General features: G+C 65.9%; 51 protein-coding genes (1 of these 51 running past the window's edge). 21 read left to right on the top strand and 30 right to left on the bottom strand.

The genetic code is table 11. The features are described 5' to 3' along the window. Positions 1 to 880 carry the 3' portion of a LysR family transcriptional regulator gene (locus ACN0WF_RS18805; protein WP_417774300.1) on the top strand. 17 nt of this gene lie to the left of the window's left edge, so the window shows 880 of its 897 coding nt (coding positions 18-897); the start codon falls outside the window, past its left edge; it ends in the stop codon at positions 878 to 880. A 155-nt stretch (positions 881 to 1035) separates the two neighbouring features. Here ACN0WF_RS18805 and ACN0WF_RS18800 read toward each other — a convergent pair whose 3' ends face one another. Beyond that, the gene (locus tag ACN0WF_RS18800) at positions 1036 to 2256 is read right to left on the bottom strand and encodes an amidase family protein (RefSeq protein ID WP_417774299.1); all 1221 of its coding nucleotides are present in this window, start codon (positions 2254 to 2256) and stop codon (positions 1036 to 1038) included. A gap of 500 nt (positions 2257 to 2756) precedes the next feature. Between ACN0WF_RS18800 and ACN0WF_RS18795 the strand changes: the two genes are divergently transcribed. Together ACN0WF_RS18795 and ACN0WF_RS18790 are read left to right on the top strand one after the other, a co-directional pair. Further along, a complete protein-coding gene (locus ACN0WF_RS18795) occupies positions 2757 to 3104 on the top strand; it encodes an HPF/RaiA family ribosome-associated protein (protein ID WP_417774298.1) in 348 nt (115 codons plus the stop codon). 53 nt (positions 3105 to 3157) lie between these two features. Next, a complete protein-coding gene (locus tag ACN0WF_RS18790) occupies positions 3158 to 3403 on the top strand; it encodes a hypothetical protein (protein ID WP_417774297.1) in 246 nt (81 codons plus the stop codon). A gap of 100 nt (positions 3404 to 3503) precedes the next feature. On the opposite strand, the gene ACN0WF_RS18785 is transcribed toward ACN0WF_RS18790, so the two are convergent. Beyond that, on the bottom strand, positions 3504 to 4070 hold the full coding sequence (locus ACN0WF_RS18785; protein WP_417774296.1) for a TetR/AcrR family transcriptional regulator: 567 nt from the start codon (positions 4068 to 4070) through the stop codon (positions 3504 to 3506). Positions 4071 to 4305: 235 nt separating this feature from the next. Between ACN0WF_RS18785 and ACN0WF_RS18780 the strand changes: the two genes are divergently transcribed. Continuing rightward, positions 4306 to 5400: an alkene reductase gene (locus tag ACN0WF_RS18780; RefSeq protein ID WP_417774295.1), complete on the top strand. Its 1095-nt coding sequence runs from the start codon at positions 4306 to 4308 to the stop codon at positions 5398 to 5400. A gap of 81 nt (positions 5401 to 5481) precedes the next feature. Here the strand turns inward: ACN0WF_RS18780 and ACN0WF_RS18775 are convergent, their stop codons facing one another. Together ACN0WF_RS18775 and ACN0WF_RS18770 are read right to left on the bottom strand one after the other, a co-directional pair. Continuing rightward, positions 5482 to 6081, bottom strand: a complete 600-nt coding sequence (locus tag ACN0WF_RS18775; RefSeq protein ID WP_417774294.1) for a LysE family translocator — start codon at positions 6079 to 6081, stop codon at positions 5482 to 5484. 139 nt (positions 6082 to 6220) lie between these two features. Continuing rightward, positions 6221 to 7435, bottom strand: coding sequence for a citrate/2-methylcitrate synthase (locus ACN0WF_RS18770; protein ID WP_417774293.1), 1215 nt, complete (start codon positions 7433 to 7435; stop codon positions 6221 to 6223). An 86-nt stretch (positions 7436 to 7521) separates the two neighbouring features. Here ACN0WF_RS18770 and ACN0WF_RS18765 point away from each other — a divergent pair, with 86 nt between their 5' ends. After that, a complete protein-coding gene (locus ACN0WF_RS18765; protein WP_417774292.1) occupies positions 7522 to 8658 on the top strand; it encodes a citrate synthase/methylcitrate synthase in 1137 nt (378 codons plus the stop codon). 79 nt (positions 8659 to 8737) lie between these two features. Here the strand turns inward: ACN0WF_RS18765 and ACN0WF_RS18760 are convergent, their stop codons facing one another. The 4 genes from ACN0WF_RS18760 to ACN0WF_RS18745 all read right to left on the bottom strand — a co-directional run bounded on the left by ACN0WF_RS18760 (position 8738) and on the right by ACN0WF_RS18745 (position 12371). Beyond that, the gene (locus tag ACN0WF_RS18760; protein ID WP_417774291.1) at positions 8738 to 9487 is read right to left on the bottom strand and encodes a glucose 1-dehydrogenase; all 750 of its coding nucleotides are present in this window, start codon (positions 9485 to 9487) and stop codon (positions 8738 to 8740) included. 37 nt (positions 9488 to 9524) lie between these two features. Then, positions 9525 to 10802, bottom strand: a complete 1278-nt coding sequence (locus tag ACN0WF_RS18755; protein ID WP_417774290.1) for a TRAP transporter large permease — start codon at positions 10800 to 10802, stop codon at positions 9525 to 9527. Further along, positions 10799 to 11317, bottom strand: coding sequence for a TRAP transporter small permease (locus ACN0WF_RS18750; RefSeq protein WP_417774289.1), 519 nt, complete (start codon positions 11315 to 11317; stop codon positions 10799 to 10801). The genes ACN0WF_RS18755 and ACN0WF_RS18750 overlap by 4 nt, the downstream gene beginning before the upstream one ends. A 70-nt stretch (positions 11318 to 11387) precedes the next feature. Then, positions 11388 to 12371 (bottom strand): TRAP transporter substrate-binding protein, encoded by a 984-nt coding sequence (locus ACN0WF_RS18745; RefSeq protein WP_417774288.1) that lies wholly within the window; start codon positions 12369 to 12371, stop codon positions 11388 to 11390. A gap of 198 nt (positions 12372 to 12569) precedes the next feature. On the opposite strand from ACN0WF_RS18745, the gene ACN0WF_RS18740 reads away from it, so the two are divergent. Next, a complete protein-coding gene (locus ACN0WF_RS18740) occupies positions 12570 to 13343 on the top strand; it encodes a FadR/GntR family transcriptional regulator (RefSeq protein ID WP_417774287.1) in 774 nt (257 codons plus the stop codon). Between the two features lie 105 nt (positions 13344 to 13448). On the opposite strand, the gene ACN0WF_RS18735 is transcribed toward ACN0WF_RS18740, so the two are convergent. The 4 genes from ACN0WF_RS18735 to ACN0WF_RS18720 all read right to left on the bottom strand — a co-directional run bounded on the left by ACN0WF_RS18735 (position 13449) and on the right by ACN0WF_RS18720 (position 17852). Then, a complete protein-coding gene (locus ACN0WF_RS18735; RefSeq protein ID WP_417774286.1) occupies positions 13449 to 14906 on the bottom strand; it encodes an aldehyde dehydrogenase family protein in 1458 nt (485 codons plus the stop codon). A 106-nt stretch (positions 14907 to 15012) separates the two neighbouring features. Next, positions 15013 to 16074, bottom strand: coding sequence for a tartrate dehydrogenase (locus ACN0WF_RS18730; protein WP_417774285.1), 1062 nt, complete (start codon positions 16072 to 16074; stop codon positions 15013 to 15015). Between the two features lie 70 nt (positions 16075 to 16144). After that, positions 16145 to 16867: a transcriptional regulator NanR gene (locus ACN0WF_RS18725; protein WP_417774312.1), complete on the bottom strand. Its 723-nt coding sequence runs from the start codon at positions 16865 to 16867 to the stop codon at positions 16145 to 16147. 160 nt (positions 16868 to 17027) lie between these two features. After that, positions 17028 to 17852, bottom strand: coding sequence for a phosphogluconate dehydrogenase C-terminal domain-containing protein (locus ACN0WF_RS18720; RefSeq protein WP_417774284.1), 825 nt, complete (start codon positions 17850 to 17852; stop codon positions 17028 to 17030). Between the two features lie 109 nt (positions 17853 to 17961). Between ACN0WF_RS18720 and ACN0WF_RS18715 the strand changes: the two genes are divergently transcribed. Beyond that, positions 17962 to 19218 carry a ribulose-bisphosphate carboxylase large subunit family protein gene (locus ACN0WF_RS18715; protein WP_417774283.1) on the top strand — a complete coding sequence of 419 codons (1257 nt, stop codon included), beginning with the start codon at positions 17962 to 17964 and terminating at the stop codon, positions 19216 to 19218. Continuing rightward, on the top strand, positions 19218 to 20522 hold the full coding sequence (locus ACN0WF_RS18710; protein ID WP_417774282.1) for a four-carbon acid sugar kinase family protein: 1305 nt from the start codon (positions 19218 to 19220) through the stop codon (positions 20520 to 20522). The genes ACN0WF_RS18715 and ACN0WF_RS18710 overlap by 1 nt, the downstream gene beginning before the upstream one ends. Positions 20523 to 20555: 33 nt before the next feature. On the opposite strand, the gene ACN0WF_RS18705 is transcribed toward ACN0WF_RS18710, so the two are convergent. Genes ACN0WF_RS18705 through ACN0WF_RS18690 form a run of 4 tightly spaced genes read right to left on the bottom strand, consistent with a single transcriptional unit; the run spans position 20556 to position 26639 of the window. Next, the gene (locus tag ACN0WF_RS18705; RefSeq protein ID WP_417774281.1) at positions 20556 to 21686 is read right to left on the bottom strand and encodes an ABC transporter permease; all 1131 of its coding nucleotides are present in this window, start codon (positions 21684 to 21686) and stop codon (positions 20556 to 20558) included. A 1-nt stretch (position 21687) separates the two neighbouring features. Continuing rightward, positions 21688 to 24468 carry a ribosome-associated ATPase/putative transporter RbbA gene (gene rbbA, locus ACN0WF_RS18700; RefSeq protein ID WP_417774280.1) on the bottom strand — a complete coding sequence of 927 codons (2781 nt, stop codon included), beginning with the start codon at positions 24466 to 24468 and terminating at the stop codon, positions 21688 to 21690. Further along, positions 24465 to 25448 (bottom strand): HlyD family secretion protein, encoded by a 984-nt coding sequence (locus ACN0WF_RS18695; RefSeq protein WP_417774279.1) that lies wholly within the window; start codon positions 25446 to 25448, stop codon positions 24465 to 24467. Before ACN0WF_RS18695 ends, rbbA begins: the two co-directional genes overlap by 4 nt. 57 nt (positions 25449 to 25505) lie before the next feature. Further along, positions 25506 to 26639: a fatty acid desaturase gene (locus tag ACN0WF_RS18690; protein ID WP_417774278.1), complete on the bottom strand. Its 1134-nt coding sequence runs from the start codon at positions 26637 to 26639 to the stop codon at positions 25506 to 25508. A 240-nt stretch (positions 26640 to 26879) separates the two neighbouring features. Between ACN0WF_RS18690 and ACN0WF_RS18685 the strand changes: the two genes are divergently transcribed. From ACN0WF_RS18685 to ACN0WF_RS18670, 4 genes are all read left to right on the top strand, one after another. Continuing rightward, complete coding sequence (locus ACN0WF_RS18685; protein ID WP_417774277.1) at positions 26880 to 27440, top strand: hypothetical protein; 561 nt, start codon at positions 26880 to 26882, stop codon at positions 27438 to 27440. 4 nt (positions 27441 to 27444) lie between these two features. Beyond that, on the top strand, positions 27445 to 29589 hold the full coding sequence (locus ACN0WF_RS18680) for a putative bifunctional diguanylate cyclase/phosphodiesterase (protein WP_417774276.1): 2145 nt from the start codon (positions 27445 to 27447) through the stop codon (positions 29587 to 29589). Between the two features lie 83 nt (positions 29590 to 29672). Further along, complete coding sequence (locus tag ACN0WF_RS18675) at positions 29673 to 30872, top strand: lytic murein transglycosylase (RefSeq protein ID WP_417774275.1); 1200 nt, start codon at positions 29673 to 29675, stop codon at positions 30870 to 30872. A 68-nt stretch (positions 30873 to 30940) separates the two neighbouring features. Further along, positions 30941 to 31372: a DUF4864 domain-containing protein gene (locus tag ACN0WF_RS18670; protein WP_417774274.1), complete on the top strand. Its 432-nt coding sequence runs from the start codon at positions 30941 to 30943 to the stop codon at positions 31370 to 31372. A 15-nt stretch (positions 31373 to 31387) separates the two neighbouring features. Here the strand turns inward: ACN0WF_RS18670 and tgt are convergent, their stop codons facing one another. The 5 genes from tgt to coaD form a co-directional block, all read right to left on the bottom strand. Then, a complete protein-coding gene (gene tgt / locus ACN0WF_RS18665) occupies positions 31388 to 32533 on the bottom strand; it encodes a tRNA guanosine(34) transglycosylase Tgt (protein ID WP_417774273.1) in 1146 nt (381 codons plus the stop codon). Beyond that, the gene (gene queA, locus ACN0WF_RS18660) at positions 32530 to 33618 is read right to left on the bottom strand and encodes a tRNA preQ1(34) S-adenosylmethionine ribosyltransferase-isomerase QueA (protein ID WP_417774272.1); all 1089 of its coding nucleotides are present in this window, start codon (positions 33616 to 33618) and stop codon (positions 32530 to 32532) included. Before queA ends, tgt begins: the two co-directional genes overlap by 4 nt. 104 nt (positions 33619 to 33722) lie before the next feature. Further along, the gene (locus ACN0WF_RS18655) at positions 33723 to 34193 is read right to left on the bottom strand and encodes a peptidylprolyl isomerase (protein ID WP_417774271.1); all 471 of its coding nucleotides are present in this window, start codon (positions 34191 to 34193) and stop codon (positions 33723 to 33725) included. Positions 34194 to 34236: 43 nt separating this feature from the next. Next, on the bottom strand, positions 34237 to 34779 hold the full coding sequence (locus ACN0WF_RS18650; RefSeq protein ID WP_417774270.1) for a peptidylprolyl isomerase: 543 nt from the start codon (positions 34777 to 34779) through the stop codon (positions 34237 to 34239). Positions 34780 to 34826: 47 nt separating this feature from the next. Next, positions 34827 to 35333 carry a pantetheine-phosphate adenylyltransferase gene (gene coaD / locus ACN0WF_RS18645; protein ID WP_417774269.1) on the bottom strand — a complete coding sequence of 169 codons (507 nt, stop codon included), beginning with the start codon at positions 35331 to 35333 and terminating at the stop codon, positions 34827 to 34829. 140 nt (positions 35334 to 35473) lie between these two features. Here coaD and ACN0WF_RS18640 point away from each other — a divergent pair, with 140 nt between their 5' ends. From ACN0WF_RS18640 to ACN0WF_RS18630, 3 genes are all read left to right on the top strand, one after another. Further along, positions 35474 to 35770, top strand: coding sequence for a hypothetical protein (locus ACN0WF_RS18640; RefSeq protein ID WP_417774268.1), 297 nt, complete (start codon positions 35474 to 35476; stop codon positions 35768 to 35770). A 369-nt stretch (positions 35771 to 36139) separates the two neighbouring features. After that, entirely contained in the window at positions 36140 to 36469 is a 330-nt protein-coding gene (locus ACN0WF_RS18635) for a hypothetical protein (protein WP_417774267.1), read from the top strand. Positions 36470 to 36542: 73 nt separating this feature from the next. Then, positions 36543 to 36890, top strand: a complete 348-nt coding sequence (locus tag ACN0WF_RS18630; RefSeq protein WP_417774266.1) for a hypothetical protein — start codon at positions 36543 to 36545, stop codon at positions 36888 to 36890. Positions 36891 to 37093: 203 nt separating this feature from the next. Here ACN0WF_RS18630 and gyrA read toward each other — a convergent pair whose 3' ends face one another. Further along, positions 37094 to 39838 (bottom strand): DNA gyrase subunit A, encoded by a 2745-nt coding sequence (gene gyrA / locus ACN0WF_RS18625; protein WP_417774311.1) that lies wholly within the window; start codon positions 39836 to 39838, stop codon positions 37094 to 37096. Between the two features lie 294 nt (positions 39839 to 40132). Between gyrA and ACN0WF_RS18620 the strand changes: the two genes are divergently transcribed. Further along, positions 40133 to 40771: a MarC family protein gene (locus ACN0WF_RS18620; RefSeq protein WP_417774265.1), complete on the top strand. Its 639-nt coding sequence runs from the start codon at positions 40133 to 40135 to the stop codon at positions 40769 to 40771. Between the two features lie 18 nt (positions 40772 to 40789). Here the strand turns inward: ACN0WF_RS18620 and ACN0WF_RS18615 are convergent, their stop codons facing one another. From ACN0WF_RS18615 to ACN0WF_RS18605, 3 genes are all read right to left on the bottom strand, one after another. Then, a complete protein-coding gene (locus ACN0WF_RS18615) occupies positions 40790 to 41641 on the bottom strand; it encodes a GNAT family N-acetyltransferase (RefSeq protein ID WP_417774264.1) in 852 nt (283 codons plus the stop codon). A 207-nt stretch (positions 41642 to 41848) separates the two neighbouring features. Then, a complete protein-coding gene (locus ACN0WF_RS18610) occupies positions 41849 to 42412 on the bottom strand; it encodes a disulfide bond formation protein B (protein ID WP_417774263.1) in 564 nt (187 codons plus the stop codon). 8 nt (positions 42413 to 42420) lie between these two features. Beyond that, positions 42421 to 42579 (bottom strand): DUF5993 family protein, encoded by a 159-nt coding sequence (locus ACN0WF_RS18605; RefSeq protein ID WP_417774262.1) that lies wholly within the window; start codon positions 42577 to 42579, stop codon positions 42421 to 42423. A gap of 172 nt (positions 42580 to 42751) precedes the next feature. On the opposite strand from ACN0WF_RS18605, the gene ACN0WF_RS18600 reads away from it, so the two are divergent. Beyond that, the gene (locus ACN0WF_RS18600; RefSeq protein ID WP_417774261.1) at positions 42752 to 43705 is read left to right on the top strand and encodes a cation diffusion facilitator family transporter; all 954 of its coding nucleotides are present in this window, start codon (positions 42752 to 42754) and stop codon (positions 43703 to 43705) included. Between the two features lie 87 nt (positions 43706 to 43792). Here the strand turns inward: ACN0WF_RS18600 and ssb are convergent, their stop codons facing one another. Next, positions 43793 to 44368, bottom strand: coding sequence for a single-stranded DNA-binding protein (gene ssb / locus ACN0WF_RS18595; protein WP_417774260.1), 576 nt, complete (start codon positions 44366 to 44368; stop codon positions 43793 to 43795). 702 nt (positions 44369 to 45070) lie between these two features. Between ssb and uvrA the strand changes: the two genes are divergently transcribed. The 3 genes from uvrA (at position 45071) to ACN0WF_RS18580 (ending at position 49151) form a co-directional block, all read left to right on the top strand. Further along, positions 45071 to 48028 carry an excinuclease ABC subunit UvrA gene (gene uvrA / locus ACN0WF_RS18590; RefSeq protein ID WP_417774259.1) on the top strand — a complete coding sequence of 986 codons (2958 nt, stop codon included), beginning with the start codon at positions 45071 to 45073 and terminating at the stop codon, positions 48026 to 48028. A gap of 433 nt (positions 48029 to 48461) precedes the next feature. Next, positions 48462 to 48611 (top strand): DUF1127 domain-containing protein, encoded by a 150-nt coding sequence (locus ACN0WF_RS18585; protein ID WP_417774258.1) that lies wholly within the window; start codon positions 48462 to 48464, stop codon positions 48609 to 48611. A gap of 390 nt (positions 48612 to 49001) precedes the next feature. Further along, positions 49002 to 49151, top strand: coding sequence for a DUF1127 domain-containing protein (locus ACN0WF_RS18580; RefSeq protein WP_417774257.1), 150 nt, complete (start codon positions 49002 to 49004; stop codon positions 49149 to 49151). Between the two features lie 539 nt (positions 49152 to 49690). On the opposite strand, the gene ACN0WF_RS18575 is transcribed toward ACN0WF_RS18580, so the two are convergent. Beyond that, the gene (locus tag ACN0WF_RS18575; RefSeq protein ID WP_417774256.1) at positions 49691 to 50020 is read right to left on the bottom strand and encodes a hypothetical protein; all 330 of its coding nucleotides are present in this window, start codon (positions 50018 to 50020) and stop codon (positions 49691 to 49693) included. Between the two features lie 215 nt (positions 50021 to 50235). Between ACN0WF_RS18575 and ACN0WF_RS18570 the strand changes: the two genes are divergently transcribed. After that, positions 50236 to 52287 (top strand): M3 family metallopeptidase, encoded by a 2052-nt coding sequence (locus ACN0WF_RS18570; protein WP_417774255.1) that lies wholly within the window; start codon positions 50236 to 50238, stop codon positions 52285 to 52287. Positions 52288 to 52376: 89 nt separating this feature from the next. Here ACN0WF_RS18570 and ACN0WF_RS18565 read toward each other — a convergent pair whose 3' ends face one another. From ACN0WF_RS18565 to ACN0WF_RS18555, 3 genes are all read right to left on the bottom strand, one after another. Continuing rightward, positions 52377 to 53102, bottom strand: a complete 726-nt coding sequence (locus tag ACN0WF_RS18565; RefSeq protein WP_417774254.1) for a carbonic anhydrase — start codon at positions 53100 to 53102, stop codon at positions 52377 to 52379. Positions 53103 to 53416: 314 nt separating this feature from the next. Then, a complete protein-coding gene (locus ACN0WF_RS18560; RefSeq protein WP_417774253.1) occupies positions 53417 to 54001 on the bottom strand; it encodes a sarcosine oxidase subunit gamma in 585 nt (194 codons plus the stop codon). Continuing rightward, positions 53994 to 55628, bottom strand: a 1635-nt coding sequence (locus tag ACN0WF_RS18555; RefSeq protein WP_417774252.1) for a glycine cleavage T C-terminal barrel domain-containing protein, incomplete at its 5' end; no start/stop codon positions are given. The genes ACN0WF_RS18555 and ACN0WF_RS18560, both read right to left, overlap by 8 nt.

Raw genomic sequence — 55628 nt, 5'->3', positions numbered from 1 at the left:
CTTCCGCCAGGTCGAAGTCCTGCTGGCGGTCGCGGACACAGGCAGCACCGCCGCGGCAAGCCGCGCGCTGAATACCTCTCAGCCCGCGGTTTCGCTGGCCATTTCCCGCTGCGAGGAGGTGTTCGGGCAGAAGCTCTTCATCCGCATCCCCGGACGCGGGATGGAACTCACCCCGTTCGGGCAGCACAAGCTCGCCCAACTGCGCGAATTGGAAAAGCAGGCGCGCTGGGTCCTGAGCTGCGGCGAGGGAACGCCGGAATTTCTGCATCTCGGGGTGTTTTCCACCCTTGGCCCGCGCTACGCGCCGCAGTTGGTGCGCGGCTTTCTGGAAGCCCGCCCCGACGCGGAAGTCCGCATCCTTGAAGGCGACCTGCAAACGCTGTTCGACTGGCTCAGCGAGGGCCGGATTGACCTGGCGCTGCTCTATGATTTCGGCATTCCGTCAGATTTCGTCATCAGGCCCTTGGCCGCGGCCGAGCCCTATGCCCTTCTGCCGCAGGGGCACAGGCTTGCAGGACGAAGCAGTCTGCGCGGCGAAGAACTGGCACAGGAGCCGATCATCCTGGTGAACCTGCCGCACAGCCGTGGCTATTTTCTGTCGCTGTTGCAGAATGCCAGTGTCCCGGTGCGGGTGGCCCACGAAACCGGCTCGATTGAAATGCTGCGCTCAATGGTGGCCAACGGGTTCGGTGTCGGCCTGTTGGCGACCGACCTGCCGGACGGCCCCTGCTACGATGGCAGTCCGGTCGTCCGGGTGCCCCTTGCAGGCCACCCGCCGCAGCATCAGATTGCCCTTGCCCATCGCGGCGCGGCACTCAAACGGCCAATTATCCAGGCCTTTACAGCCTTTACCGAAGCCTATTTCAACCCGCCAACCTGAGCGCCAGATGATCCCCGGCGCATATGCCGGTTATCCAGCCTTTGCCGCCCACCAAGGTGCGTGGGGGCAAGCGGATTGATGGCCGTCGGGTGTTGAACGAAACGCCACTGACAGCGAGAGGCGTAGCCGTTGCCACACCGATGTCGATGCGAGCATCAGGACGTCGCGGCCGCCAATATGCTTTTTAGTGCTGAGAGCAGAAACTCGTCTTGATAATGGCCCGCGGCAAAGGAAAGTCCGACCGGGCAGCTTTCAACGCTCAGAAATGGGGCCGAAATCTCGGGCAGACGGGCAACCCCGGAAAATGCGGTGATCGTCATCGTGCGGTTGTAGAAGTCCATCACCGCGTCGAGCGTATTCAACGCCCCCTTCAACGGCGCAATGACCGGCGTGGTTGGAAAACAGATTGCAGTGCCTGCGGGAAGCGCAGCGTTAATCCGTTCGAAGAGCCGCTCGCAACGCGTCACGCTCTTGAGGGCGGAAAGCCGATCGAACCGCCGCACATTCTCATAGGCCATGGAAAAGGTGACCCCGAGTTCCGGTTGCACCGTCTCGATCCAGTTGCCAAGCGTGCTCTGGAATTCCGCGGTCTGCAGATCGCGCAGCGCCCCCACATTGCAGGTGCTCAACGGAATGTCTTCTCCAATGAGCTGGGCGAAACGGATCGGCTCGACGGCAATGCCGGTGCGGCGCGCGATGTCGTCCAGCGACTGGCGCACCTGCTCTTGTACAGCAAGATCGGCGATCTCCATCGCATCGCTCAAAAGCAGTATCCGCGAAAGCGGCGTCACCGGCTTCGATCCGCTGCGCAACAAAACCCGCGCCGCCCTATCCAGATCGGCGAAGCTGGCTGCCAGAACCCCCACCGTGCTGACCCCTGGCATGAAGGGCAACACCCCGGCCTCGGAAATGCGGTGCAGGGATGGGCGCATGCCCCAGAGACCGCAAAGACTGGCCGGAACCCTTACCGAGCCCCCCGAATCCGTCCCGATTGAGACATCAGCCAATCCGTTGGCGACGGAGGCCGCCGATCCGCTGGACGATCCGCCGGGGATGCGCCGGGGAGCTTTTGCATTGCGCGGGGTGCCGAAAAACTGGCTTTCACCATCCAGACTATAGGTGAATTCGTCGGCAACGACCTTGCCCACGCAGCGTGCGCCCGCAGCGAGAAGCTGGTCCACGCAAAGCGCGTTGTGTACCGGCGCCGGATGCGTGTCCCGCCAAGCCGGACTGCCGTAGGAGGTGCGATGGCCTGCAATGTCGATATTGTCCTTCACGGTGAAGGTCATATTGTCGAGTGGGCCTTGATCCAAAGGCGGCAGGTCCAGCCTTTCGACAAGTGAGCCTGAAGGATCGGAAGCATTGGTCTGGGGCATGGGCAATCCTGATTGTTGAATAGCCCCTGGAGATTCGAAGGCGCCTTCTCCCGATATTTTGATGCAGGGAAGCCGTTACGGGCAAAGCCAATTTCCACGATGTTTTCAAGCGCGAGGCGGGCGCGCAGTTTCCTGGGCAGGGCTATCCCGCTGAGCGGCTCGGGTCACCAGCCTGCACGCGCTCTACGCGTGGCAGAGGATGTTCCCCAAGCCATCAGGGGGGATGGCAATCAGGTGGCAGGAAGCCGCCGTCTGAAGAATGAGCTGGATAGGCGCAGCCCCTCCTCCTCCCCGCAACATCCCGCCCGTTCGCGTCGGCTGCGGGTGGATGGTCCCGGCACGAGGTTGATCGACATCAGCCCGCGCCCGACCGGGCGGGGCTATGGTTCAGTCAGCCAAGGGTCGGCGATCTCCTTTCACGCCGGCTCGAGTCGGCTACAGCACCCTCCCCGGCAGCCGCTTTTGCGCGCCGGGCGGTGGTTCGAGAAAGGGACGCAGTCATGCAAATTCAGATCAACACCGACGAGAACGTGGCCGGCGGGGACGACCTGTCCGCCCGTATTTCGGCCGAGATCCACAACCGTCTGGACCGCTTCAGTCAGCACATCACCCGTATCGAGGTGCACCTCAGCGACCAGGACGGCAAGAAGACCGGCTCTTCCGACAAGCGCTGCCTCATCGAGGCACGCCTGGAGGGACGCCAGCCGGAAGCGGCCAGCAAACGCGCCGCGACGCTTGAAGGCGCCTATTCGGGAGCTGCCAAAAAATTGCGGCGCGCGCTCGAGACCACCCTGGGCAGGGTCAATCACGTGAAGGGTGCCGAAACCATCCGGACCGGCGATCACTAGGAGAGCGCCTTTCACCCCTTGCCCAACTCAACGCACCCAGGAGACACAGGATCATGGTCGAGAAACAACCCGGCACGTCAGCCCCGAAAGGCAGCCGCAAAACCACGCCCGGTCAGGACAAGATATCCGGCAAGGCTTCAGATGGCTTGACGCAACATGATGCCGTCGATCGGCCCGGCTTCGACCTGGGCGGTGCAACGGGCAAGATGACCGCGGGAACAGGGCTCGGCCTCGGCACGGACGCGGCTGAAAGTCGCCGCGCCCGACGTCTGCCGGGGCGCCGAGGCAAACCCATGTAGGGTCCCGCCCCGCCGCCGACACGGCGCGTTGCGCGGAGTCGGCGGGCATCGGCCAATCGACCGACAGATCGGCCGCTCGACAGGCCGGCCGCATCCCCGGTCACGAACTGGTGGAAGCCCGGTCGATGCCTGCGTCGATCCAGGAACGCGTCTGTTCCAGAACCTCCTGCGACAGTTCCGGATCCTCGATCGCCCGCGAGAGGATCACGGCCCCCACCATGGCAGCCCAGCTCGCGATCGCCATTTGACGCCCGTCCGCAGCCGCAGCCGCCGGAAGCGCCTTGCTGAACCGGTCGATCTGCGCCCGGATGCCCTCCTCCAGTGCCGCGCGCGCCGCCGGGGTCTGGTGACGGACATCGGCGGCCAGACACGCGGTCGCGCAGCCCTCGGCGGCATTGTCGCGATGCCCGGGCGAGAGATAGGCCGCGACGAAGGCGTGAAGATCGCCCTCCCCCTCCCCGCCGCTGGCAAGACCATGGGCCAGCGCCTGCGCGATCAGATCGTCCTTCGACCTGAAATGGCCATAGAAGCCGCCATGGGTGAGGCCGGCGGCCTTCATCACCTCCACGACACTGACCGCGTCAAACCCTTTTTCACGGAACAACTGGCTGGCCGAATCCAGGATCCGTCGGCGATTTTCCGCCATTTGTTCTCGGGTGACCCGCATTTCCGGAATTCTCCGCAAGCGCCATTGAAATTCACATGAGGCCATCACACCTAACGACAATCATGATGCCTATCATGAATATAGGCACACCCGCAGGAGAGAGCAATCCGATGCTGCAACTCCACCGTTTCCGCTGACCGGCATGACGTCCGCCATGCCCCGGACACAAGCGTTTACTGACCTTCGAAGCGGCAGGCCGACAGGCGCCGCAACGCAAAAAGATGAAGGAATACCCATGACCGAGACGTCGCTCTTCGAACCCTTCGCGCTTGGCGACCTGACACTTGCCAACCGCATCGTCATGGCTCCGCTAACGCGCAATCGCGCGGATGCCGGCTTCGTCCCCGGCGCGCTTGCCGCGGAATATTACAGCCAGCGCGCCTCGGCCGGCCTGCTGATCTCGGAGGCTTCCCAGATTTCGCAACAGGGCCAAGGCTATCAGGACACGCCCGGCATCTACACCCGGGCTCAGATCGAGGGCTGGCGGAAGGTCACCGACGCCGTGCATGGCAAGGGAGGCCGGATCTTCCTTCAGCTCTGGCATGTGGGGCGCATTTCGCATGTCGACCTGCAGGAGAACGGCGGCGCGCCGGTGGCGCCCTCGGCCATCCGCGCCGAAGGCAAGACATTCGTGAACAACGCCTTCACCGACGTCTCGATGCCGCGAGCGCTCGATCTGGACGAGATCCCGGGGATCGTCGGCGACTTTCGACAGGCGGCGGCGAACGCCATTGCGGCCGGCTTCGACGGCGTCGAGATCCACGGTGCCAACGGCTACCTGCTGGACCAGTTCGCCAAGGACGGCGCGAACACGCGCACCGACGCTTATGGTGGCTCGATCGAGAACCGCGCCAGGCTGATGCTCGAGGTGGCGGCCGCCGTCGCCGATGAGATCGGCGCTGGGCGCACCGGCATCCGGATCTCGCCGGTGTCTCCGGCCAATGGCATCACGACCAGCGATCCCCAGGCCCAGTTCGACCATATCGTCGACCGGCTCGATGCTCTGGGGCTCGTCTATCTCCATGTGGTCGAGGGTGCCACCGGCGGCCCGCGCGACATCGCGCCCTTCGACTATGGCTCCCTGCGCCGCCGCTTCCGCAACGCCTATATCGCCAATAACGGCTACGATCTTGCACTCGCGACGTCGAGCCTGGCCGAAGGCAAGGCCGACCTGTTCGCCTTCGGCCGGCCGTTCATCTCCAATCCCGACCTGGTGGAGCGGCTGAAGAGCGGCGCGCCGCTGGCGGAGATCGACCGGGCGACGCTCTACGGCGGCGGCGCAGCCGGCTACACGGACTATCCGACGCTTGCCGACGCAAGCGGGTCCTGACCCATCGGGGTCGCGCGCCAGCGCGCGGCCCCAGCCCCGGACGAAACACGGCCCCGGCCGACCCTGGTTGCGGCGAAAGGGTCAGCCCCCCAGAAGCGCGAAGCCCACCGAGGCGACCAGCATGACCGCGAAGACGATGTTCACCGCCCGGCCGACGACCGGGTTGGTCAGGGCTTTCGAGAAGGTCGCGCCGAAGGCAAGCCAGAGCGTGTTGACGATGACGATGACGACGGCCAACGCGGCGAGCTTGCCGAAGGCGTCCGCCCTCAGGTCCTGCGCGACGAGCGTGTGGCCCGCGTAGACCGCACCAATCGCGGCGAAGGCCTTGGGATTGGCCACCGCGAGGCTGAAGCCCGGCACGAAGGCTGGGGCCTGCTCGGCGCGCGCCGCGATGCGGCCGATGGGAGCGGTGGCGATCTTCCAGGCGAGATAGAGGATATAGGCGGCGGCAAGCACGCTGAGCCCCACCAGCAGAACGGGCTGCGACAGCACCAGCGCGGTTACGCCGGTGGCGATCAGCAGCAGTACCGCCGTCGTTCCGGCAATAATGCCAGCCAGATAGCGCAAGCTGGCGCGAAAGCCGAAGGCGATGCCGAGACCGGCGAGGCTGAGCGTTGCCGGCCCCGGACTTCCCATCAACGGGAAGGCGGCGAGCCACAGAAGCAGAAGATCATTCTCCATGGGCGGTGGTCTCCACGGGACAGCGCATTGGGGAAAGAGACGAGGCGCTTACGCCCACAACATGCCAAGCGCGAGCACGAGACGCCAGACCCGATCTCGCGGAACAACGACCGCCTCCGAGCCACGGGCATGTCCGGCGCTAGGTGGCGGCGGCCGGTCCGTCCTGCGGCGGCGGCGGGCCGACATAGCTGGCGCGTGGCCGAATGAGCTTGTCGTCGGTGCGTTGTTCCAGCGCATGGGCAATCCAGCCGACGGTTCGCCCGACCGCGAACAGGGCAAGAGCCGCGCCCGGCGGCAGGTCGAAGGCGCGGCGGATCGACACCAGGGCGAAGTCAATGTTCGGCGACTTTCCGGTCGCTTCCGCCATGGCCGCGACAAGCCCGGACCGGCTTGCATCCTCCGGCAGCAGGGGGAGGAGCGCAGCGGCTCTTGGATCTCCGTCCGGATAAAGCGGATGACCGAAGCCCGGCACGCCCTCGCCGCGCCGAAGCCTGCTCTCGACCACGGCCGCCGGATCCCCCTTGCCGTCGCTTTCCTCCAGCAGGATTTCCACCAGACTGGTGGTGCCGCCATGCAAGGGGCCGCTCAAGGCCGACAGGCCGGCGTTGAGGCAGGCACCCAGGGAGGCGCCGGTCGAGGCAACGACGCGCGCCGCGAATGCGGAGGCATTCAACTCGTGATCGGCGAGCAGCACCAGCGCACGGCGGACGATATCGGCGGCCTCGGCATCGAGCCCCCAGGCGGCGGCGAGATGTGCGTGCGCGCACCCGGTACCGGGCGCGGTCGCGCTGGCCGCAGCGACGGTGGCGCGCAACAAGGCGGCCGCGCCCGGCCACAGCCGCAGGCTGTCGCGCTGCCAGGCCGTCGACCGGCCCGAGGAAACGAACGGCAGCAACGCCTGGCACCGCTCGGTCAGCGGCAGCTGTGAGGCCAGCGCCCTCAGTTCGTCGCTCCAAAGCGCAATGTCGGGATCTTGTGCGGCGAAGGGATCATGGTCGCCGCACCCCCAGAGCAACCGGGCGGTGTCCTCGAGCGATGCTCCTTCCGCCCAGACGGCGGCATCGCGCCCGCGAAAGAAGAGATGGCCATTCTCGATCAGCGAAATGCCCGAGGACAGAACCGGCAGCCCCCAGTCCAGCGTCGTCGCCGCCACCTCGCGCGGCCGCCGGCCAACGGTCTTGCGCTTCCGAAGTTGCTCGATGTCGTGGACATCGTAGAGCCGCTTGCGCGGGTTTCGCGGGTCCGGCGCGGTGCGCACAAGGCCGCGACTGACATAGGCATAAAGGGTCGCGCGGCTGACACCGAGCGCCCCGGCCGCCGCCTCCGCGTTGAGGAACTTCTCTTGTCCGGGCATTGTCCAACATGGATTGATTGGTTGAATCAAGATTGACTATATATACTCGTCCGCCATCCTCGCCGGTGTCAACCAGGAGGATTGCCATGACCAATCAAGCCAAGTTTCTCACCCCGGCGCTGGCCGTTGCGCCGCCGGCACCCGGCCTTGACGATGTCATCGCCGCCGAAACCATGCTGAGCTTCGTAGACGGAGAAGCCGGGCGGCTGGTCGTGCGCGGGCATGAGCTGGCGGAGATCGCCGGCCAGGGCTATGAGGCCGTCCTGGCGCTGCTGTGGCGGGATCTTGCGCCCGGGACCATGGACCGAAACGCCCTGCGTGCGGCGCTCGGCGAGGCGCGCGTGAGGGTCCACCAGCAACTCCTGCCACTGCTTCCCGCAACGGACGGCCTGTCGCAGGTCGAGGCCTTGCGGCTGCTGCTTTCCGCGCTGGGCGATGAGGAAAGTTCCCCGCACCATGTGGTCGCCGTCGCCGCCGTGGCGGTCTTTACCGCAGCCATCGCGCGCCGCCGGGCCGGTGCGCCGCCGGTCGCCCCCGACGCCGCGCTCAGCCTTTCCGCCGATCTTCTGCGAATGCTCCACGGCACTCCGGCGGCGCGGGAAAAGATCGACGCCCTCGACGCCTATCTCGTGACCGTCGCGGATCACGGGCTCAATGCCTCGACGTTCACGGCACGGGTGATCACCTCGACCCGGGCGGGCCTCTTCTCCTCGGTGGTCGGTGGCCTTTGCGCGCTGAAGGGGCCGCTGCACGGCGGCGCGCCCGGCCCCGTTCTCGACATGCTGGACGCAATCGGCGAGGAAAGCCGCATTCGTCCGTGGATCGTCGATGCGCTGGCGCGCGGCGAGCGGCTGATGGGCTTCGGCCACCGCATCTACCGGGTGCGCGACCCGCGCGCGGATGTCCTCAAGGCGGTCGTTTCCAACCTTCGCGAGAACGCCGCCCGCATTCGCTTTGCCGAGAAAGTGGAGAGCGAAGCTCTGGCGCTTCTGGCACGGAAGAAGCCTCTGCGCCCGCTACAGACCAACGTGGAATTCTACACCGCGCTGGTCCTGGAAGCCGTCGGCTTCCCGCGTGAGAGCTTCACCAATGTCTTTGCGGTGGGGCGCATGGCGGGCTGGACGGCGCATGTGCTCGAACAGGAAAAGACCGGCCGTCTCATCCGCCCCCAGTCCAGCTATGTCGGCCCGATGCCGGAGGCTGCCGCCGCGCGCCAGGCATGAAAAAAGGGCGGGGAGCCGTTTTCGGCCCACCCGCCCCTCAGGCAACGTCGCGCGGAGGTAGCGTTCCGCGCGGCGACAATCAGATGCAGCGGCCGCCGTCGACCTCGAGCAGGACGCCGGTGACGAACTCGGCCTCATCGGAAGCGAGGAAGCCGCAAGCCTTGGCGATGTCGAGCGGACGCGACATGCGGCCGAGCGGAATGCCGGCGACGATCTTGGCGCGGGTCTCGGGGGTATCCTCGCCCGGCAGGAACTGGTCGGTCAGGCCGGTCTCGCCCATCACCGGGTTGATGCCGCAGACGCGGATCTTGCGGTCGGCCAGTTCCACGGCCATCGACTTGGTGATGGCGATCACCGCACCCTTGCTGCCGTTGTACCAGGTCAGGCCCGGACGCGGGCGCACGCCGGCGGTCGAGGCGATGTTGATGATGACGCCGCCGCCGTTCTTCTCCAGCGCGGGAACGCCGTGCATGGCGGCGTGGTAGATCGACTTCACGTTGACGTCGAACACCTTGTCATAGGTCTTCTCGTCGACAAGCAGCATCGACTGGTTCTTGTGCGTCGTGCCGGCGTTGTTGATGATGATGTCGAGCTTGCCGAAGCGCTCGATGGCGGCCTCGATCATGGCCTTGGTGTCATCGCCGCTGGTCACGTCCGCCTTGAACGCGCTGGCGTTGGCGCCGATGTCGGCGGCAACCTTCTCGGCCGCGTCGGCACGGATGTCGACCACAAGCACCTTGGCACCCTGCTCGGCGAAATAGTGAGCAATGCCCTCGCCGTAGCCGCCGCCGGCGCCGGTGATGATCGCGACCTTGTCCTGAAGCTTCATTCTGAGTTCACTCCTGATGCGGCTCGGGCCTCTGCCCTCACCTGTAGAACAGCTCGACCGCGCCCAGCGAGATCATCGGCACATAGGTGACCAGAAGAACGCAGGCCAGGACGACGAGCACCATGGGCACCAGCGCCGGAATGATCTTCTGGATCGATATTCCGGCGACGGCGCAGGCTGCGAAGAGATTGACGCCGACCGGCGGCGTGAACATGCCGAGCGCAAGATTGACGACGATGATCAGGCCGAAGTGAACCGGGTCGACCCCGTAGCTCACCGCGATGGGCGCGAGCAGCGGCGCGAGCACGAGGATGGCCGCCGAAGTCTCGATGAACATGCCGACGAAGAACAGGAACACGTTCACCGCGATCAGGAAGCTGTATTTGTCGGTGAAGACGGCATTGACCCATTCGGCGATGATCGAGGGAAGACCGCTGCGGGTGACGAGGAACGAGAACAGCCCGGCGCCGGCAATGATGATCATGATCACCGTGCTCGACACGGCCGAGCTGCGCAGCGCCACATAGATCTTCTCGAACGTCAGCGTGCGATAGACGAGCACACCCACGGCGAGCGCATAGACCACGGCGATGGCAGAGGCTTCCGTCGGCGTGAAGACGCCTCCATAGATGCCGCCGAGCACGATCAAAGGCATCAGCAGAGCCCATCCCGCATGCACCAGCGCACGAAAGAAGCTCTTGCGCTCGTCACCATCCATCTTTCCGTAGCCCTTCACCCGGCACAGCACCAGCAGGTAGATGAAGAGCGCGGCGGCGACGAGGATGCCCGGGCCGATGCCGGCCAAGAAAAGCTGACCGATGGAGGTCTCCGTCGCCACGCCATAGAGGATGAGCGGGATCGACGGCGGAATCAACACGCCAAGCTCGGCCGACGAGGCCTGGATCGCGGCGGCGGTGCCGATCGGATAGCCGTGCTTGACCATCGCCGGAATGAGGATGACGCCGATGGCGAAGGTGGTGGCGACGGATGATCCCGACACGGATGCGAAGATCATGCAGGTCACGACGCAGGTGCAGGCCAGCCCGCCCTGGATGCCGCCGACCATCGACTTGGCGAGCTCGACGAGCCGTTCCGAGATGCCGGCGGCGGCCATCAGGTTGCCGGACAGGATGAACAACGGCACGGCAAGCAGCGGGAAGGAATCGATGCTGGTGAAGATGCGCTGCACGGCCAGCAGCAACGGCACATGCGAGAACAACGCGATGCCGAAGGCGCTGGCCAGCACCAGCGAAACACCGATGGGAACGGCAACGGCAAAGAGAATTAGCAGCGAAAAGGCCAGAGCCGCGTTCATACCTGGCCCTCCACATCCTTGATTTCGTCGGTCCCTTCGTTCCTCTCCTCGGTGAGATTGAGGAACAGGCGGACAATGACGCCGGGCACGGCGAAGGCGGCTCCCGTGGGAAGCGCCGCATAGACCCAGGCGATGCTGATCTCCAGCCCCGCCAGGTTCTGGCGCTGCACCCGCAAGGCCATCGCCGTTCCGTACCAGATGAGCAGGCCGAGGAAGGTGAGCGAGGCGATGCCGATGACGATGAAGAGCAGCTTGCGCAGCGGCCGCGGCGAGACGTCGAGCAGGAAGTCGACCGCAATCATCACGCCCTGGCGGAACGCGGCTGCAAGCCCCATGAACACCATCCACATCATCGTCGATCGCGCCGCCACTTCCGACCAGGCAGAGGGGTGATCGAAGACGAAGCGCGTGACCACCTGATAGAAGGTGAGAGCGACGATGATTGCGAGGGCCGCAATCGAGCATTCAAGAGCGACGCGGGTGATCCGGCGCTCGAGGCCTAGGAACCATTGCATGTACGAACTCCTGCCGGGGTGACCGCGCGCAAGGCGGGCCACCCCGGGGACAACGTCGGTGGAGTGGGTCTTATTCCTGAGCGGCCTGAATGCGCTTCAGCATGGTGTCGCCGTACTTGGCGACATAGGTGTCATAAGCCGGGCTGACGGCCTTCTGGAACGCCGCCTGATCGACCTTCTCGACGACCTTCATGCCGTGCTCGCGCAGCAGCGAGACGCCGTTTGCCTCATCGGCCTCGACCTTGGCGCGGGTCGCAGCGACGCCAGCCTTGGCCGCCTCGCGGAACCAGCCCTTCTCCTCGTCGGAGAGACCGTCCCACAGGCTCGGCGAAGCAAGGATGATCGCCGGCGAGTAGACGTGGCCGGTCAGCGTCAGGTTGTCCTGCACTTCCCAGAACTTGGACGCGGTGATCACCGGGATCGGGTTTTCCTGACCGTCGATGACATGCTGCTGCAGGGCCGCGAAGACCTCCGGGAAGGCCATCGGCGTCGGCGAGGCGCCAGCGGCGCGGAACGCCTCCATGTGCACCTGGTTCTCCATGGTGCGGATCTTCAGCCCGTCGAGGTCGGCGGGCGTGTTGACCGGATGCTTGGAGTTGGTGATGTGGCGGAAGCCGTTCTCCGACCAGGCAAGCGCGACGAGATTGTTCTCGCTGACCTTGTCGAGCAGCTCCTGGCCGATCGGGCCGTCAAGGATGGCGCGCGCGTTGGCGTAGTCCTTGAAGAGGAACGGCAGGTCGAGGACAAGCGCTTCGGGCACGAAATTGCCGAGCGGGCCGGTCGAGGACACGGTCAGCTCGACCGAGCCGATCTGCAGCCCCTCGATCACGTCGCGCTCGCCGCCGAGCGCGCCAGCGGCCTGCTCGCGGATCTCGTACTTGCCGTCGCTCAGCTCCGCGAGCTTCTTGCCGAAGGCCTGCACGCCCATGCTGTAGTGGGAATTCTGCGCAGTGGAATGCGCGAAGTTCAAGACGGTCTGCGCCATTGCCGTACCGGTAAAGGCAACGGAAATGGCAATGGCGGACACTGCCGCCAGACTGCGGATGCGAAACATATCAGATCTCCTCCCACGGTGACTCGATCACCTGTCTTTGAGTGTGGCGTCCGACACCTATCCAGTCAATATATTTTACAACTTGATGAGAAGCTGTAAGGTGATCATATTCGACACCTTCGCCTGCCCGCGAGACAGTCAGCCGACTTGCCGCCCCGGCGGGCGCAACACGTTCGGCACCGGCGGAAAGACCTGGACATGGACAAGGCGGCAACATCGCAACGGCCGACGGATTTCGCCTTCGGCGCACTGCAACACAGCAAGGCCGAGCGGCTCGCCGACAAGGTCTACGAGAACCTGTTTCACGCCATCGTGACGGGCATGATCGCGGCCGGCACCAAGCTGCCGTCGGAAAATGTCCTGGCCGGCGAGTTCGACGTGTCCCGCCCGGTGCTGCGCGAGGCGCTCGACAAGCTGCGCGCCGACGGGTTGGTCTTCTCCGTGCGGGGCTCTGGAAATTTCGTCAAGAACGCCGTCAGTTCGACCCCGGTGGAGGCGAGCGCGGGCGACGAGGACCGCGATGCGCTGGAGCGGATCGGCGACCTTCTCAACGGCATCGAATTGCGGCTTCTGGTTGAGCCGCAGGCAGCCTATTTCGCCGCGCAACGCCGCGGCCCCGCCGACATCGAGCGCATGAACACGGCGCTTGAGCGCTATGACGAGGCGCTCGACAAGAACTCGATCCTGCATGCCCACGACTACGCGTTTCACGAGGCCGTCGCCATGGCGAGCTGCAATCCGCGCATCGTGGCGACGCTGAAATCGCTGGAATACGACGTCTCCCGCTCGGTGAACCTGATGCGCTTCCTGACACGCTTTCCGCCGCTGGTGCGTGCGGCCGCGGTCCGCGTCGAGCACCGGGAGATCTTCGAGCACATCGAGGCCGGCGCCGCGACCAAGGCGAAGCGGGCGATGCGCAATCACATCGAGCATGCCCGAAGCCGGATGCTGAGCAGCCGCACCGAATTCTGACCCCCCTGCCCGAGCTTCCTGCGAAACAGAGCGAACGAAAAAGGGGCGGCGCATGGCGCCGCCCCTGTCGTTTCGAAAGGCCTTTCCGAGGAAACGGCCCTGGCGTCAGCCGTGTTTCATCACCACGGTCTTGATGGTGGTGAAGCTGACCATGCCCTCGAACGCCTTCTCACGCCCATAGCCGGACCGCTTCATGCCACCGAAGGGCAGCTCGATGCCGCCGCCGGCGCCATAGTTGTTGATGAAGACCTGGCCGGACTCGATGGCATGCGCGCAGCGCATCTGGCGGCCGCCATCGCGGGTCCAGACCGAAGCCGTCAGGCCGTAAGGCGTTGCATTGGCGAGACGAATGGCCTCGGCTTCATCCTCGAAGGGGAACGCGGCCAACACCGGCCCGAAGACCTCATCCTGGGCAATCGTGCTCTGCGGGGACGCGCCGTCGACGAGCATCGGCGGATAGTAGAAGCCATCCTTGGGCGCGCCGTCGGCAAGCGTCGCCCGCGCGACGACCTTGGCGCCGTCGGCAAGAGCCGCTTCGACCAGCATCGTCACGCGCTGAAGCTGCTTGGCGCTGATAATGGGGCCGCAATCGAGATCGTCGGCACCCGGGCCGGTCTTGAGCGCGGAGAACCGCCTGGTCAGTTCGGCCATCACCTTGTCGTAGATCGAACGCTGGATCAGCACGCGGCTGCCGGCAGCGCAGGTCTGTCCGGCGTTCTGCACGATGGCGTTGACGACGACGGGCAGCGCCTCGTCGAGGTCGGCGTCCTCGAAGAGGATCTGGGGCGACTTGCCGCCAAGCTCGAGCGTCACCGGGATCTGGTTTTCCGCCGCCGCCTTGGCGACCGCCGTGCCGGTCTGCGGCGAGCCGGTGAAGGAGATGTGGTTGATGCCGACGTGGGCGGCGAGTGCCGCTCCGGCTTCCATGCCAAGCCCGCAAACGATGTTCAGCGCACCGGCCGGGAGGCCTGCCTCAAGCGCCAGCTCGCTGATCTTGAGCGGCGTCAGGCAGGCGTCCTCGGCCGGCTTGACGACGCAGGCGTTGCCGGCAGCAAGCGCGCCGCCGACCGAGCGGCCGAAGATCTGCGAGGGGTAGTTCCACGGGATGATGTGGCCGGTCACGCCATGCGGCACGCGCAGCGCCATGACCGTCATGCCCTTGGAATATGGAATGGTTTCGCCGTGGTGCTTGTCCGCGGCCGAGCCGTAGTACTCGAAGTAGCGTGCCGTCGCGGTGATGTCGGCACGGGCCTGCTTCATCGGCTTTCCGGTGTCCAGGCTCTCGAGCTTGGCGAGGTCCTCGAAGTTGTCGAGGATCAGCGCCGAAAGACGCATCAGCACGCGGCCGCGTTCGGTCGCCGTCATCGCCCCCCAGGGGCCCTCATAGGCGGCGCGCGCCGCCTCGACGGCGCGATCGACCTCAGCCTGTCCGCCGCGCGGCAACCGGGCGAAGACGGCTCCGGTCGAAGGATCGAGAACGTCGATACCGCCCTTGTCGGCGCGATCGACGATCTCGCCGTTGATCAGGTGGCCGAAGGCGGTGATGGAAGTCTTGTCCAGCATTTGTCTGCACTTTCCGTTCGCGATTGCCGGCGGTCGATGCGGCCGCGGGCGCAAGAAAACCTGACGGGCCCGGCCGAGACCGGACCCTCTCGTTGCGGTGTCGGGCTCAGCCGAGCGCGTCGGCGATCGCCTTGCCGGCCTCGACCGTGTCGGCCGTGCCGCCAAGATCGCGCGTGCGCGGCCCGCCGTCGCCGAGAACCGTCTCGATGGCGGCCTCGATGGCGCGCGCGGCCTCGAGTTCGCCGAGATGCTCCAGCATCATCGCGCCGGCCCAGATCTGGCCAATCGGATTGGCGATGCCCTTGCCGGCGATGTCGGGCGCAGAACCATGAACGGGCTCGAACATCGAGGGGTTGGCCTTCGACGGATCGATGTTGCCCGACGGCGCGATCCCGATGCTGCCAGCGACCGCCGGACCGAGGTCCGACAGGATGTCGCCAAACAGGTTAGACCCGACGACGACGTCGAACCAGTCGGGATGATTGACGAAATTCGCCGTCAGGATGTCGATGTGGTACTTGTCGTGCGCAACATCGGGATATTCGGCGGCAATCGCGGCGAAGCGGTCGTCCCAATAGGGCATGCCGATCTTGATGCCGTTCGACTTGGTGGCCAGCGACACCTTGTTGCGCCGCGTGCGCGCCAGTTCAAAGGCGTAGCGCAGGATCCGGTCGGTGGCGCGCTTCGAGAACACCGATTCCTGAATCACCATCTCCTCCGGCGTGCCCTGGTAGAGCATGCCGCCGACGGAGGAATATTCTCCCTCCGAATTTTCGCGCACGATGACGAAGTCGATGTCCTTGGCGGTGCGGCCGACCAGCGGCGAGGTGATGCCGCGCAACAGCCGCGCCGGACGCAAGGCAACATAGAGGTTGAGCTCGCGGCGCAGACGCAGGATCAGATCCCAGGTGGAAATGTGATCCGGCACACTCGGCCAGCCAACGGCGCCCAGGAAGATCGCATCCTTGTCGCGCACCTGCTCGACGCCGTCTTCCGGCATCATGCGTCCGTGACGCTCGTAGTAATCGCAGTTCCAGTCGTATCCGGTCCAGTCGACCGTGAAGCCGAAGCGCTTGGCGGCGGCCTCGACGACGCGCTGCCCCTCCGGCACGACTTCCTTGCCGATGCCATCACCTGCGATGACGGCGATGCTGTAATTCCTCCCCATGACGTTCTCCCGACTGCATGGTTGATCCAGCAGCCATTTAGCGCAATCCGCCACCGCGAGTAAACTAGTCTTACTTCTTTTGAGCCTCTTCGTGATGCAAATAAAGCCCGGCGGAGCGGTCCAGGTGCCGTCCCATCGCCTCCGCCGCGCCATCCGCGTCACCGGCGGCGAGACAGTCGAGGATCCGGTCGTGCTCGTTCAGCGTCGTGGTCTCCGCCCCGGTCCAGATGAGAACGTCGGCGTGATAGTTGAAGAGCCAGTTGAGCATGGCGTCGCTCACGGCCACGAAGATCGGGTTGCCCGAGAGCATGGCGATGCGCCGATGAAAGGCGATGTCGGCGGCGATGAAGGCCTCCGCGTCGCCAAGGCTGGCGCGCTGGCGCGCGGCAAGCTCTCGCAGGTCGGCGATGTCCCCGGGCCGCGCCTTTGCCGCCGCGGTGCGCACCATGCCGATCTCGAAGAAGCGGCGGGCGGCCTTCAGGTGGGCAAGGCTGTCGGGCGAGGTGGAGAGCAGCAGCCGGGCGACACCGTCGATCTGGCGCATCACCGTCTCGGCCGACAGGGCGGCGACGCGGGCGCGCTCGCCATGGGAAATGCTGATGAGCCCCATGGTGTCGAGCGACTGGAGCGCCTCGCGCACAGCCGGACGGCCGACGCCGAAACGCTCCATCAGGTCGCGCTCGGAGGGCATCAGCTCACCCGGTGCGAGCTCGCCGCTGGTGATCATCTCGAGCAGGCGCTCGAGAACCTGATCCGACAGCTTTCTGCGGACGATCTTGCCGCCCTCTCCCATCGCCGCTTCGCGCCTTTGCATATTGCCCTCCCGCTCGCCTCGCCGTCCCGCTCAAGGCGCGGCCGCCCGGACCATGCCGGGCAGCCTTCCCAAGGGGCCGCAGCCGCCGGATCTAGGTATCAGGTGAGCCTGTCCGATAGCAACTGCGGCGGCGATCGGCTCAGGTGATGGCGCGAATGCTCGCGGCGATCTCCTCCGGCTCGAACACGCCGAGCCAGTCGTCGCGCATCAGCCGCGGCTTGCCGTTGGCGATCGCCTTGTTGCAGGCGTCCGAGAAGGCTCCGTCGATCTCGCCCATGACCACGGCACCGAGGATGTTGAGATGCCCGAGCAGGAAGTCGCGGGCAGCCGTGCGGTCGACGCCGCGACGCACGACCTCCTCCATCGCGTCCTTCATCACCACGAGCAGCGTCGCGCAGACAGTCTCCGAAAGGCCGGGCTCCAGGATCGCCATCTGCTCCACGGTCACGCGGTGCGAGCGCAGGATCGGCTGGTAGATCGTCCTGGCGATCGCCTCGCCCACGGCATAATGCTCATCCGGCCCCTGCATCAGGGCGCTGACGATGGCCTGTTTCGCGGCGACGCCGCCGAAGTGGTCGCGCTTGGCGGCCATATCGGTCTCGTCATTGAAGATCGGCGGGTGGCAGGGGTGAGACACGAAATAGGTGATGTCGTCGCGTTCGGGGAAGTGGCCGGCGAAGGGCGCGGCCGCGTCAAGCGCCATGACGATGGTGCCGGGCGCGACCCGGGGCACGACATTTGCGGCAATCGCCTTGATCGCCGTGTCGGGCACGGCGAGAATGACCGCGCCGGCGCCGTCGAGCGCCTGGTCGAGGTCGACGCAATCAACGCCGAGAACGTCCCTGAGGCGCGCCTGCCCGGCCTCGCTGATTTCCACATGCGCCACGTCATAGGCCGAACCCTTGAGGTTCGTGGCGAGACGCACGCCCATCTTTCCGCCGGCGCCGAGCAAAGCAATCTTCATGGGTGTTCCTCCGTTTCGGCGATCATTCGCGGAACAGGATCAGGTTGTCAACTGGTATGATGAGGTGATATTCACCCGAACGAGACGACTGCCGGGAGGAGGCGCGACGATGGAACGATTGCAGGCGCGGTACGAGCTTGAAAGTCCGCTGGAACTGGAGCGTGCGGCGGAGGTGATCGCCGGCGAGCAGTCCTGCGGCACCTTCATGCGCCTGCCCGGCGAGACGGATGCGCTGCGCGAACGCTCCGGGGCGCGCATCGAGGCGCTGACCGTGACCGGCACTTCGTCGACGCCCTCCCTGCCCTGCCGCAAGTCATCCGACACCTACACCCGCGGCGAGGTCACGCTCTCCTGGCCGCTCGACAACATGGGCACGTCGCTGACCAACGTGCTGGCGACGGTCGCGGGCAATCTCTTCGAACTCGCCGAGGTCTCCGCGCTTCGCCTTCTCGACGTCACCTTCCCGCCAGCCTTCGCAGAGGCCTATGCGGGGCCGGCCTTCGGCGTCGAGGGAACCCGGCGTCTTGCCGGCGTCGAGGGGCGGCCGATGATCGGCACCATCATCAAGCCGAGCGTCGGCCTGTCGCCGGAGGAAACGGCGGCGATGGTGAGCGATCTCATCGATGGCGGCATCGACTTCATCAAGGATGACGAATTGCAGGGCAACGGCCCGCATTGCCCGCTTCAGGCGCGTGTCGACGCAGTCATGCGCGTCGTCAACGACCGGGCGCAGCGGGTCGGACGCAAGGCGATGGTGGCTTTCAACATCACCGGCGAAATCGACGAGATGAAGCGCAACGCCGACTACGTGCAGGCGGCGGGCGGAACCTGCGTGATGGTGAGCCTGCATTCCCTCGGCCTGGCCGGGCTCGGTGCCATCCGCCGCCATGTTTCGCTGCCGCTCCACTGCCACCGCAACGGCTGGGGCCTGTTCTCCCGCTCGCCCGACATCGGCGTTTCCTATGTGGCCTGGCAGAAGTTCTGGCGGCTGGCCGGCGCCGACCATCTGCACGTCAACGGGCTCGCCAACAAGTTTTCCGAGAGCGATGCCTCGGTGATCGCCTCGGCAAAGGCCGTGGGCACGCCGCTTTTCGGCGGCGACGCCCCGTCCTTCGCGGCTATGCCGGTCTTTTCCTCCGGCCAGACGGCGGCGCAAATGGCCCCTACCTTCGCGGCGGTGGGCACCGAGGACTTTCTCTATTGCGCCGGCGGCGGCATCATGGGCCACCCCGGCGGCACGGCGGCCGGGGTCATGAGCCTGCGTCAGGCAGCCGAGGCCGCGATGGCCGGCATTCCCATCGACGACTATGCCCGCGACCACGGCGAACTCGCCGCCGCACTCTCGCTCTTCAAGGACAGGCGCTGATGCGGTCCGACCTGCTTGTCAGCTTCTATGGCGACGACTTCACCGGCTCCACCGACGTGATGGAGGCGCTGTCCGCGCGCGGCATCGAGACCGTGCTCTTCACCAGGCTGCCCGCGCCCGAGCGTTTGGCGGCCTTCGGCCACTGCCGCGCGGTCGGGCTTGCCGGCACCAGCCGCAGCCAGTCGCCGGACTGGATGGACCGCGAGCTTCCCCCCATCTACGGCTGGCTCAAGTCGCTTGGCGCGCACTTCTGCCACTACAAGGTCTGCTCCACCTTCGACAGCGCTCCCGGGCGCGGCAACATCGGGCGGGCGACGGAACTGGGGCTTGCCGCCTTCGGCCAGCACCGCGCCCATGTGGTGGTCGGCGCGCCGCAGCTTCGCCGCTACACATTTGCCGGCCAGCTCTTCGCCGGCTATCGCGATTCGGTCTTCCGCATCGACCGGCATCCGGTGATGTCCCGCCATCCGGCGACCCCGATGAGGGAGGCCGACCTCCTCGTCCACCTCGCCGCCCAGACCGGGCTTGCCTCGCAGCTCATCGGCTTCGGCGACCGCGCATGGGACGCCGGCCTTGCGGAGGAAACCCGTCTGGCGCTCGTTGACGTGCATGATACCGCGACACAGCTTGCCGCGGCAGACGTGCTGGAACGTACCGCAGAGGCCGGCGACCGTTTTCTCGTCGGATCATCGGGCGTTGAATATGCACTGCTTTCTGCCTGGCAGGCGCGCGGCGAGCATGTCGGGCCCGCCGGCATCGCGGCACCCGACGCCGTTCCGACGACGGCCGTCGTCTCGGGAAGCTGCTCGCCGACCACCGCCCGCCAGATCGAGACCGCGGCGGCATGCGGCTTTGCGCCAATCCCCATCGACTACCGGGCGCTTGCCACCGGCGAAGGCCGCGAGGCGGCGGTCGAGGCCGCGATTTCCGCCGGATCGTCGGCGGTTGGCGAGGGCCGAAGCCCGCTGGTCCATACGGCACTCGGCGCGGAAAGCGGAGCGCCGGTGGATGGCGCGGACGCCGCCGTCGGCGCGGCGCTGGGCCAGGTTCTGTCGTGCCTGCAGGAGCGTCACGCGCTTCGACGGATCATCATCGCCGGCGGTGACACCTCGAGCCATGCCATCGGCGTTCTCGGGATCGACGCCCTGACCCTGCGCCACCCGATCCCCGACAGCCCCGGTTCTCCGCTGTGCACCGCGCATGATGCGAGCGGGCCGCGTTTCGAGATTGCCCTGAAGGGTGGCCAGATCGGAACCGACGACTATTTCGCGCGGCTGCGCGACGGACGGCTGGCGGCGGCCTGATGCAAGCGCCGGGGGGCTTGCCGACGCAGCCGCCTACCTCAGGCTTGCCATGGTGACGCGGAAGCGTCGCAGCGCGATGGCGAAGAAGACCGCGCTGAGCACCGCCATGGCAAGCATCTGCGGCCAGACGGTGAGAATTCCCGCGCCCCGATAGAGGATCGCCTGCGCGAAGGCGATGAAATGGGTCGAGGGCGCCACCTGCATGATGTCCTGGAGCAGCACCGGCATGCTCTCCATTGGCGTCGTGCTGCCGGACAGAAGGTTCATCATCACCAGCGCAGGCATCGCGAGCAGGCCGAACTGAGGCATCGATGTGGTGAACGTGGCCAAGAGAATGCCGAGCCCGGTCATCGAGACAAGGTAGATCACCGCACCGAAGGCGAAGAGCGGCATCGACCCGCTCACCTCGACGCCCATCAGTGTGCGCACCACAATGGCGAGCGACAGAAGCGCGGCAACGATGATGGCCAGGCCGTTGGCCCAGATCTTCGCCACCATGATCTGCGACGGCGTCACCGGCATCACCAGGAGATGCTCGATGGTGCCGTGCTCGCGCTCGCGGATGAGCGCGGCGCCGGTCAGCAACACGGCGAGGATGGTGATGTTGTTGATCACCTGCATCACCGACGAGAAGCGCACCGTGTCGAGATTGGGATTGAACAGCGACGTCACCACGAAATCGATGGGAAGCGTCGAGCCGGCGCTGTCCTCGCCGGAGAGAAACCTGGCCGCCTCGTCGCGGATGATCTGCTGCAGGAAGGCCGCGCCGTTGCCCGCCTGGGCCATGGCGGTGGCGTCGACATTGAGCTGAACCTCCGGCACGCGCCCGCGCAGCAGATCCGCCTCGAAGCGCGGCGGGAAGGAAAGCACGAAAACGTAGTCGCCCGTGGCCATCGCCGGATCGACGTCGTCGGGCGAGATCTCGATCGGCGCCTTGAAGTTCGGTGGCAGGATCGCGCCGACGATGCGGTCGGTAACAGCCGAACGATCGAAGTCGACATAGGCGACCGAGGCATTGGCAACCTCGAGCTTCGCGCCCGTGGCCACCGAGTAGATCGCGACCGTGAACACATAGACGATCAGGATGACCAGCGAGGGGTCGGCCCACAGGCTTCTGAGTTCCTTGACGCCGAGGCGGAATGTGTTGGCGATCCAGCGGCGCATGTCAGCGCTCCTGTTTCGACAGCGCCGCGATGGCGATCACCGCGAAGAGCACGGAGAAGCCGCCAAGCGCGAAAAGGTTCGGCCAGAGCGTGGCGAGCCCCAGCCCCTTGGTGAAGGCGCCGACGCTGATCTGCTGATACCAGACGGCCGGAAAGGCGAGCCCGATCACCCGGCCGGATCCGGTCAGCGAGGAGACCGGAACGAGCAGGCCGGAGAAATTGACCGCCGGAATGATGGCGAGGATCGCGGCGGCGAAGGTCGCGGCGACCTGCGAGCGGGTGACCGTGGAGATGACGAAGCCGAAGCCCGTGGTCGCGATCACATAGAGCGCCGAGCCGAGGCAGAGCACAGCGAGCGAGCCTGAGACGGGAACGTTGAAGACGGTAACGGCGGCAAGCAGGAGCATCAGGAAGCTGCAGAAGGCGAGCACGGCATAGGGAATCTGCTTGCCGAGGATGAACTCCGTCCGTGTCACCGGGGTCGCGTGGAAGTTGGCGATGGACCCTGTCTCCTTCTCGCGCACGACTGATACAGCCGCCGTCATCGCCGGGATCAGCACCAGCATCAGCATGATCACCGAAGGCACCATGGCGATGACGCTCTCGAAGGACTGGTTGTAGCGGAAGCGGGTCTCGACGGAGACGGGCGATAGCGTCGCCGGGTCGCCGGTCGAACGTTCCATCTGGTCGGCGAGATAGGTGCTCGCCACCCCTTGCAGGTAGCCGCGCGTCGTCTCGGCGCGGAACGGCATTCCGCCATCGACGGAAATATGCACCTCGGGCGTCTGGCCGCTGAGGAGTTCCCGCCCGAAGCCCGAGGGGATCTCGACGCCGAAGACGATTTCCGCCGCGCGCAGACGATCCTCCAGGCTCCTGGTGTCGCCGGCCTCCGCCGGTTTCTCTTCAAAGACGCGGGCCCCCGCGAACCCCTCGAGCAACTCGCGGCTTTCGCGCGACCTGTCGTAATCGGCGACCGCATAGCCGAGGTTCTCGACGTCGAAGGAAATGCCGTAGCTGAAGGTGAACATCATCAGCAGCGGCCCGAGCAGCGCGAAGGCGAGCCGCAAGCGGTCGCGCACGATCTCCGTCGCCTCGCGCCGCGCCAGCGCCCACATGCGCGCCGGCGAAAAGCGGAACCCGCGCGCGCGGGAAACCTTTGCCCCCTGCCCCGCGGCCGTTGCCGAGACCGGGGCGGCGGCGGCCTCCGCGACGTCGGGGCGCGCCGGCGCGGTGTCGGCGGGGGCCTGCGGAGCCCCCTCCGCCTCCTTCAGATAGGTGATGAAGGCGTCTTCGAGATTGCCCTCGCCGCGCTTGTCGGCAATCTCCTGGGGACGCCCGACCGCCAGCACCTTGCCCGCGTGCATCAGCGAAATGCGGTCGCAGCGCTCCGCCTCGCTCATGAAATGGGTCGAGATGAAGATGGTCACGCCATCCTTGCGCGACAGGTCGATGAGATGACGCCAGAACCCGTCGCGCGCCACCGGATCGACGCCCGATGTCGGCTCGTCGAGGATCAGGATCTCGGGCCCGTGCAGCACGGCGACGGCAAGCTGGAGCCGCTGGCGAACGCCAAGCGGAAGATCCTCGGGCCGGGCGTTCCTGTCGTCGGTGAGGTCGAACTGCTCGAGCACGTCGGCGATCCGCGCGGCGCGGCTTTCCTGCGGCAACTGGTAGAGCCGGGCGTGAAGATCGAGGTTCTGTGACACGCTCAACTCGCTGTAGAGCGAGAACGACTGGGACATGTAGCCAACGCGGCTTCGTGTCGCCATGTCGCGGGCGTCGAGCGTTTCGCCGAACAGAAGCGCCTCACCCTCGCTTGCCGGGAGAAGGCCGGTCAGCATCTTCATCGTCGTCGTCTTGCCGCAGCCGTTGGAGCCGAGGAATCCGAAGATCTCGCCCCGGGCGATGCGGAAATCGACATGGTCGACGGCGGTGAAGTCGCCGAACCGGCGGGTCAGCCCACGCGCCTCGATCGCCGGCGGACCGTCGTGCTCGATCGGCGGCGGCACGACAACCTCCCGGTGCTCCTTGCGAACGGCTTCCGGCAGCATTGCGATGAAGGCGCTTTCCAGTGTCTTGGCACCGGCGTTGTCTCGGATTTCCGCCGGCGTGCCAGTGGCGATGACCTTGCCGTCCGACATGGCCGCCAGCCAGTCGAACCGCTCAGCCTCCTCCATGTATGCGGTGGCGACAAGCACGCTCATGCCCGGCCGATCGGCGCGAATGCGGTCGATCAGGTCCCAGAACTGGCGGCGCGACAGCGGATCGACGCCGGTCGTAGGCTCATCGAGAATGACAAGATCGGGATCATGGATCAGCGCCGAGCACAGCGAGAGCTTCTGTTTCATGCCGCCCGAGAGCTTGCCGGCGGGGCGGTCCGGGAACGGGTCGAGCCCGGTCGCCCGCAGGAGATCATCGATCCGGCGCCGGCGCTCGGCTGCGTCCTGACCGAAGAGGCGGCCGAAGAAGTCGAGATTTTCGAAAACGGTCAGCGTCGGATAGAGATTGCGGCCCAGGCCCTGCGGCATGTAGGCGATGCGATTGCTGCAGGTGCGCCGGTGTGCCCGCTCTCGCAAGTCGCCGTCGAGCACCTCGACAGACCCGTCCTGGATACGGCGGACGCCGGAGAGAAGCGACATCAGCGTCGACTTGCCGACGCCGTCGGGGCCGATCAGCCCGGCCATGCAGCCGGCCGGCACGTCGAGCGTGACCCCGTCGACCGCCACCGTCTCGCCGAAACGGTGGGTCAGCCCGCGAACCGATGCGACCGCGTTTTGGCTCATTTCGGCAGCTTCACCGCCAGCCAGTCCGGCCATTCGGCGGTGGATGATATCTGCACGTATCCCATGCCTGCGACGCCGGCCTTGACATGGTTCTGGTACTTCGCGAGCAGGTCCTCGGGGATGCCGAGCCGCACCCGGAACATCAGCTTGGCGCGCTCATCGGAGGTTTCCACCGTCTTCGGCGTGAACTGGGCCGAACTGGAGACGAAGGTCACCCGCGCCGGGATCACGTATTCCGGCACCGGGTCGAGGACGAGACGGGCATCGGCGCCGATGGCAAGGCGCCCCGCGTCGGCGGCGCGCAGGAAGACGGTCATATAGACGTCGGTCAGGTCCGTCAGCGTGAGGACCTTTCCGCCGGAGCCGACGACCTCGCCGGCGTTGGCAAGAATGTATTGCACCCGCCCCGAACGCGGTGCGGTGAGAAGGGTGTCGTCGCGCACGCTCTTCAGCCTGTCGAGCGACGCGCGGGCCGACGAGATCGTCGCCTCCGCCAGGTCGATCCCGGCCTCCGCCGCCGAAACGCCGGCCTGGGCGGTGGCCAGAACCATGCGCTGGTTGTCGGCCTGCTGGCGGGTGGCGTGGCCGCGGTCGGCGAGCTGCGAGACCCGGTCGAACTCCTGCCTGGCGTATTCGAGTTCGGACTTGCGCTGGTTCAGCAGCGCCTCGTTCTGGCGCTTCTGCTGAGTGGCCTGGCGCACCTGCGCCTCCGCCTGCTGGATCTGGGCGTCGATCTCGGAGGTGTCGAGGCGGGCGATCAGCACGCCCTTTTCGACCCAGTCCCCTTCCTTCACAAGCACCTCTGCGACACGTCCCGCCGTCTTGGCGGAGACGTCGATACGCTCGGCCTCGATGCGGCCATTCGCCTGGACGATGCCGTCGGGCAGCGTCGGCTCGGCGAGCCGCTGCCAGATCGCATAGCCACCCGCGCCGGCGACGACGGCCAGAAGGGCTCCGACGAACCACTGTGTCTTGGTCATTCCTGCTCCCGCCTGATCAGGCCTGGATGTTCTGCCGGAGGCATGAGCCCGGCCAACTCACTCCGCAGCGCCGATCCCGCGCGCATCCGTCCTCGGACAACGCGCTTCCTGGTCCTGCTGCTGCAGCGGATTGCGTCGCGATGTCTTGAAGTCGCGGGTGACATGCTCCCACCAGTAACCGAGATAGGACTTCTCGGCACGCGCGCTGAACACGTCCGGAGCCTTCCGCGTCAGTTCGGGCAACTGGCTCCAAGCGACATTGGGAAAGGTGTGATGTTCGTTGTGATAGCCGGTGTTGAAGAGGAAACGGTTGACCCAGCCGTACGTCGAGCGCGTCGGCGTTTCCGCGTCATCGCCCGGATGCTCGGACAGCGACTGACCCAGATTGCTGATACCGCACTTGCCGAGGAAGATCGACAGGGCCCAGTTATGGTAGAGCCAGCCCAGGACGCCGAACAGCAGGAATAACACGAGGTTGACACCGAGCGACCAGGCGATGAACAGCCGCTTCTGCCAAAGCGGCGGCCGCGTCGCATCGATATGACGCTCCCGGTCGCCGGTCACATGGCCGCTCAAACGGCGATAGACGCGCGGAAAGATCTCGTCGGAGATGATGAAGCCGAAGGGCAACAGGTGGACGACAAGCGTTGCCACCGTCAGCACTCTCTGAAGGCGCGGCCGCCCCTGGACCACCATCTCGCGCGCCTTGAAGGCGCACAGGTCCTCGTGCTCGTAGTCGCGTTCGTAGTCGCCCATGTAGGGATGATGGCTCGACAGGTGCTCGTGCTGATAGGTGAGCTGCTTGCCGAAGGAGGCGAGGATCGTCTCCAGTCCAAGGTCAAAGGCGAGCTTGGCGCGGTCTCCCCTGAACACGAGCCGGTGCGCGGTCTCATGGACCAGCGCGCCAGTCGCATGAATGACGAACTGACCGAAGAAGAACGCGGCGAGGAAGACGACCAGGAGGTTCGTGTCGGAAACGTACCAGGCCATCGTCCAGTGCAGACCAAGCAGCACGGGTATGGCGAAGGCGGTGCGCCGGTCGGGGCCTGCGAGCTTGCGTAGGGCGGGATGAACGGCAAGCGCGTCCTTGCGCATCTGCAGATGCCGCCGCGCCTGCGGCGACACGCCGCCCAAGGACGCCTCCGCCTCCGGTGCGCCCGCTCCGATCCGTCCTGCCGCGTCCGCTGTCATTAAGCCTCCGACCACCTGTTTCAGCGTTCCCAGCTGGATACCTGTCTTCGTCAACCCATATTCAGGACTGAGCCGAGCAAAGCAAGCGGGCAACGCGCCGCAGTTGCAAATGAGTGAAATACTCAACCGCTCAACGCGCAGCCTCCCGAAAATCATGGAGAATCACTTTCTGAACTTCCATTTTAAATGCAGGTTCATGACTGCCTGCTACCGTAACGTGACTGTTTGAGGATGATCGAGATGCACTATGCGGCCCGAATGGTGGCATCGGCAGCCTGGGTCGGCGTCGCCGGCTTCGCCCCGGCCCTGGCTTCACAGGCAACGGAACCCCGGCTTTCCCCGGCCGAGGTCGCGCGGAAAATCGACGATCTGCATGCGGGCGCGTCCGGCTCCGACAGCCAGGCGCTGGAGCAAGACGTGACGCTGCTGGCGGATCTCGCGCGCTGGCACATCGAGAATGTCGGCGACACGCAGGCCATCGCGGATTTCGGCGCACCGCCGTGGACGCGCCAGGCCAACGGCCTGCATCTTTGGGGCGTGACGCGTGCCGGCAGGAGCTGGTTCGACGCCGGGCACCCGAATCTTGTGGGAATCAATGTTTCGGAAGCGACCGACATCGACGGTCGCTACTGGTCCGAACTTGCCAGGAAGTCCGCAAACGGAAGCGGGGAGAAAATCTTCATGATCCGCTATCTTCATCCGGTGACGCGCCAATCGGCCTTCGGATATCACACCTGCTTCATGCTGAGCGATCAGGTCCGGGTCCTCTGTGCCGGCGCCTTTGAGGACAAGGACGGATAGCGACTTGTTTCGTCTGTTCAAATTCTCCGACTGGTCGATTCTGGCGAAGGTCACGGCAGCGTCCCTGATCACGCTGGTAACGCTCCTGTCCCTGACGTTCATCGCCTGGCAGACGCTGCGCGACCAGCGCTCCGCAATCGTCTCGAACTACAACGAATTGGTGCCGGTCGTGGAGCGTGCCTACGCGGTCTCGTATCACCTGGCGGATGTCGAATCGAACCTCTACCAGCTTGCGACATGGAGGAGGATCGGCGTCACCGGCCAGGAGATCGAGAACATCCTGCGGACCGTCGAGTATAATCTGCAGCGCGTGGAGACGCATATCGTCGAACTGGTGAAGGCCGAACTGCCCGGCTCCCTCGCCCTTCTCGAGGTCTTCAGGTCCTATCGCTACAACGCGGGGCAAACGCTGCTTCTTATCCTGAAGGACCCGGACCTCGGCATTCTCTCCATCCGCGGCGGCGACCGAAAGAACCGCGACATCGAACGGCAGGCGGCGCATATCGCGCGGATTGCCTCAGAGCGTTTCGCGACCGGGGCAAGTCTGGCCAACAAGCACGCCGACCGCCTGTCCCACGAGTTTCTGGCGATCGCCGTCCTGACAGGACTGATCGCAACCGCGATCAGCATCGCAGCCGCGCGCGCGATCATGCAGCCGATCTCCGACCTCGTCGCAACAATCAGAGGCCTCAAGCAGGGAGACCTGACCCGTCGCGTCCCCTGGACACGGCGGCGCGACGAGATCGGCAGCATCGCCCACTCGGTTCGCGACCTGCAGATCGCGATGCTCGAGAACCGCCAACTCGCGGAAGACCGGGTCGTCAAACAGGCCGAACTCGAGCATGCCGCGACCCACGACGGGCTCACCGGTCTGGCGAACCGTCCCGCCTTCGACGCCTTTCTGGCGCATATGTTCGCCGGTGACCGGCGCGGACGCGGCAACCTCGTCTACCTGCTGATCGATCTCGACGGCTTCAAGCCGATCAACGATGCCTATGGCCACGGCGCCGGCGACGCAGTGCTCGTGGAACTGGCGAAACGCTTCACCGATCTCGTTCGCCATGGCGATCTGGTGGCGCGTCTGGGTGGCGACGAATTCGGGCTTCTCTTCCCCTCCGTGGTGGCGTTCGGTTCCCCCGAGACCCTGGCCCGGCGCGTCCTGGCGGCAATCGCCGAGCCGATCGAATACATGCAGGGAACCTTGAACGTCGGAGCAAGCATCGGCGTGGTGTGCGCCGCCGATGTCGAGGGCGGGCCCGAGGAGCTAGTGCTTGCCGCCGATCAGGCGATGTATCTGGCAAAGGAACAGCGTCAGCAGTCCTTTGTCCGCTACACGCCCGACATGACGAAGAGATATCTGGACCTCCACGACCGCAAGGAGCTGGAGCGGGCGATTGCCGGTCACGAATTCCAGCTACAATACCTGCCCGTCGTCTGCCTGGGCACGGGCAACGTCGTGAGCTTCGAGGCGCACCCTGTATGGAAGAGGCCGGACGGCGGCATCCAGACCGGAGAGCAGTTCGAGCACAGGCTGGAACACTTCAGCCTCAAGCGCGACTTCGCTTTCGAGATCTTCCGCCAGGCGGTCGAGAACATGAAGAGACAGTTGCGCGAGGGCATCGACCCCGTTCGCCTCATCTTCAAGGGTGACCCGACAACGCTCTCCATGCCCGGCATGCTCGAGGACTTCGCCCACAGGACGGCCGAGTTCCCCAAGCTCACGGAGCTGCTGACACTCGATCTCCGCGGCGACATTTTCGTCTCACGCGGCGGCGACATCATCCGCGAGAACGTCCGCGGCCTCGCGAAGGCGGGCCTGCGCATCTCGATGGACAATTTCGGGCAAGGGTACAGCTCTCTCCAGCAATTGCAGGATTACGAGATCAACGAACTGAAGCTTCCGGCCGCCTTCGTCGGCGGCATCGGCACGGACCGCTCCTCGGAGGTCATCATCGAGGGAACATTGGGCATTGCCGACGGGCTCGGCATCGACATTATCGCCAAGGGCATCGAGACCGAGGCGCAGCGCAAGTTCCTGCTCGAGCGCGGCTGCCGGTTCGGCGAGGGACCGCTCTTTGGAGGGGCGTTGTCCATCGACCAGATCATCGCACGGATGCGGAACAGCGGGCGCGCGGTTCTCGCGGGCTGAAGAAACCCGGCCTTGATCGCCGCCCCCAATCCGCCATGATCGCCCTTGCGACTTGCCGCTAGGGAATCACACAGGAACCGGTCATGCCCGCATCTTCCGCCAAACTCTCCGTCCCCCTGCTGATCGCCGCGACCCTCGGGCTTGCCGCAGCACCGGCGGCGGCCGCGACGCCGTGTGGCGGCGACTTCAACGCTTTCCTGCAAGGGGTTGCGACAGAGGCGAGGGCCGCCGGCCGGCCCGATACGGCGATCCGGGCAACGCTCTCGGGCGCGCGCATCGACAAGAAGGTTCTGTCGCGCGACCGGGCCCAGGGCGTCTTCAAGCAGGACTTCCTGACCTTTTCCAAGCGCTCGGTCTCCGGCTACCGGCTGACGCATGGCGCAAAGAACATGAAGGCCTATGCCAGCGCCTTCCAGCGCGCCGAAAGGGACTACGGCGTGCCCGCGCCGGTGATCACCGGGTTCTGGGGGCTGGAAACCGACTTCGGCGCGGTTCAGGGTGACTTCAACACCGTCAATGCGCTCGCCACCCTTGCTCACGACTGCCGCCGCCCGCATCTCTTCCGCCCGCAACTCCTCGCGGCCATCGAGATGGTTCAGCACGGCGATCTCGACCCGGCGCGCACCACCGGCGCTTGGGCCGGCGAGATCGGGCAGGTGCAGATGCTGCCCGAGGATATCATCCGCTATGGCGTCGACGGCGACGGCAACGGCCACGTCGATCTCAAGGCAAGCGCGCCCGACACGATCCTGACCGCCGCGCATTTCATCAACAGCCTTGGCTGGCGGCGTGGCGAGCCCTGGCTCCAGGAGGTCCGCCTGCCGGGCAACCTTCCCTGGGAGAAGACCGGGCTCACCTTCGACATGACCGTCGGCGACTGGGCCGGCCTCGGCGTTTCCGCCCGTTCCGGCGCACTGCCGTCCGCTACGCTGCCAGCGGCTCTCATCCTGCCGCAGGGGCGCAAGGGACCGGCCTTCCTCGCCTATCCCAATTTCAACGTCTATCTCGAGTGGAACCAGTCCTTCGTCTACACGACATCGGCCGCCTATTTCGCGACCCGGCTGGCCGGTGCGCCGCGCTATGACGCAGGCAACCCGGAGCCCGGTCTTTCGGATGGCGAGATGCGACAGCTTCAGGAGAAGCTTGCCGCGCGCGGACATGACGTCGGCAAGGTCGACGGGATCCTGGGGTCCGGCACCCGCGCCGCCGTTCGCGCGGAACAGCTTCGCCTCGGAATCCCGGCCGATGGCTGGCCCACGGCGGCACTTCTCAACCGCCTCTAGGACCGAGACATCCAGGCAGGGGCATCGGGCGTAGAAAAGGTGACGCAACGTCTTCAAGGAGGTCACCCATGCGCCCTGCCCGCCACCTGTCCATGGTCCTCGCTGCTTTGTGTCTCCTCGCCCTCGTCTTGCCGACACGCCCGGCGCTTGCACAGGACGGCACGGTGCTGCGTGGCCTTGTCGAAGGCCAGATTGCGGCGTTCCGAGCTGGCGACGCGGAGCGCGCCTATGGCTTCGCCGCCCCCGATATCCGCCGCCTGTTCCCGACGCCGGATCGTTTCATCGATATGGTGAAGCGCGGATATCCGCCGGTCTATCAGCCGGGATCGGTGAGCTTCGGTCGTCTGCGACAGAACGCAGACGGCCCCGTGCAGGAGGTCTACCTCACGGGCGCGGACGGCAAGGAATGGCTGGCGCTCTACAGCTTCGAGCAGCAGGCGGACGGGAGCTGGAAAATTTCCGGCTGCGTGCTCACAACCTCTCCAGGTGCCTCTGCGTAACGCATACCGGCGGGCTCAATCGCGCGGCGGGATGTCGCCGCGCGCCCAATCCTCACGCGTCTTTGCGCGGAAGTCCTCGAAGCGCCCCTGCTCGATCGCCGCGCGCATCTCGCGCATCAGCGTCTGGTAGTAGGCAAGATTGGTCCAGGTCAGCAGCATCGCCGCCAGACCCTCGCCTGCCTTGACGAGATGGTGGAGATAGGCGCGGCTGTAGTCGCGCGCCGCGGGGCAGTCGCTCGCCTCGTCCAGCGGCCGGGGGTCTTCGGCGTGGCGGGCGTTCTTCAGATTGACCTTGCCGTAGCGCGTATAGGCCAGCCCGTGGCGGCCGGCGCGTGTCGGCATCACGCAGTCGAACTGGTCGATGCCGCGCGCCACGCTTTCCAGAATGTCCTCCGGAGTACCGACGCCCATCAGGTAGCGCGGCTTCTCGACCGGCATCGCCGGGGTGGTGACCTCCAGCATCCGCAGCATCACCTCCTGCGGCTCGCCGACCGCGAGACCGCCGACGGAATAGCCCTCGAAGGGCATCTGCCCGAGCGCCTCGGCCGAGGCCACGCGCAGGTCCGGCACGTCGCCGCCCTGGACGATGCCGTAGAGCGCCTGGCCGCGACCGGGGCCGCCCATCTTCTCGAACTGGGCGCGCGAGCGCTCGGCCCAGCGAAGCGACAGGCGCATGGCGCGTTCCACATCGTCGCGAGGCGCGGGAAGCGCAATGCACTCGTCGAGCTGCATCTGGATGTCGGAGCCGAGCAGTTGCTGGATCTCGACGGAGCGTTCCGGCGACATCACATGGCGCGAGCCGTCGATATGGCTCTGGAAGGTGACGCCATCCTCGGTGAGCTTGCGAAGCTGCGCCAGCGACATGACCTGGAACCCGCCCGAATCCGTGAGGATCGTGTGCGGCCAGTTCATGAACTTGTGCAGCCCGCCGAGCCGGGCAATACGCTCCGCGCCCGGTCGCAGCATCAGATGATAGGTGTTGCCGAGCACCACGTCGGCGCCGAGCTCCCTCACCTGCCCCGGATACATCGCCTTGACGGTCGCCTGGGTTCCCACCGGCATGAAGGCGGGGGTCGAGACCTGCCCGTGCGGCGTCACGATCTCGCCGCGTCGGGCCATGCCGTCAGTCGCGATCAGGCGGAAGGAAAAAGGATCGCTCATTCGGCCTCTCCGGGGAACAGCAGCGAAGCATCGCCATAGGAATAGAAGCGGTAGCCGGTGTCGATGGCGTGCGCATAGGCGACGCGCATCGTCTCCAGCCCAGACAGCGCGCTGACCAGCATGAAGAGCGTGGAGCGCGGCAGGTGAAAATTGGTCATCAGCGCGTCGATGGCGCGGAACCGGTAGCCGGGCGTGATGAAGATCGATGTCTCGCCGGAAAAAGCGGCAAGACCGCCCTCACCCTGTGCCGCGCTTTCCAGAATGCGCAGCGACGTGGTGCCGACGGCGACCACCTTGTTGCCCCGCGCGCGCACCGCCTGGAGTGCCGCGGCGGTGGCCGCGCAGACCTCACCGCGCTCGGCGTGCATCTTGTGATCGGCCGTGTCGTCGGCCTTCACCGGCAGGAACGTTCCGGCACCCACATGCAGCGTCACCTTGTGCCGCTCGATGCCGCGCGCCTCGAGCGCCGCCACCAGGTCCGGCGTGAAATGCAGACCTGCCGTCGGGGCCGCGACCGCGCCGTCCTTTTCGGCAAACATCGTCTGGTAGTCGGTCCGGTCCTGCGCATCCTCGCCGCGCTTGGCGGCGATGTAGGGCGGCAGCGGAATGTGGCCGACGGCGGCGATTGCCTCGTCAAGAGCGGGGCCGGAAAGATCGAAGGCGAGGAGAACCTCGCCCGTGTCGCGTTTCTCGGCGACCGTGGCCTCGAGCGTTGCAAGCAGGCAGACGTTGCCTGCGGTCTCGCCGAAGCGGACGCGATCGCCGACGACGAGCTTCTTGGCCGGACGCGCAAAGGCCCACCAGCGGTCGGGACCGGAGCGCAGATGCAGCGTCGCCGAGATCCGCGCCACCACGTCACCGCGCGCGCGCGATCCCTCGAGCTGTGCGGGGATCACCCGCGTGTCGTTGAAGACGAGCGCGTCGCCTGGTTCGAGCAGATCCGGCAGCTCACGCACGATCCGGTCGCCCAACGGCTCCCGCGCGCCGGGACGCACCACGAGAAGACGGGCGCTGTCGCGCGGACGGGCGGGCCTCAGCGCTATGCGCTCCGGCGGCAGCTCGAAGTCGAAGTCATCAACGCGCATGGGAAACCGGGGACTGGAAAGCCGGGGCGAGCGGCAATGAAACACAAAGACGCCCGCGCATCTGCCGTGAGACGACGAATGCGCGGGCGACGAAAGACGGACGCTCAGGCGTCGGCCGCAACCTTCAGCGAGGTGATGCTGTCGGGATCGCGAACCGGCTCGCCGCGCTTGATCTGGTCGACATTGTCCATGCCCTCGATCACTTCGCCCCACACCGTGTACTGGCCATCGAGCCAGGGTGCGTCGGTGAAGCAGATGAAGAACTGGCTGTCGCCGGAGTTCGGATCCATGGCGCGGGCCATGGAGCAGGTTCCCCGGCCGTGCTTCGTGGGCGAGAATTCCGCCTTGAGCTTCTTGCCGGAACCGCCGGTGCCGGTGCCGTTCGGGCAGCCGGTCTGGGCCATGAAGCCGTCGATCACCCGGTGGAAGACGATGCCGTCATAGAAGCCGGTGCGCACAAGTTCCTTGATGCGGGCGACGTGGTTCGGCGCCAGGTCGGGCTTCATCTCGATGACGATGGGGCCCTTGGTGGTCTCCATCAGCAGCGTGTTCTCGGGATCCTTGTAATCGGCCACCTGATATCTCCTTGTCTCGGTGTCTTGTGTGTTTGGTTTCGGGTCAGTTGCTGGCGTCGGCGGCGACACGCATGCGCACGATCTTGTCGGGATCGGCAACAGGCTCGCCACGCTTGATCTTGTCGACGAACTCCATGCCCTCGACCACCTCGCCGAAGACCGTGTACTGGCCGTCGAGCCAGGGGCCGTCGTTGAACATGATGAAGAACTGGGAGTTGGCGCTGTCGGGCGACTGCGATCGGGCCATGCCAAGCGTGCCGCGCTTGAATGACGCGTCGGAGAACTCGGCCTTCAGGTCGGGAAGCTTCGAGCCGCCCATGCCGGTGCCGGTCGGATCGCCGGTCTGGGCCATGAAGCCGTCAATAACGCGATGAAAGACGATGCCGTCGTAAAAGCCCTCGCGCGTCAGGGTCTTGAGCCGCTCGACGTGAGCGGGCGCGAGATCCGGCCGCAGGCGGATCACCACCTGCCCGTCCTTCAGGTCGAGAAGCAGCGTGTTTTCGGGATCGAGATCCTGCGCGCTCGCCGACACGGCAAGCACAAGGCTCAGGGCAAGCGCGGAGATCAGCGATATGATACGCGTCATCGGAAAGGCTCCAGTCTTCCGGTCGGATGCCGGAACGGGAATTCGGTTCAGCCGGCCGCGGTGGTCCTTGCCGCCAGTCTTTCGACGACATGCGCCGGCACGAAGGGGGCGACATTGCCGCCCATCTTTGCGATCTGACGCACCAGCGTGGCGGTGATGTGGCGCACCTCCGGGCTAGCCGGCAGGAACACCGTGTTCACGTCGGGCGCCATCTTCTGGTTCATGCCCGCCATCTGCATTTCATAGTCGAGATCGGTGCCGTCGCGCAGACCGCGCACCAGGATGGATGCCCCCTGCGCGCGCGCCGCCTCGACCACAAGGCCGGTGAAGGAGACGACCTCGATGCGCGCGGCCGCCTCGGCGCCGAACTCCTCCAGTGCCACGGCACCGATCATCGCCACCCGCTCCTCGAACGAGAAGTTGGGCGTCTTGGAGGCCTGAACGCCGATGGCGACCACCACGCGGTCGGCAAGACCGAGAGAGCGGCGCAGAATGTCGACGTGACCATTGGTCATGGGATCGAAGGACCCCGGATAGAGCGCGGTGCGAGTCATGGTGCTTTCTCTAACGGTCCGCGCCCGCGCGCACAAGCGGAACCCTCTGAAGCAGTTGCGCAATCGCAACAGTTCCTGAATTTATTTCACGTAACGTTACTTTGTGCTAGACTGTTGCTAATAAACATAAGGAGGCGAACATGCGATCCTTTGCAGTCATGGCACTCTGCGGTGCTTCAGCAGGAGCCCTTGCTCTTGTCGTTTCAGGCACCCTGATGACCGGCTTCACTGTGGCTCCCGTCAACAGCGCTTCGGCGATGAAGGGAGACCGTCATGAACGGGCGGTCAAGGTCGCTTGCGATGCGACGACCATGCTCGACACGGGGGCCGGTTGCGCGGAGCTCGCTGGCATGGGCGCGCCGGGCGGCGGCTTCATCACCGCCGCATCGACATCGGGCAACACCACGATCCTGACCCGCCTGCCGTCCAGCAGATGATGATGGCCGGCGCGGCACGCCGGTCCGATGCACGACGATCGGCGTCCGCGCCCCCGTGCATGATTTTGCGCCCACCCATGTCGAGCGCGAGGTTCGTGCGCGCTGCGACCTTCTGACCTCGGGCGTTTCGGCCGCGTGGCGGCGGGCTCCCCGCGCCGTCGCCACGCGCACCTCGACTGACTGTCCGTCCTGCCCGGCCGTCGGGCAAAAGCGCCGGCATCCGCCGGGCGCGAGCCGACCGAGGCAAGTCCGTTCAGGGATGGAACCAATCCACAGGTTGGATCGTTTACCCACTGAACAAAGATCGTTCACATCAATCTGATGAGATCGTCTCTTGCCGGCTAAGCGGAAAAGCTCCATATCCAGCCTATGATGACGATTCACAAAATTCATCAGCCGTCCTCCGCGATGGCTATCTGGACGACAGGAGTCGCCGCTCTGGCGGCGGTTCTCACAATTGGCGTGGTGACGTTGGGCGAAGCTTCCGAGCGTCACTACGAGGCAACGACCAGCACCCAGGTGCTGGCAGCGAACCAGGAACAGGCGCGTACGGCCAACATCGCCGATGCCTGCAAGGGCGTGATCTTCCGCGACGAGGATCCGCTTTGTTTTGAGGTCCGAAAGCCCGACTGGACCGCGCCGGCAAAGCTCAAGCTTATCGGCACGGCCAGCCCCGAGGGGCAATCCGCAGGTTCGTGATCCGCGTCACGGTCTCCTTGCCGGAATTGCTCCAGGGTGGCGACATCAAAAGAGCAAGCAGGGACGTGACGATATGACCTTCATTCATGACGATAGCGCGCTGCACACCCAGCATCGCATCCGGGACTTCGCCATTGCCGGCGTTGTCGCACTCGCCGCCTTCGCCGGCATGGCGAGCATCATCCACACCGTGACGACGGCCCCCGACCAGTCGGTGGCCGTCGAGGCTCCCAAGACGGACCGCCTCAATTCCGCGCTGCCTTCGGCCTGCGCGGGCGACAGCTGGGGCAACTGGTCGCCAGCCTGCGTTTCCGCCATCAGCGGACGCGAGACGACCCGGCAGGTCCATTTCGAAACCTTCGAGGCGCGCGACGGAAGTGCCCGCATGTCGGTTCTGACCAGGGTTCCTTCAAGCTCCTGACCCCATCGGCCGCGTGACGGCCGCAGGAACTGCCAAACGTCAAAAGGCGACGCCCTGGTCAAACCCCAGGCGTCGCCTTTGTCGTTTTGAGGATCATCTGGCGCTCCTGCTCCGCCCAGAAGAGCCCGCCGAGCGGAAACGAAAAGGGACCGGGCCAGATGGCCCGATCCCTTGTTGTTGTCTGCGTTCAGGAGGAAAAGGCCTCAGCCCTCGCCACCCTCGCCCTCGCCTTCATCGGGCGAAGGGGCAGCGGCGCCATCCCCGGCCACCGGACCGGCCTCCGGCGCACCGCCGGCTTCCAGTCCGTCTTCTTCGCCGTCGTCCTCCGAGACGCGCGAGACGGAAACCACCTCCTCGCCCTCGGCAGTGTTGAAGACGATGACGCCCTGCGTCGCGCGCCCGGCGATACGGATGCCGTCGACCGGACAACGGATGAGCTGTCCGCCGTTGGTGACGAGCATGATCTGGTCGTTTTCCTCCACGGGGAAGGATGCGACCAGCGGTCCGTTGCGCTTGGTCACGGCCATGGCCGTGATGCCCTTGCCGCCACGCCCGGTAACCCGGTACTCGAACGACGAGGAGCGCTTGCCGAAGCCGTTTTGCGACAGCGTCAGGATCACCTGTTCGGCCGCGCTCATCATCGCGTAGCGCTCCGGCGTCAGCTCGCCCTCGCCCTCGGCCTCCTCATCGCCGGCAGCGGCATCGCCATTGGCGGCCGCCTCATCGCCCTCGCCCCGCATCAGGCGGCGCCAGCGCAGATAGGCCGTGCGTTCGTCCGCGGTGCAGTCCAGATGGCCGAGGATCGAGATGGAGATGACCTCGTCGCCCTCGGCGAGCGCGATGCCGCGCACACCGACGGAGTTGCGGCCGGCGAAGACGCGCACATCCGTCACGGAGAAGCGGATGCACTGGCCGAGCGCCGTGGTCAGCATCACGTCGTCATGCTCGGTGCAGGTGAAGACGCCGACGATGCCGTCGCCCTCCTCCAGCTTCATCGCGATCTTGCCGTTCTTGTTGATCTGCGTGAAGTCGGAGAGCTTGTTGCGCCTGACGGTGCCGCGACGGGTCGCGAACATCACGTCGAGGTTGCCCCAGGTCTCCTCGTCCTCCGGCAACGGCATGATCGAGGTGATCTGCTCGCCCGCCTCCAAAGGCAGCATGTTGACGAGCGCCTTGCCACGGGCGGTCGGGCCGCCGAGCGGCAGACGCCACACCTTCATCTTGTAGGCGATGCCGCGCGAGGAGAAGAAGAGCATCGGCGTGTGCGTGTTGGCGACGAAGAGGCGGGTGACGAAATCCTCGTCCTTCGTGGCCATGCCCGAGCGGCCCTTGCCGCCGCGACGCTGCGCCCGGTAGGTGTCGAGCGGCACGCGCTTGATGTAGCCGGCATGGCTCACCGTGACGACCATGTCCTCGCGCTGGATCAGGTCCTCGTCCTCGAGGTCCGCCCCGCCATCGACAATCTCGGTGCGACGCGGGGTGGCGAACTCCTCGCGGATCGCGGCGAGTTCCTCGCGGATGATATCGAGAATGCGGACGCGCGAGCGCAGGATGTCGAGGTAATCCTTGATCTCCTCGCCAATCTTGTTGAGCTCGTCGCCGATCTCGTCGCGGCCGAGTGCGGTCAGGCGCTGCAGGCGCAGTTCGAGAATGGCGCGGGCCTGTTCCTCGGACAGCGTGTAGGTGCCCTCGTCGCTGACCATGTGGCGCGGGTCGTCGATCAGCAGGATCAGCGATTCCACGTCGCGCGCCGGCCACTTGCGCTCCATGAGCTGGGCCCTGGCGGTTGCCGGGTCCGGCGCCTTGCGGATCAGCGCGATCACCTCGTCGATGTTGGCGACGGCGATTGCCAGGCCAACGAGGACATGGGCGCGATCACGCGCCTTGTTGAGCAGGAAGCGGGTGCGCCGGCCAATGACATCCTCGCGGAAGTCGATGAAGGCATTGAGCATGTCCTTCAGGCCAAGCTGCTCCGGCCGCCCGCCGTTCAGAGCCACCATGTTGGCGCCGAAGGTCGATTGCAGCGCCGAATAGCGGTAAAGCTGGTTCAGCACCACGTCCGGCACGGCGTCGCGCTTCAGCTCGACGACAACACGCATGCCGGTACGGTCGGACTCGTCGCGGATATCGGAAATACCCTCGATGCGCTTTTCCCGCACATGCTCGGCGATCTTCTCGATCATCGTCGCCTTGTTCACCTGATACGGGATCTCGGTGATGACGATGGCGTAGCGGTCCTTGCGGATTTCCTCGATCTCGGCCCGGCCGCGCATGACAATGGAGCCGCGCGCGCTTTCATAGGCCGAGCGGATGCCGGAGCGGCCGAGGATGATGCCGCCGGTCGGAAAGTCCGGTCCCGGCACGATCTCCATCAGTTCGGCCGTCGTCATCGCCGGGTTTTCCATCAGCGCGACGGCCGCGTCGATCACTTCGCCGAGATTGTGCGGCGGAATGTTCGTCGCCATGCCGACGGCGATGCCGCCAGCGCCGTTGACGAGCAGGTTCGGGAACTTCGCCGGCAAAACGACCGGCTCGCTCTCCGAGTTGTCGTAGTTGTCCTGGAAGTTGACCGTATCCTTGTCGATGTCGTCCAGGATGCGCTGGGTGACTTTCTGCAGCCGGCACTCGGTGTAACGCATGGCCGCGGCCGGGTCGCCGTCGACCGAACCGAAGTTGCCCTGCCCATCGATGAGGGGCAGGCGCAGCGAGAAATTCTGCGCCATGCGCACGAGCGCGTCGTAGATCGCGCTGTCGCCATGGGGGTGGTACTTACCCATCACATCGCCGACCACGCGGGCCGACTTGCGATAGGGCTTGTTCCACTCGTAGCCGTTCTCGTGCATCGAATAGAGGATGCGCCGATGAACGGGCTTGAGGCCGTCGCGAACGTCGGGAAGTGCGCGGCTGACGATCACGCTCATGGCGTAATCGAGATAGCTGCGCTTCATCTCGTCGGTAATGGAAACAGGCCTGATGTCGGACGGCAGGCCGCCCGATGGCGCGTTCGTGTCCCGATCTGTCAAGGGGTGTCTCGCGGTTGTTGAATTTACAGCGCTTCTTATAGCCGATTCCGCGCCTCACGACAAATCCAAGACCCTTTGTGACGCGGATAATAATCCTTTAATTTCAATACCTTAAATATAACTCGGCATAAACTTCGGAAGTGCCGCCGGGCACCGCTGCCGGGAGCCGTGTTTTGGCTGCTATAAAGGGGCGGCGATGAGTCGGAATGCGGAGGCCCCATGCTTGCCGAATACCTCGTGAATGCCTTCGCGACGCTGTTCGTGACCATTGATCCCGTGGGCCTCGCGCCGATGTTTCTTGCCGTCACCGCCGGCGCGACGCGGCAGACCCGGCGCGCCATCGCGCTGCGCGCCACGCTCATCGGCGGGGCGATCCTTTTCCTGTTCCTGGTGGCCGGAAAAAGCGTGCTCGGCGTGCTCGGCATCTCCCAGCCGGCCTTCCAGATCGCCGGTGGGCTGCTGCTGCTCATGATCGCCGTCGAGATGGTTTTCGAGAAGCGCAACCGGCGCAAGTCGGAGTCCGCCGAGAAGGCCGTGTCGCATCAGGAAGACCTGCATGACGTTGCCGTCTTCCCGCTCGCAATCCCGCTGATCGCCGGCCCGGCCGCCATCAGCGCCGTCATCCTCACCGCCTCGCAGGCACCGGACACGGTGTCGATGTTCGGCCTTGCCGGCGTCATCCTGGTGATCGTCGGTGCGTGCTTTGTGTCGTTCCTGCTGGCCGACCGCATCGAGCGGCTGCTGGGGGACACCGCCGCGATGGTCATCACGCGCCTGCTCGGCGTGCTGCTTGCCGCGCTTTCCGTCCAGTTCATCGTCGACGGCATTCGCGCGATCATCGCCATGGGCAGCGCCTAGCGCCCTCGCCCGCCCGCCTCAGCCAAGCTCGAGCGTCGTGACCCCGTAGGTGCGCGCCAGCGCGAGCGCCGGCGTCTGCCCCTTGTACATCCGCACGGTCTCGAACTCCGGCGAAAGCTCGTATTTCTCCGCCAGCGCCAGCGCATCGTCGTTGGGCTCTGGAACATCGAGATAGACGAACTGGCCCCGCACCTGTCCGGCAAGCGCGCGAAACAGCGCGTCGGCGATGTCCGGCGTGTCGGCGAAGAGCGGGCCGATCTTGAAGCCTTCCCGACACTGGCGGATCACGCCATAGCCCCTCAACTCTCCGTCCTCCATGAAGATGAAGCCCTGGCGCCCGTCGGCCATCGGCGAGCACCAGTTCTTCAGGAAGCGGTCGCGGCCGGCCGGCACGAAGGGCCGGTCATACGCGAGGACGGAGGCGAGGATGCCCTGGCCGAGCATCGAGATGCGTGGATCGAGCGGCGGCTCGGCCATGGCAAGTCCGCCGTGGCGGATGGTGCGATAGTCGCTGGCGAAGCCCGCCGAGCGATAGCTTTCCTCTTGCGCCGGCACACCGTCGAGGCCGACGGTACGCGCGCCCATATGCGCGATGGCATGATCCCAGATCGCCTTGCCGTAGCCCTTGCCGCGATGGTCGGGGTGGCAGATGTAGAAGCCGATGAAGCCATAGTCGTCGCTGTAGCGAACGGCGGAGATGCAGCAGACCGGCTCGCCCTGCAACTCGCCGACCAGGAAGCCTTCCGGATCGCTCGCCAGAAACGGCTTGAGGTCGTCGACGCCCGGGTTCCAGCCCTCGGCAGCGGCCCAGTCCAGGGCACGTTCCAGATCCACAGGCGTCATCTGGCGAATGGCAAGAGGCGTCGACATGGCAGGCTCCCGGACACGCATCGAAGGGCGTTCAAACACGCGCACAGTGATACGAAGCGCGGTGTGGGGCGTCAATCGCGCCGACCTTGCGAGGCCGAGGCCGCAAAGCGCGGTGCCGAAACGCGAACCGCGGCGGGCATCGGAGCGCCCGCCGCGGCAATCTTCCAGGAAACCTTACGCGCGTGAGCCCCGGCGCGGGGCCTGGCCTCAAAGGCTGGCGGGCGACAGCAACTGATAGCTGACCGGGTTGTCCGGGCAGGCTTCGAAGCCGCACTCCAGGAGCGTGCTGGCGCCATTGAGGGCGGCCATCAACACCACCGAGAGAACGGCGAGGCGGCCGAACAGGCCCGGCTTCGGCGTCAGCCCGCTCTCATCCGCGGTTTCGGGCGCGCGCAGCATCAGCATGGCCGCGCAGGCGGCGACCGCGAAGACGAAGACAACGAAGGCCCAGGTGTAGAAATGCAGCCCCATGAAGGGCGTGCCATAGCCCGCATCGCCGGGCTCGATGTGCAGGAGCACCTGACGCATGGCGAAGCCCGCACCGAGAAGGCCCGCCAGAATGGTGATGCCATAGTGGGAGGCACGCGGACCGCGCGCAATGTTCAGAACCGGTCCGATGGACAACAGCAGGAACCCCGCCCGCTGCAACAGGCAGAGCGGGCACGGCAGCTCGCCGTTCACGACCTGATCGAAGAAGGCAAAGAGAAGCACCGCCGAGATGGCGAAAAGGCCGAGGGCGTTGAGCGTGGTTTCGGTTGTCCTGGAGATCATGGTCGGCCTCAGAAGGAAAGGGGAAGCGCGTCGGTGGCGTGGTGCATGTAGACCAGCACGGCGACGACGAAGCTGACGCCGGCAAGCGGCATGATCAGCTTCCTGGGGCCATAGGCCGCGACGCAGAGCGTTACGAAGAGCAGAGTGAAGAGCGCGGTGAGAAACATGGAGACAGCTCCGGGAATCGGTCGTTTTGCGTTTCGCGAACCATAGCCGAGAGATGCGACGGAAAAAGCAAGATATGCCCTGTTGCCCGCTCCCGGTGTTCGGTTTGCCGTTCTCCGCGTTATAAGGGAGCGAACGCGCGATACTGGACACCCCCCGCACGGAGACGATTTCATGGCCGCATCCGGCTCGAAGAAGGTCATCTACGCCGCGCTTGCCGGCAACTCGCTCATCGCGATCACGAAATTCATTGCCGCCGCCTATACCGGTTCCTCCGCCATGCTGTCCGAGGGCATCCACTCCCTCGTCGACACGGGCAATCAGGGGCTCCTCCTGCATGGGTTGAAAAAGTCCCGGCAACCGGCTGACGAAAAACATCCTTTTGGATATGGCGTCGAGTTGTATTTCTGGGCCTTCGTGGTCGCCATCCTGATTTTCGCCGTTGGCTCGGGAATTTCGATCTACGAGGGCATACAGAAGATCATCGAACCGCACCCGATCTCCTCGCCGATCATTGCCTATGCCGTTCTGGGACTGGCGATCATCTTCGAGGCCGGCGCGTGGTGGGTCGCCTACAAGGAGTTCGACCAGGTGCGCGGCCAGCGCGGCCTCATCCAGGCGGTGCGCGAGAGCAAGGACCCGGCGATCTTCACCGTTCTTTTCGAGGACACGGCCGCCATGGCCGGCCTGGTGGTCGCGCTCGCCGGGTTGCTCGGCGTCGAATATCTCGGCCTTCCCTGGCTCGATGGCGCCGCATCCATCGGCATCGGCCTGATCCTTGCCGCGACCGCCTTCTTCCTGGCTCTGGAGACCAAAGGGCTCCTCGTCGGAGAAGGCGCGGATCCCGAGGTCGTCGAGACGATCCGGGCCGTGGTCGAGGCGACGCCGACCGTCTCGCGGCTCAACGAAATCCGCACCCTGCACCGCGGCCCGCGCGACGTGCTGCTGGCGCTGTCCATCGACTTCCAGGACAATCTCACCGTCGGCAATGTCGAAGAGGCGATCTACGCTCTGGAAGTGGCCGTGAAGGCCCGCTTCCCCATCGTGCGCCGGGTGTTCATCGAAGTGCAGGCGACCCGCCATCACGAGGAGATGGCCGCCGCCGACGCGATGCACGACAGGAGCTGAGGGGCGTCGCGCCCGCCAGACGCAGGTCGTCAAAAGCAAAAGGCCGCCAACGAGGGCGGCCTTTTTTTCGTTCTCTGTCCGACAGGATCAGAACGGAATTTCGTCGTCCATGTCGCCGGGGCCACCGAAGCCGCCGCCCGAGCCGCCGCCGCCGCCGGAGCGACCGCCGCCACCGCCACCACCGCTGCCGCCGCCGAAACCACCGGAAGACTGGCCGTAGCCGCCGTCGTCATAGCCGACGGACTGACCGCCGCCACCGCCGCCCATCGACTGGCCACCGCCACCGCCACCGGCCGCGCCACCGCCCTCGCCGCGCCCGTCGAGCATGGTCAGCGTCGAGTTGAAGCCCTGAAGCACGACCTCGGTCGAATAGCGGTCCTGGCCGGACTGGTCCTGCCACTTGCGGGTCTGGATCTGGCCTTCGATGTAGACCTTCGAGCCCTTGCGCAGATAATTCTCGGCAACCTTGGCCAGGCCCTCGTTGAAGATCACGACGCGGTGCCATTCGGTGCGCTCGCGGCGCTCGCCGGAACTGCGGTCGCGCCAGGTCTCGGAGGTGGCGATGCGCAGATTGACGACCGGACGGCCGTCCTGCATGCGCCGGACTTCCGGGTCGGCTCCCAGATTGCCCACCAGGATCACCTTGTTGACGCTTCCCGACATCCTCGTCTCCTTGTCCTGTCTCGTGGGGCCGGTGCCGCGCTCCAGCGCCGCACCCCGCCCGGCGCCGGCCGATCATCGCGGGCCTTGCGCCATATTCATATGGTGTTGTCGCGCGCGGCTTGCGTTGCCCCGCGGCGGCTGACTGTCTGTCCCGTGCGGTCGCGCCCGACACCCGTCGCGCCCTGCCGTCCTCGCGGCGCATCATAGGCGCGCCGAAGGGCCCGCGTCCCCGGCAAGGCCCGCAAAGCGGTGCTTTTCCACAAACGACGGCGCACGAGGCATGCGAACGCCGCCGCCCAAGCCAAACGGTTCCGTTTTTGTTCCACAATCACGAGCCCGACACAAGCCCGTGTCGCTCCCGCCGCCGCGCTCATCTGGCGGAATAATGCAGCCAACCCCGGGATTTTCATCAAGAGCCCCCCATATAGAGGCGGTGTTGCCGCAGGGGCGCGGTTGAAAACCATGCGAAGATGACTTGTGCAGCGGACAACGTTCCCGCTATGTTCACTCATCGGACTCGCAAGTTCGCGCGTATGAAGCGCGTTCGGCCCATGCCAATCGACGCAGGCCCATCCATGTCGTAGAACGGCCCTCCCGCCGCCTCTGCGGCCCGTTCATCGCTCTTTCCGGTCACGGGCAAGGCAGCCGTGCGTCCCTGCCTGCTGCCGTGCGCCGACATCGCCATCAGGGATTTGCATTCACATGCCAAAGTCGCGTTCGACCCCGGACATCGCCGCAGCCGATCGCCGCGTCATCAGCGTACGCGGCGCGCGCGAGCACAATCTCAAGAATATCGACATCGACCTGCCGCGCGACAAGCTGATCGTGATGACGGGCCTGTCGGGCTCGGGCAAGTCGTCGCTTGCCTTCGACACGATCTATGCCGAAGGCCAGCGCCGCTATGTCGAGAGCCTCTCGGCCTACGCGCGTCAGTTCCTTGAGATGATGCAGAAGCCGGATGTCGACCAGATCGACGGCCTGTCGCCGGCCATCTCCATCGAGCAGAAGACGACCTCGCGCAACCCGCGCTCGACGGTCGGCACGGTCACCGAGATCTACGACTACCTGCGCCTGCTGTTCGCCCGCATCGGCGTGCCCTACTCCCCGGCGACGGGCCTGCCGATCGAAAGCCAGACCGTGAGCCAGATGGTCGACCGGGTCCTGGCGCTGGAGGAAGGCACGCGGCTTTACCTGCTCGCGCCCGTCGTGCGCGGGCGCAAGGGTGAATACCGCAAGGAACTCGCCGAGCTGATGAAAAAGGGCTTTCAGCGGGTCAAGATCGACGGCCTCTTCCACGAGATCGCCGACGCGCCGGCGCTCGACAAGAAGCTGAAGCACGACATCGACGTGGTCGTCGACCGCATCGTGGTGCGCGAGGACATCGCCGGGCGGCTGGCGGATTCGATCGAGACCGCGCTCGGGCTCGCCGACGGGCTCGCCATCGCCGAGTTCGCCGACAAGCCACTGCCGCCGGCGGCCGAGGACGCGGTGCTGCAGAACCGCAACGAGACCCACGAACGGATGCTGTTTTCCGAGAAATTCGCCTGTCCGGTGTCCGGTTTCACCATCTCGGAGATCGAGCCGCGACTGTTTTCGTTCAACAATCCCTTCGGCGCCTGCCCCTCGTGCGACGGTCTCGGCACGACGCTGGCCTTCGAGCCGGATCTCGTCGTGCCGGATCACTCGCTCACCCTGCGCGAGGGCGCGGTGCTGCCCTGGGCCAAGACCGGCTCGACCTCGCCCTATTACGCCCAGACGCTGGAGGCCATCTGCCGCCACTTCTCCGTGCCGATGGCGACCGCCTGGTCGGACCTTCCCGAGGAGATGAAGGACACCATCCTCTTCGGCTCCGGCCGGAACAAGATCGACTTCGTCTATGACGATGGCGTGCGCAGCTACAGCACCGCCAAGACCTTCGAGGGCGTGGTCAACAACATCGAACGGCGCTGGCGCGAGACGGATTCGGACTGGGTGCGCGACGAGCTCTCGCGCTACCAGTCGGACCGCCCCTGCCCGGCCTGTGGCGGCCACCGGCTGAAGCCGGAGGCGCTTGCCGTGAAAATCTCCGGCCTGCACATCGGCGAAATCTCGAAGATGTCGATCCGCGAGGCCGGAGACTGGTTCGAGGAGCTTCCCGGCGCCCTCACCGACAAGCAGTCGGAGATTGCGCTGCGGATCCTCAAGGAGATCCGCGAGCGGCTGAAGTTCCTCAACGACGTGGGCCTGGAATATCTCTCCATGTCGCGCAACTCGGGCACGCTCTCGGGCGGCGAAAGCCAGCGCATCCGCCTCGCCTCGCAGATCGGATCGGGGCTCACGGGCGTTCTCTACGTGCTTGACGAACCGTCCATCGGCCTGCACCAGCGCGACAACGCGCGCCTGCTCGACACGCTCAAGCACCTGCGCGACCTCGGCAACACGGTGATCGTCGTCGAGCACGACGAGGACGCGGTTCTGAATGCCGACTATGTGGTCGACATCGGCCCGGGCGCCGGCATTCACGGCGGCGAGGTCGTCTCGAAGGGCACGCCGGAGGAGATCCTCGCCGATCCGAAGTCGCTGACGGGACAGTATCTTTCGGGCGCGATGACGATCCCCTTGCCGCCCGAGCGCAGGCCCTTCGTCAAGGGCCGGAAGCTGCGGGTTTCCGGCGCGCGCGGCAACAACCTGAAGAACGTGACGGCTGATGTGCCGCTCGGCACCTTCACCTGCATCACCGGCGTTTCCGGTGGCGGCAAGTCGACCTTCCTGATCGACACGCTTTACAAGGCGGCTGCCCGCCGGCTCAACGGCAGCCGCGAGACCCCAGCCCCTCACGATCACATCGACGGGCTGGAGCATCTCGACAAGGTCATCGACATCGACCAGTCTCCGATCGGCCGCACACCGCGCTCCAACCCGGCAACCTACACCGGCGCCTTCACGCCGATCCGAGAGTGGTTCGCCGGGCTTCCCGAGGCAAAGACGCGCGGCTACCAACCGGGGCGTTTCTCCTTCAACGTCAAGGGCGGGCGCTGCGAGGCGTGCCAGGGCGACGGCGTCATCAAGATCGAGATGCACTTCCTGCCGGATGTCTACGTCACCTGCGACGTCTGCAAGGGCAAGCGCTACAACCGCGAGACGCTTGAGGTCGAGTTCAAGGGCAAGTCGATCGCCGATGTGCTCGACATGACCGTCGAGGAGGGCGCCCGCTTCTTCCAGGCGGTGCCGGCGGTGCGCGACAAGATGGAGACGCTGGTGCGTGTCGGCCTTGGCTACGTCAAGGTCGGCCAGCAGGCCACCACCCTGTCCGGCGGCGAGGCGCAGCGCGTCAAGCTCGCCAAGGAGCTGTCAAAACGCGCCACCGGTCGCACGCTCTACATCCTCGACGAGCCGACCACCGGCCTGCACTTCCACGATGTCGCCAAGCTTCTGGAAGTGCTGCACGAATTGGTCGACCAGGGCAACACGGTGCTGGTCATCGAGCACAATCTCGAGGTCATCAAGACCGCCGACTGGATTCTCGACCTCGGCCCCGAAGGCGGTGATGGCGGCGGCACCGTCGTCGCGGAGGGGCCGCCGGAGAGGATCGCCGAGGTCGCCGGAAGCTATACCGGCCAGTTCCTCAAGGAGGTGCTGGAGCGCCGTCCGCTGCGCCGCAGCGCCACCGCCGCCGAATAACGGAACAGCACAGGCAACACGCCGCCAGGGCGCCTCCGCCCCGGCGGCGTGTTGCGGCTTTCGCAGAGCGTTTTCCGCATCCGAGTCGGGAAAGATGCTGCAGTGCACGCCGCGCACTCCCCGGCCCGGTCCGGCGGGGGGCCGCCGAAGGCCGCGACAGGTGCCCGAAGCCTCTGCCCGACCGCCACCCCACCAGACCGAGTCCAGCCCCTCGCCCTGGCTGGAACACCCACAAAAACAAATCACTAGGCGGGTTTCCCGAGGATTTATGGTGCGTTGCCGCATCAATCCTTGTTGCAATGCACAATCCGCATGGCTGATGTGCAGAAATCGCTCTTTTTTTCACGAACCGAAAAAACTATCTCTTGGTCATCGAATTGAGGCGCCGCACCGGACTGAACCGGACACGCGCCAGACGCTGTGAGAGACGACAATGTTTGACACCCTGACCCGCAAGTACCGCAACTGGAAGACGTACCAGACCACGGTGTCCGAGCTTTCCCGTCTTTCCACCCGTGAGCTCGACGATCTCGGCATCGCACGCGGCGACATTCACTTCATCGCCCGTCGCGCCAGCCGATAAACGATCACGACTAAGGAGATAGACCTCCTCCCCTATCTCCTTTCGTGTCCCGGAAGGGCATCCTCCTCCCAGCCCTTTCCGGAAATTGCGTCGCCCGCCGGTTCTCCTCCCTCCGGCGGGCGATCGCATTTTTTAAAGCCCCCCGATGCCGTGTCCGTGTCTGACGCGGGAGGCCACCCGCCTCCCCGGCCAATGGTGTTTCAGGGGTCGTTCGCCCTGCGGTAAGCGCAGGTCGGACATGCCGCTTTCGCGCGTTACAAACGCCGCGAATGCTCCCATATGACAACCAACGAAACGCAGTGCAGCGCAGCAATCGCCGCGCCGGCCCGTTTCGCTCCTTTTCCAACGACAAGGGCTCAGGCCCAGAACAAAAGTGATGGAGACGCTCCAATGATCAACAACATCGTTCGCAAGTACCAGTCCTGGCAGAAGTATCGTCGCACGTATGACGAGCTGTCCCGCCTTTCCAACCGCGAGCTCGCCGATCTCGGCATCGGCCGCGGCGACATTCAGTTCATCGCCCGCACCCACACCCGCTAAAGCGGCGACGAGCCGACCAGAACAACCTGGTCGGGGGACGAAAGTCCCGATGCGGCGGACCTGATAAAAAAAGCGCCAACCGGTTGACCGGCTGGCGCTTTTTTCGTTTACGCAGGGAATTCCGGGCTTTATCGCGCCCACCTGCGGCATTGCACCGCACCTAGTCGTGCTGCATTGCACCAAAAGCGGGGCAGCTATGCGATAGATGCACTGGCATCTTTGCCAAGACTCCCCCATATCAGGGTCAACGAGACGGGCACTCCTCCTCCCAGCCCGCCGCGTTACCGGTCAGCTTACCTCCTCCCAGGCTGACCACCTATAATGAACGCCCACCGGACCTCCTCCCCCGGTGGGCGTTTGTTTTTCTGCCCCCCCATTTCCGAACAGTCTTCCGATCACCAGCCACAGCGCATGCCGCGCGCGGCTGTCCGCGCGTGCATTTCCGGCAACTCCGGATGCAGGTTTTCGAAAAACTGTCGGGAAAGGACGCGGAATTGTCGCAGACGCGGACCGGCACGGGCGATGGCCGCGCGGTCGGACTATTCGTCCCGCCGGGGCGCGGTCATGTCCAGATATGCCCGCTCCATGTCGGCGCTGCGGCGGGCGACGGTGGCGTTCGCCTCAAAGCTGCGCTCGGCCGACAGCATGTCGATCATGGCGCTGGCCATGTCGGGCGAGAACTGCACGCCGGGAGGCCCTCCGGCGAGGGGAGCGGCTCCGCCCGCGGGCGGGGATTGCGGCGCACCCGAGGGCGCGGAGGACACGGCATTGCCGGCCTCGGCGCCGCTGGCGACGATCTGCCGGGCGGACGATTCGAACCGTTTCTGAGCGCCGAGCATACCGGCAAGGGACGTGGTCAGGGCGGACATGGGCAAATGCTAGGCTCCCCGGCTTAACGAAACCTCTCCCGGACGCAGCGGATTCGAACGGTTCGGCGTTTCCCGGCGCGCAAACCGGCAGGCGCGGGCTGACAGCAAGGCGCACCGGGCCCATAGTCGACATCAGGACCGCATCCCATATGAGGTTGGGCGCGCCGCCTTCCGGGGCCGCCCGCCGACCGCAATCAAGCCTTGAGAGACCCTTCATGAGCGATACCGCCACGGACAACCCGCTTCTGCGCGACTGGAACGGCCCCTTCGGCCTGCCGCCCTTCGCGGAGATCGAGACCTGGCACTACGAGCCGGCCTTCGAGGCGGCGCTCGCCACCGCGCGTGCCGAGGTCGACGCCATCGCCGCGAACCCCGAGCCCGCGACCTTCGACAACACCATCGCTGCGATGGAGCTTGCCGGTCGCGACCTGACCCGCGTCGCCTCGGTGTTCTTCAATCTCGCCGGCAGCCACACCTCGGCCGACCTGCAGCGCATCGAGCGCGACATCGCACCGAAACTCGCGCGCCATTCCAGCCAGACCCTGCTCAACCAGGACCTCTATGCCCGTGTCGCCGCGCTCTGGGAGGTCCGCGCGACATCCGGCCTCGACGCCGAGGCGGCCCGTGTGCTCGAGCGCTACCATCTTATGTTCACCCGGGCGGGCGCCGCCCTCGACGAGGCGGGCCGCACCCGCATGGCCGAGATCACCCAGGAACTCGCCGTTCTGGGCACCCGCTTCTCGCAGAACGTGCTGGCCGACGAGGCCGGCTTCCAGCTTCTGCTTGAGACGGAGGAGGACCTCGCCGGCCTTCCCTCCTTCCTGCGCCAGGCGGCGGCGGAGGCGGCAAGCGAGCGTGGCCATGCGGGCAAGCATGTGATCACGCTGTCGCGCTCGCTGATCGAGCCCTTCCTGCAGTTCTCGACCCGCCGCGACCTGCGCGAGATCGCCTTCAACGGCTGGATCCGGCGCGGCGAGAACGCTGGCGACACGGACAACCGCGAGGTGATCGCCGAGATCCTGCGGCTGCGGCGCGAGCGCGCCGAGTTGCTCGGCTTCGCGGATTTCGCCAGCTACAAGCTCGACGACACGATGGCCGGAACGCCGGAGGCCGTGCGCGACCTGCTGACGACCGTGTGGACGCCGGCCGTCGCCCAGGCCAAGCGCGAGGCAGCCGCGCTCCAGGCACTGGCCGCCGAGATCGGCGACAACGTGACGATCGCCCCCTGGGACTGGCGCTTCTACGCCGAGAAGCTGCGCCTGCGCGACCATGCGCTCGACGAGGCGGAGCTGAAGCCCTATTTCCAGCTCGAACGCATCATCGAGGCGGCCTTCGACACCGCGCAGCGGCTCTTCGGACTGAATTTTCGCCAGGTCGAGGGGCTCGGCCTCTACCATCCGGATGTGCGCGCCTTCGAGGTGACGGACGCCGACGGCGCGCATGTCGGCCTCTTTCTCGGCGACTATTTCAACCGCTCGACCAAGCGCAGTGGCGCCTGGATGAGCGCTTTTCGCCGTCAGCAGAAGCTCGGTGGCGACATCCGCCCGATCATTGTCAACGTGATGAACTTCGCCAAGGCGCCGAAGGGCGAGCCGACGCTGCTCACCTTCGACGACGCGCGCACGCTGTTCCACGAGTTCGGCCACGCGCTGCACGGGCTTCTGTCGGACGTGACCTATCCGATGATCTCCGGCACCTCGGTCTCGCGCGACTTCGTCGAACTCCCCTCCCAGCTCTACGAGCACTGGCTGTCGGAGCCGGAGGTGCTGTCGCGCTTCGCCGTCCACGTGGAAACGGGCAAGCCGATGCCGGCCGAGCTGATGGAGCGGGTCCTGGCGGCGCGCAACTTCAACCAGGGCTTCTCGACGGTCGAATATCTGGCCTCGGCCATTTTCGATCTCGACGTGCACAGCCGCAAGGGCGCGGAAAGGGTCGAGGTGGCGGAGCTGGAGACGCAGACGCTGTCGCGGCTCGGCATGCCGGACGAAATCGTCATGCGCCATCGGCCGACCCACTTCGCCCATGTGTTCTCGGGCGACGGCTACTCGGCCGGCTACTACAGCTACATGTGGTCGGAGGTGATGGACGCGGATGCCTTCACCGCCTTCGAGGAGACGGGCGACATCTTCAACGCGGATCTGGCGCGTCGGCTGCGCGAGGCGATCTATTCGGCCGGCGGCCGGCAGGATCCCAAGGACGCCTATGTGGCGTTTCGCGGCGCGCTGCCGGATGCAAGCGCGCTGCTGAGGAAACGCGGCTTCGTGTGAGGCACGGCGGTTCGCCGCGCTCAGGGGACGCGAAAAAGCAGGGGACGCGAAAAAGCGGCGGCGCGGAACATCCGCGCCGCCGGCCCAAATCAGATGAACTCGACCTTGCCGGTGGCGATGTCATAGAGCGCGCCGACAACCTTGACCTTGCCGGCCGCAACCGCCTCGGACACGATGGGCGTCGCCGCCTTCAGCTTCTCTACGTTGTAGAGCACGTTCTGGCGGGTCGCAGCGTCGAGCGGATTGGCGGGCTTTTCGGCAAGCGCCTTCTCGACGCCCGGCTTCAGCGCGTCGACCAGTTCCGGCAGATGCCCCGGCAGCTCGGTGCCATTCTCAACGACGTCGATCGTGGCAGCAACGGCGCCGCAGTTGCTGTGACCGAGCACGACGAGCAGCGGAATGCCAAGCACGGCGACGCCATACTCGATGCTCGCCAGGCCGCTCACGTCGACGAAATTGCCGGCAACCCGCATGACGAAGAGCTCGCCCGGTCCCTGGTCGAAGACCAGCTCGGGGCCGACGCGCGAATCGGCGCAGGACAGCAGGCCAGCGAAGGGATACTGAGCGCCGGCGCGCGCGGCGCGGCCGACCGAGAAATCAGCGTTTCGCGGCGCGCTCGTGACATAGCGGCCGTTGCCCTCGACAAGCCGCTGCAGCGCCTCATCGGGGGAAATGTCATTCGGAGCCGGCGCCGTTTCCTGTGCCGCGGCTGCGCCGGGCAACATGAAGCCACCGACGAAGGCGGTGGAGGCGGCGGCGGCGCCGAGACCGAACAGGCCGCGACGCGACAGGTTGAGCTGATGATCGTCACACATTCCTGGTTCTCACTTCTCAAGCGACCGTCGACCGGGGCCAACGACGCGACAAACACACTCGCGGCTTCGGGAAAGCGAAAGCACGCACTCGGGACGGAAAATCTACGTCCCACAGCACATGCGCTATCCGTTTTCCGCAATCGCCAAGGAGAAAATAACACCGAACCGAGGATTCGAACGAAAAAACAGGTCTTGCCTCAACGGTAAGCGGCGGACTGGTAAATGAAAAACCTCAACAATGTCAAAATGCAAGGCCTGACCCGGCACGCAAGACTATCTCGGGCGCGTTGCACCCCACCGATTGTGCCCCGGCCTCACGCCTCTGCCAGATGGCCCTCGACATAGGGCGCGAAGCTGCGCCAGCATTCCAGAGCGAAGCTTTTCTCCGTGCAGCGCCAGAGCACGATCTCGGCCTTTGTGAAGAGCGTGCGCGACACCGTCCCGGGCGGGAAGGCCTCCGGCGAAAGATCCAGGAAAACATGGGAATTGAGGAGCTCGACCGCCCCTTCGCCCTCGATCAGCAGCGCGACGTTGCGCTCCGAAACATCCACCAGAGAATGGGGCGTGCCGTCGAGTGCCGTGGCGCTCTCGGCGGCAAGCGCCCGCGCCAGTGCGTCGACCGCCCCGGGCTCGGGCTCGGCCGGTCGGGCAAGGAGAAGCCATTCATCCGGCCCCTGCCAGAGCGCGGCGCGCGCGCCGACGACATTGCTACCGAGCGGGTGCATCGGCAGCGACGCGCCAAAGGCGGCTCCCGCCTTACCGACGGCGGCGGCCCCGCCGCGAAAGACGAACCGCACCAGCGGCGCGGCGCGCGAGACGGTGACCGAGGCGCCCGAGAGCGTCTGCCGCCCGATCAGCGGCGCGCCGGGAACGGCTTCGTGAAACATCGCGTCAGGCATTGAGCCGGCCTCCTTGCGGGTCGACGAAGACGGGAGACACCACCTCGACGGCGATCGCGCCGCCGGGCATCGGCACATGCAACGTCTCGCCCAGACGTGCACGGCCATCGGCAACCATGGCAAGGGCGATGGGCCCTCCGGCGGCGTGGGAATGGTAGGACGACGTCACATGGCCGAGCGCCGGCGTTCCGGTGGCCGGCGCGGCTTCCTGCGTCACCTGCGCCCCCTCCTCCAGCAGCGCGCGACCGCCCTTTGTCAGCAGCCCCACCATCTGCTTGCGCCCTTCGGCAAGGATATCGGGGCGGGCAAGAGAGCGCTTGCCGACGAAATCGGGCTTCTTGCGACCGATGGCCCAGGACATGCCGACATCGTCCGGCGTCACGGTGCCGTCGGTCTCCTGGCCGACAATGATGTAGCCCTTCTCGGCGCGCAGGACGTGCATCGCCTCCGTGCCATAGGCGCAACCGCCGAGCTTCTCGACATTGGCGAAGACCGCCAGCCAGACCGCCCGGGCCCGCGAGGGGGGCACGTTGATCTCGAAGCCCATTTCGCCGGTGAAGCTCATGCGGAACAGCCGGCAGGGAATGCCGCCCATGACGTGGCCCTCGCGCACCGACATGTGCGGCATGGCCTCGCTCGACAGGTCGATGTCGTCGACAAGCGGGGCAATGGCCTCGCGCGCCTTCGGCCCCTGCACGGCGATCACCGCCCATTGCTCGCTTGTCGAGGTCAGCCAGACATCGAGATCCGGCCATTCGGTCTGGAGGTAGTCTTCCATGTGGGCGAGCACGCGCGGCGCGCCGCCCGTCGTCGTCGTGACGTGGAACCGGTCCGGCGCGATGCGGCCGACGACGCCGTCGTCCATGATGAAGCCGGCCTCGTTGAGCATCAGCCCGTAGCGCAGCCGGCCGACGCCGAGCTTCTTCCAGGGATTGGTGTAGATGCGCTCGAGGAACTCGGCAGCATCCGCCCCGACCACCTCGATCTTGCCGAGTGTCGTGGCATCGAAGATGCCGACGCTCTCGCGCACCGTGCGGCACTCGCGCAGGACCGCCTGGTGCATGTCCTCGCCCGCCTTGGGGAAATACCAGGCGCGCTTCCACAGCGACACGTCCTCGAAGGCCGCGCCCTGTTCCTGCGCCCAGTCATGGATCGGCGTCCTGCGCACCGGATCGAAGAGATCACCGCGCGAGGTCGTCGCCAGCGTGCCGAAGGTGACCGGCGTGTAAGGTTGGCGGAAGGTGGTGAGACCGACCGTGGGAAGCGCCTGCCCGAGCGCCGTCGAGGCGATGGCGAGCGCGTTCATGTTGGACAGTCGCCCCTGGTCGGTGGCCATGCCCGTCGTCGTGTAGCGCTTGATGTGCTCGATGGAGTGCATGCCCTCGCGCACGGCAAGCTTCACGTCCTTGGCCGTGACGTCATTCTGGAAGTCGACGAAGGCGCGCACCCGCGCCGCGTCGCGGTCGTGCGGCACGGCGCCGAGCCACCAGCCGGCGCAGGCCGGCGCGCCGGTTGCCGTGAACACCGGCGCCTCCGTCGCCACGCCGGGGGGCGACGGCGCCGGGGGCGCCGGGGCGGGCGCGGGCGGGGGGGGGCACCGGGGTGAGCGCGCCCGGGGCGGGGGCAC

It is taken from the genome of Stappia sp., from assembly GCF_048268045.1.
Taxonomy (GTDB): domain Bacteria; phylum Pseudomonadota; class Alphaproteobacteria; order Rhizobiales; family Stappiaceae; genus Stappia.
The sequence above is the reverse complement of the archived record's forward strand: the minus strand, read 5'-3'. Positions and strand labels throughout refer to the sequence as shown.

What these genes read in the sequence shown, in the direction of transcription:
- ACN0WF_RS18800 (WP_417774299.1), bottom strand. Translation starts at nt 2,256, where the DNA reads ATGCCCCAGACCAATGCTTCCGATCCTTCAGGCTCACTTGTCGAAAGG.
- ACN0WF_RS18795 (WP_417774298.1), top strand. Translation starts at nt 2,757, where the DNA reads ATGCAAATTCAGATCAACACCGACGAGAACGTGGCCGGCGGGGACGAC.
- ACN0WF_RS18790 (WP_417774297.1), top strand. Translation starts at nt 3,158, where the DNA reads ATGGTCGAGAAACAACCCGGCACGTCAGCCCCGAAAGGCAGCCGCAAA.
- ACN0WF_RS18785 (WP_417774296.1), bottom strand. Translation starts at nt 4,070, where the DNA reads ATGCGGGTCACCCGAGAACAAATGGCGGAAAATCGCCGACGGATCCTG.
- ACN0WF_RS18780 (WP_417774295.1), top strand. Translation starts at nt 4,306, where the DNA reads ATGACCGAGACGTCGCTCTTCGAACCCTTCGCGCTTGGCGACCTGACA.
- ACN0WF_RS18775 (WP_417774294.1), bottom strand. Translation starts at nt 6,081, where the DNA reads ATGGAGAATGATCTTCTGCTTCTGTGGCTCGCCGCCTTCCCGTTGATG.
- ACN0WF_RS18770 (WP_417774293.1), bottom strand. Translation starts at nt 7,435, where the DNA reads ATGCCCGGACAAGAGAAGTTCCTCAACGCGGAGGCGGCGGCCGGGGCG.
- ACN0WF_RS18765 (WP_417774292.1), top strand. Translation starts at nt 7,522, where the DNA reads ATGACCAATCAAGCCAAGTTTCTCACCCCGGCGCTGGCCGTTGCGCCG.
- ACN0WF_RS18760 (WP_417774291.1), bottom strand. Translation starts at nt 9,487, where the DNA reads ATGAAGCTTCAGGACAAGGTCGCGATCATCACCGGCGCCGGCGGCGGC.
- ACN0WF_RS18755 (WP_417774290.1), bottom strand. Translation starts at nt 10,802, where the DNA reads ATGAACGCGGCTCTGGCCTTTTCGCTGCTAATTCTCTTTGCCGTTGCC.
- ACN0WF_RS18750 (WP_417774289.1), bottom strand. Translation starts at nt 11,317, where the DNA reads ATGCAATGGTTCCTAGGCCTCGAGCGCCGGATCACCCGCGTCGCTCTT.
- ACN0WF_RS18745 (WP_417774288.1), bottom strand. Translation starts at nt 12,371, where the DNA reads ATGTTTCGCATCCGCAGTCTGGCGGCAGTGTCCGCCATTGCCATTTCC.
- ACN0WF_RS18740 (WP_417774287.1), top strand. Translation starts at nt 12,570, where the DNA reads ATGGACAAGGCGGCAACATCGCAACGGCCGACGGATTTCGCCTTCGGC.
- ACN0WF_RS18735 (WP_417774286.1), bottom strand. Translation starts at nt 14,906, where the DNA reads ATGCTGGACAAGACTTCCATCACCGCCTTCGGCCACCTGATCAACGGC.
- ACN0WF_RS18730 (WP_417774285.1), bottom strand. Translation starts at nt 16,074, where the DNA reads ATGGGGAGGAATTACAGCATCGCCGTCATCGCAGGTGATGGCATCGGC.
- ACN0WF_RS18725 (WP_417774312.1), bottom strand. Translation starts at nt 16,867, where the DNA reads ATGGGAGAGGGCGGCAAGATCGTCCGCAGAAAGCTGTCGGATCAGGTT.
- ACN0WF_RS18720 (WP_417774284.1), bottom strand. Translation starts at nt 17,852, where the DNA reads ATGAAGATTGCTTTGCTCGGCGCCGGCGGAAAGATGGGCGTGCGTCTC.
- ACN0WF_RS18715 (WP_417774283.1), top strand. Translation starts at nt 17,962, where the DNA reads ATGGAACGATTGCAGGCGCGGTACGAGCTTGAAAGTCCGCTGGAACTG.
- ACN0WF_RS18710 (WP_417774282.1), top strand. Translation starts at nt 19,218, where the DNA reads ATGCGGTCCGACCTGCTTGTCAGCTTCTATGGCGACGACTTCACCGGC.
- ACN0WF_RS18705 (WP_417774281.1), bottom strand. Translation starts at nt 21,686, where the DNA reads ATGCGCCGCTGGATCGCCAACACATTCCGCCTCGGCGTCAAGGAACTC.
- rbbA (WP_417774280.1), bottom strand. Translation starts at nt 24,468, where the DNA reads ATGAGCCAAAACGCGGTCGCATCGGTTCGCGGGCTGACCCACCGTTTC.
- ACN0WF_RS18695 (WP_417774279.1), bottom strand. Translation starts at nt 25,448, where the DNA reads ATGACCAAGACACAGTGGTTCGTCGGAGCCCTTCTGGCCGTCGTCGCC.
- ACN0WF_RS18690 (WP_417774278.1), bottom strand. Translation starts at nt 26,639, where the DNA reads ATGACAGCGGACGCGGCAGGACGGATCGGAGCGGGCGCACCGGAGGCG.
- ACN0WF_RS18685 (WP_417774277.1), top strand. Translation starts at nt 26,880, where the DNA reads ATGCACTATGCGGCCCGAATGGTGGCATCGGCAGCCTGGGTCGGCGTC.
- ACN0WF_RS18675 (WP_417774275.1), top strand. Translation starts at nt 29,673, where the DNA reads ATGCCCGCATCTTCCGCCAAACTCTCCGTCCCCCTGCTGATCGCCGCG.
- ACN0WF_RS18670 (WP_417774274.1), top strand. Translation starts at nt 30,941, where the DNA reads ATGCGCCCTGCCCGCCACCTGTCCATGGTCCTCGCTGCTTTGTGTCTC.
- tgt (WP_417774273.1), bottom strand. Translation starts at nt 32,533, where the DNA reads ATGAGCGATCCTTTTTCCTTCCGCCTGATCGCGACTGACGGCATGGCC.
- queA (WP_417774272.1), bottom strand. Translation starts at nt 33,618, where the DNA reads ATGCGCGTTGATGACTTCGACTTCGAGCTGCCGCCGGAGCGCATAGCG.
- ACN0WF_RS18650 (WP_417774270.1), bottom strand. Translation starts at nt 34,779, where the DNA reads ATGACGCGTATCATATCGCTGATCTCCGCGCTTGCCCTGAGCCTTGTG.
- coaD (WP_417774269.1), bottom strand. Translation starts at nt 35,333, where the DNA reads ATGACTCGCACCGCGCTCTATCCGGGGTCCTTCGATCCCATGACCAAT.
- ACN0WF_RS18640 (WP_417774268.1), top strand. Translation starts at nt 35,474, where the DNA reads ATGCGATCCTTTGCAGTCATGGCACTCTGCGGTGCTTCAGCAGGAGCC.
- ACN0WF_RS18635 (WP_417774267.1), top strand. Translation starts at nt 36,140, where the DNA reads ATGATGACGATTCACAAAATTCATCAGCCGTCCTCCGCGATGGCTATC.
- ACN0WF_RS18630 (WP_417774266.1), top strand. Translation starts at nt 36,543, where the DNA reads ATGACCTTCATTCATGACGATAGCGCGCTGCACACCCAGCATCGCATC.
- gyrA (WP_417774311.1), bottom strand. Translation starts at nt 39,838, where the DNA reads ATGAAGCGCAGCTATCTCGATTACGCCATGAGCGTGATCGTCAGCCGC.
- ACN0WF_RS18620 (WP_417774265.1), top strand. Translation starts at nt 40,133, where the DNA reads ATGCTTGCCGAATACCTCGTGAATGCCTTCGCGACGCTGTTCGTGACC.
- ACN0WF_RS18615 (WP_417774264.1), bottom strand. Translation starts at nt 41,641, where the DNA reads ATGTCGACGCCTCTTGCCATTCGCCAGATGACGCCTGTGGATCTGGAA.
- ACN0WF_RS18610 (WP_417774263.1), bottom strand. Translation starts at nt 42,412, where the DNA reads ATGATCTCCAGGACAACCGAAACCACGCTCAACGCCCTCGGCCTTTTC.
- ACN0WF_RS18605 (WP_417774262.1), bottom strand. Translation starts at nt 42,579, where the DNA reads ATGTTTCTCACCGCGCTCTTCACTCTGCTCTTCGTAACGCTCTGCGTC.
- ACN0WF_RS18600 (WP_417774261.1), top strand. Translation starts at nt 42,752, where the DNA reads ATGGCCGCATCCGGCTCGAAGAAGGTCATCTACGCCGCGCTTGCCGGC.
- ssb (WP_417774260.1), bottom strand. Translation starts at nt 44,368, where the DNA reads ATGTCGGGAAGCGTCAACAAGGTGATCCTGGTGGGCAATCTGGGAGCC.
- uvrA (WP_417774259.1), top strand. Translation starts at nt 45,071, where the DNA reads ATGCCAAAGTCGCGTTCGACCCCGGACATCGCCGCAGCCGATCGCCGC.
- ACN0WF_RS18585 (WP_417774258.1), top strand. Translation starts at nt 48,462, where the DNA reads ATGTTTGACACCCTGACCCGCAAGTACCGCAACTGGAAGACGTACCAG.
- ACN0WF_RS18580 (WP_417774257.1), top strand. Translation starts at nt 49,002, where the DNA reads ATGATCAACAACATCGTTCGCAAGTACCAGTCCTGGCAGAAGTATCGT.
- ACN0WF_RS18575 (WP_417774256.1), bottom strand. Translation starts at nt 50,020, where the DNA reads ATGTCCGCCCTGACCACGTCCCTTGCCGGTATGCTCGGCGCTCAGAAA.
- ACN0WF_RS18570 (WP_417774255.1), top strand. Translation starts at nt 50,236, where the DNA reads ATGAGCGATACCGCCACGGACAACCCGCTTCTGCGCGACTGGAACGGC.
- ACN0WF_RS18565 (WP_417774254.1), bottom strand. Translation starts at nt 53,102, where the DNA reads ATGTGTGACGATCATCAGCTCAACCTGTCGCGTCGCGGCCTGTTCGGT.
- ACN0WF_RS18560 (WP_417774253.1), bottom strand. Translation starts at nt 54,001, where the DNA reads ATGCCTGACGCGATGTTTCACGAAGCCGTTCCCGGCGCGCCGCTGATC.